The following is a 55960-nucleotide window of genomic DNA, read 5'->3' as shown; positions in this document are numbered from 1 at the left end:
AAGGCCCGATCCACCTCGGACCGGCCACTCCTTCCCACCCCCTTCCCTCCCGGGTCGCCCGCGCAGGCTGCTGGGGATCAGCCAGCAAGAGCGTCGCGATAAATGTCGGCCGCCCACTGCTCGATCCAGAGCGTGGTCACGTCCTCATGGCCGATATCGCCATCTTCAACGCACTGGCGGATTTCGGCGCGCGCCTGGACGATCGCCTGTTCCCAAGGGTCAGTTGGCGGCTTATCGGGCACGGCACATGCGGGTTCGGGCTGGCGGGTGCCGGATGGGTTTGCGAGCCGCGAAAGCTGCCGTCCCGTCCATGCCTGCATATGCTCCGCCACGAGCTCGTCGGTTTTGGCGACGCCCCGGCGGAAGGCATCCTGGCGGGCTGCTATTCCGTAAGCCTGGCTATCGACAGACAAGATGCGATGGTCGAGGCCCGCGAGTTCCGGGAGCGCACTGCCCTTGACGCCAAAGAGGTGCAGCATCAGCCCCGGCGGGAGAATTCGGTCCAGATGATCGAGCACCGCGATCAAGCCCTCTGGCCCACGGACCTGACGTCGGCACATCGAGCCAACCCCGATGAAGCGGGTCCGCGAGACGTCCAGCGCGAGGGCGTCGAGACAACGCTCATAGTCTTCCGGGCGACGCCCCTGGATCACGGGCATGAGGCGGTGCTCGATCCCGAGATCGCGCGCGCCGCGTCGGCAATCGAGATTGGCGCGAATGGTCCGCGAAATCCGGCCGAGCACCTCTTCCCGGTCGGCTGCAATTTCGGGCTCGACGCAATAGTCCATGCTGGCGAACCAGCGGAACGGATAGCTGGCGGCGAGCGCCAGATAATCATCTGTGCGCCACGGAAATCCGCGATAACGCGCCATCGCGACGAAGCCGGCGGAATCGAGCGCAAGGCTGGCGAGACCCCGCGCGTTGCGAAGCTGATCGAGCTTCCATCCCAGCCATTCGGGCCATCCTTGCCGCTGGCTCCAGCGTGAGAGCGCGTTTGCGGAGATCAGGGCCGGCATCTGCATGGCTCTGGCCTTATTCAGGATTGGCCCTTCCCGCAGATGCGGCAGACCGACCAGAACGCCGATCGTCATGGCCTTGCGCGCTATGCGACTGACCAGCAGCACCAGCGCTCGGCTGCCTGCCTGGGCGTCAGGAGATCGTGGGTGTTCAGGCAGAATTCCTGGAACGCGGCCGTGATGGCGAGGCCAGGATTGCCGAGATGTTCGATCACCTCCCACATGAACCGATCGGCCGGTCGAGATCGCTGTCCGTGGTGGCGGCCCGGGTCTGGGTGAGAAATGCGAAGAAGCTGGCACGATCGCGCTGGGCTGCGATGAAGCGAAGAAGGATGCCGATCTGGGTGACATCACTCCAGCCTTCGGCATCCGCGATCCGACGAAAGAGGTCAGCCGACATGATTTTCTCCATTTTGGAGGATTTGGGAAAGCGGCGCGCGACTGGTTGATCGACACACGCCGGGTGAGGGTGGCGGGGATCAGAACAGGCTGAATTGCCCCGAAGCGGTGTCGGAAGCCTGTGGATTGCTCCGGCTGGTGCGGCCGCATCGCCCCAGTGGGCACGGGCCATATTTCCCCTCGCGATCGGCCAATAGGTCCCGCTCGGCGTGAAGTTCGATGAAGGGGCCGCTATGCCCGCTCGGACGTTTGCATCCGACCCCGACCGGCGCCTTGCAGGTTGGGCAGGCCACCTCGAGAACAGGGTCGCGAGGCCAGGTCAAACCGCAGTCCTGGTTCTGGCAGACGGCGACCCCCTTGACGATGAAGGCCATCTCTCAAGCGGCCTTTTGCACGATCCACTCATAGAGCAGATGGGCGTCCGGCTCATATTCCGAGCCGATCGAGATGCGGACAAACGTGCCGTCGCACGCGAAGGCGGACGCGCGCGGGAAGCTGAGATAAGACCGCCCCTCAAGGACCAGATCGCCCGAACGTACCTTGGTAATCGCCCGCGTGGTGCCGATCGCGCGGTGACCCGCCGGCGCATCGACCAGTTTGAGGGTATCGCCGGCCTTTACGCGCTTCTTGAACGCGGCCAGGGAGACAATGGCATCGACCGGATTCTTCAGGCCGTTGCGTTTCGCGAGCGCCGCCCAATAGGCCTGTCCAATGCGCGCTTCGCAGTAGAAGGAGCAAGACCAATAGTCCTGCAGAGGGTTGGTGCGGGTAGATCCGAACCGCTCCATCTGGTCGCGGATCGCGACCTGCGCCGCTTCCTGAGCCTCACGCCCCGTCAATTCCTCCGGCCAGTCGAGGATCTCGGCCGTGATCTTGCGACCCCCTGAGAATTTCTGGGTCTGGATCGCAAAGGAAGCGTTCGGAAACTTTCGCGCGAGATGCGGCTCGATGCGGCCGGCGAGCGTCGCGAGGTTGTCGCCGGGACGATAGAGATCGCCCTGGTAGTGGAAGTTGCCCCGATCATCATGCGGGGTCTGGCTATACAGGCGCGCGGGCGCACCCGACGAAGCGGTGTCGGTCATTGCATGTCTCCTTGCTTGATTGGTGCCCGCCCCTCGCGGGCGGGGAGTATCAGGCGTCCGGAACAGACGCCTCGATTTCGGCGGCGAGGAACCGCCGGGTTACCACCCAGTCGAGATATCCCGACCGGGTGTCGTCATTGGCGACCTCGATCTTCCAGTCCTCGACCGGATGATCGGGATCGTCGGACCAGGGATCCGCTCTGGTGGTGAGATTCCCGCTTTCGAGCACACTGGACAGCGCCCCGCGGGTAGTCTCGTGGACAATCCGGTCGGCGAAGATCGCGCACCATCCGCCACCGAAACTGTCGCGATGCGGTCGGCTGCAGCTGAAACTCCATTCGAAACCGATCGCGCTTCCGGCGAGGGAGGCCGCGCAGCAACGCTGGATCAGCGCTGCGATGGGGTCCGGCTGGAAGTCCGTTGTGCTAGAGATGCTGACCGTGCAGATCGCCGGGTCATCTGCCGAATTCTCGACACGCATGTCCGCGCCGAACTCGGGAAAGGCAGCATCGTCGAAGATCGACGTGAAGCCGCTTAAGAGATCATCCAGTGTTTTCGCCGGGAATATTGCCAGAAACTCGGGACTTGCCGAACCGGGCTCGAAGCCGCCTGATAGATCGGCGGACAATTGCCAGGCTTCCTCGATCAGCGCGGCTTCATCGATCGAGCAGGTGAAGGCGAATGAGCCCTGGACGAAGCTGTCGGCCATGGATGTCTCCTCAAGATACTTGCGCGGCCCAATCGCCACGCCATCCATCGGCTTCCTCCTCCCCTCCCTTTGACTTGCACGCCGAATGACGGCACCTGTTCGTTTACGCTTGCGCAAGCTCGCATGGGTCAAGACCAGTCTCTCCAGCCAGAAGAAGGAACCTGCATGGCCGAGGCCGAACAATCGGACGTGATGTCTCTGACCGTGGCGCTGCTCAGCGCCTATTTTGCGAACAACACGGTGCCGAGCAGCGAATTGCCCGCACTGGTCGAAGGGACCCGCAAAGCGTTGCTGGGCGATACATCGACGGTGTCACCAGCCGCCGAGGAGGCAATCCCGGCGCCAGGGCCGGTCGCGCCGGCGGCTGTGGCGCCAGTGTCGGTTGAACCGGTGGTAGAAGCTCCAGCGCCAGTTCCCGACTTCAAGCCGGCAGTGTCGATCGAGGAAAGTCTGGCGTCACCCGACCAGATACTGAGCATGATCGACGGCAAGCCGTACAAGGCCCTGAAGCGCCATCTCTCAACCCATGGTCTGACGCCCGCCGAGTATCGCGCGCGCTATGATCTCCCCGCAGACTATCCCTTGGTCGCACCCGGCTATTCGGCCGCGCGCCGGGAAGTCGCGCTCAAGTTCGGTCTTGGCGGCAAGCGCAAGGGCGCTGCCGCCGAACCGGGCGCAGCCGAAGCAGACAATGCAGCGCCGGCGCCGGACGCGACGCCCGCTGACGTGGTCGCGGAGACGACGGCACCGGCACGTAAACCGAGGGTGAAAGCTCCAGCCCCGGCAACCAGGGCGAAGCCGAAAGCGACGACACGCAAGGGCAAACCCGACATCGTCGCCGAGGCTGAAGCACCGGCAGGCGAGCCGGCCCCCGCGTCCGAACCGGTCGCCAGCGACGTTGCACAGGAAAAGGCCGCCCCCGCTCGCAAGCCCCGTGCGAAGGCAGCGGCTGCAAAGGTTGCGCCCAAAACGAAGGCCAAGGCGGCCACCGGCAAAGCAAAACCGCCTGCGGTCGTGGAGGCTGCGAAGCCAAAGCGCAGTCGGGCGCCGAAAGCAGACACGCCGCCGACCGCACAGGTCGAAGCTGCCCCTGCAGAACCGGCCCCGGCAGAATGATCTCATGGTCCGGGCGCAGTAGTGTGCCCGGACCATCGCTGTTCATGAGGCGTGATCAAGGCCGCGTCATGCCAAGAATAGCCTCGACGATTTCATGCGATCGGTCGGCGGGGATGAAGAGCCGGGTCTTGTAGGCGATGACTTCGCTGAACACGCCGCGCGCCTTCAGTCGCTCACGGTCTTCGGACCGGTAGCTGCGGATTTCGAGCCTGCGGGTCCCGTTGACCAGCGCCACGGCCAGCATCGCGCCGCCAAGCCCCGGGATCGCAATGCCCGTGCCCTTCTGGGCAGCGGCACACAGCTCGGCAGCGGTCAGTTCAACCGAGCCGTCAAGTCCGAAAGCCGTTTCCAGTTCGGTCATCGCGACCGGCGGGATCAACCTGCCAAGAATCGACGTGCCCTCGCCATCGTCGATCCGCCACACCCGGACATCGTCCTGGGGAAGCCTGTGCCAGACCGGTAGCAGGAGCCCTGTCGCGACGCTCACCGTCTCGACATCGGCCTTGGTTTCAGCTTCGGCCGCCTCTGCTTCCCAGAGTTGCTGGAATTCCTCGCGGTCGACCCTCTCCCAATGACTGTTCCAGAGCGCCATCTCGTGCATGCGGGACGCGCCGGTCGGTCGCACGAGCTGGCACATCGGAATGATGCGGCCCTCCTCATCGGTGATCGACCAGGACGGCACCTGCAGGGCAATTCGCTTCGAGCGGCGGTTGCGCAGGAAGGCGATCTCGCTCGTTCCTTCCCAGATCTGCATCAGCCGCTTCCAGCGCATGACCGATGGGCGCAGGAGCAGCTCGAGCCGCAACAGCCTGGTCTCAGCGCCTGTCACCGGATCGGTGCGTAAGGTCTGCTCGGATTTCACATCGATGCGCTCGGCTCGGATGGTTTCGACGCCGACGTCCAGCGTGCCGGCTTCGCGCGCCGCATCGACCCGTGCCTGGATCAACCCCAAATATTCGTCGAAGATCGCGTTCTGCGTTGCGATCCTGAGCGCGAGGATCCGGTTCAGCCAGCGCTGGATAGGCGGCAGTTTCTCAAGCAGAGCGCCATTCTCATCGGCGAGCTTGAGGCCGGTCATGTCCTGGAAGCCATCCAGCGTGACGCTGGAGAGCTTGCCCGCATGGAGCAGGTGATACCATTGGGTCAGTGCCTCCCGAGCGTAATCGCTCTCCAGATTGTCGGCGGGATCGAAGAGATTCTGCCCGCCTGTCTGGCGTTGCCCGCGGGTCAAGGCGCCAAGGCTGTCGAGGCGACGCGCGATCGTCGAGATGAACCGCCGCTCGCCCTTGCAATCGGTCGTGACCGGGCGAAACACCGGCGGGACGCTCTGGTTGGTCCGGTGCGTACGACCAAGTCCCTGGATCGCCACATCGGCGCGCCAGCCCGGCTCCAGCAGGAAATGGACACGGCGCTTGTCGGCGGTTCGGCAGCTGAGATCGGCATGGTAGGATCGCCCTGTGCCGCCGGCGTCGGAAAACACGAGGATCGGCTTGCGTCCGTCCATGAACGCCTGGGTCTCGGCGATGTTAGCGCGCGCGCCGCGACGTTCGAGCTTCTGGCAGCCGTCGCTGCCGCTCAGGATGCGACGCGACCGACCGGTGACCTCGGCGACCCTGGCGGTTCCGAAGTGGGCGAGCAATGCGTCGAGGGCGGCCGGGACCGGCGGCATCGCGCAAAGCTCCTCGATCAGCGCGTCACGGGTCGCGATAGCCTCGACGCACTCGACCATAGCGCCAGCTTCGTCACGCATGGGCTCGGATCGAAGCGAACCGTCGCTCGCCGCAAACACGCGCATCTGCTGGGTCGGGAAGGCATTCTTGAGATAGTCGATGAGGGTCGCTCGGGGAGAAAGCTCCAAATCCAGATGGGCGCGTTCCTCGGGGGAAAGCTCCGCAAGCCGCCGATCGAGGATCGCTTCGGCCGTGCTGACCAGCTGGACGACGGCAACATTACCGGCAGCGACTTCTGCCTCGATCGCCTCGAAGACAGTCGGCATCTTCATGGAGATCAGAAGCGCTGACCAGAAGCGTTGCTTCGAGCTTTCGAACCGGCTGAGTGCCGAGCCCTTGGCCATGGCGTTGAGCGTCCGGCCCGAGGCCCGGTCGACGATATTGGCGGCCTCGAGCGCGGCGGTCAGGTTGCGATGCACGACCGCCCACGCGTCCGCATAGGCGTCGTAAATCTCGATCTGGGCTGGCGTGAGCCTGTGCTCGAGCGGGTCATATTCGACGCCGGCGAAGCTCAGGGCTCTAGCCGTATAAAGACCCATGGCCTTGGTGTCGCGCGCCACAATCTCCATCGCGGCGATCCCGCCTTCTTCCATCGCGGAGAGGAAGGCGTCGCGATCCTGGAAGGCGGTCCCTGGTCCCCACAAGCCGAGGCGCGCGGTGTAGCTCAGATTTTCCGGCTTGGTCGCACCGGTGGCCGAAACATAGATGATGCGGGCCCGGGGCAACGCGATCTGCAGGCGAACGCCGGCGAGGCCCTGTTCGGATCCCTTGGCCGCGCCGAACTCTGTCTCTGTGCCGGCGGCATTGCCGAGGGCATGCGATTCATCGAGCAGTATGACGCCCTCGAAATCAGGGCCGGCCCAGTCGAGCAACTGCTGGAGGCGCGAGGCACGGTCGTGGCGCTGGGAGCGCAAGGTGGCGTAGGTCAGGAACAGGATGCCGCTGTCCATCGCGACAGGCGCGCCAAGCGGAAAGGCATCGAGCGGCTGGATGTCGATCGGCACCCCGCCGAGCGCGCTCCAGTCCCGGCGCGCGTCCTCGATCAGGGCCGAGCTACGGGAAATCCAGATCGCGCGGCGGCGGCCACGGTTCCACTGGTCGAGGATGATGCCGGCGCCTTCGCGTCCCTTCCCGACGCCGGTGCCGTCGGCGATGAAGAAGCCGGTTCGATAGACGGCGCCTTCGGGGTCCTCATGGAGCTGATCCCCGGCCTTGTTGGGCGCAAAGGTCCCGGGCAGATCGCGCTCGCAGGCTTCGCCGGCATGGATGATCGTTTCCAGCTGGGCGTCGGACAGCGCCGCGAGCGCATGGTCCTGCAGCATCGGACGATAGCTCGGCGCGGGCGGCAGGACCGACGCCATGGCAACGGATTCCACAAGCTGATCGGGGTGGGGTCTGGCGCTATCGATCTCGATCCGGGCCGGCCGCCAAGGCGCATAATGGCCGACCGGATCGCCCGGGGGCAGCGGCGTGTCGCGGATCGCATAGGTGAGCGGCCTGGCGCTGCTGTCCGCCGCGATCCGCTCGGGCTTGACCAGCACGCGCCTCTGCAGCCCGCCGAAGATCGCAGACGGCGACGGCAGGGTCGGCTTGCGTGGCCTGAGCGGAACGACGGCGGGTGCCGGCGGCTCAGGGTCGGGGAACGCGAGCCGTGGCGGAATGCCGCTCACCAGTGCGGCCGCCTCGTCGATCGTTTGCGCAGTGTGGCGGTCGGTGGCGCCGGTCCATCCCTTGTCGAAAACGACCAGGCGGATCGCGATGCTGGTGCCATGCTTGGCATAGGGATTGCCGAGGATGGTCATCTCGAAGCGCGGCATCACCGTCTCGCAGACCATCGTGTAACCGTTGGCAGCCGCGCCGTCGGCAGCAAAGCTCGGCGGCATGATCGCGACGCAGCGACCGCCCGGTGCGAGACGCAGCAGCGCGGACCGCAAATGCCGCGCGCCGGCGAAGCGGTCGTTGCCGCGCCCGTCGCTGCGGCTGAAGGGCGGGTTCATCAGCACGACGGTCGGCGCCACCGATCCGGGGAGCAGATCGTGGATGAACTCGGCGTCGTGCCTCGTGACGGCCTGGCCGAGAAGCCGGCCCAGCAATGACGCGCGTCCCGGGTCGCGCTCGTTGAGAGTCAGGCCGGCGCCGACGTGAAGTGCATGGACGGCTAGCATGCCGGTGCCGGCGGACGGCTCCAGGGCATGGTCGTCCTTGCCGATCCTTGCCGCCTGCGCGGCGAGCCAGGCGAGCGAAATCGGCGTGCTGAACTGCTGCATCTCCACCTGATGCTCGCTGCGATAGGTCTGGGTCGGCAGCGCGCGCTCGAACCGGCGAAGCGCGGCGAACGCATCATGGCCGGCGATGTCAAGGCGGGCCGCGCCTGAGGGTGAATTCAGCATCAGGACCTGGGCGGCTTCGAGCGCGTCATAAGCGTCGCGCATCGACCAGGCGCCAGTCGCGTCGGACGTCGAGAAGGCTTCTTCCATGAGGCGTTTCAGGTCCTGGCGTCGGACCGGCTGACCGCGGCCGAGTAGTTCGGCGAGGCGCATCGCAACCGAGTGCAGATGAGCGGTCTTGTGGTTTTCCGGCTCGTCAGGATGGGCGAGCGCGAGCAGAGGAAGAGACATGGCGGAACTCCGATCTGGGTCTGGACCATCGCGGCCCGCCAATTCCCTCCCCCTTCCCTCCCATGCGGCTGACGGGCACAAAAATAGGGCCGTGGCGCGAAGCCAGGCCCTATGAAGGTGGAGATTTCGGTCCGGGTTAGGCGGGTGTGTCACCAGTGGTTAGCGAGCCCAGGAGGATCACCGCGATTGACGGCTTCTCGTCCGCCGAATGCTTCCGGCTGTCATAGGCATGGTGTCCACCGCGTCCGATGGTCAGCACGTCGAACGTCGGTGACAGGCCACCATTGGCGTTGGCGATCGCCGTGCCATTGTCGTGATATTGGATATCGATGAAGCTCGGCGGCGCCCCGCGCCGATACTCGCCGAAGAAGAAGGTGATCCGGCGCCCGTCGGAGGTACGGGCAGTAATCGTGAAATTGCCGTCCGGAATGTCGATCGGCAAAGTGGGCACGTCATTGAAGCGAGCGAAGCCGATCGCCTCGGCATCGCTCGCGGTCATGATGGGCAATTGGGTGATGTCGGCCAAGGGGTGCCTCCCGATGAAGCGGAACCCCGAAATATCGTGGTCCGCAAAGGGAAAATGGGGGCCGCGACGCGTCGTCACGGCCCCGGAGGTTTCAGGTCAAATCAGGCGGCCTGAGGCAGTTCGCCCTCGCCGTCCGGCGCGGCCAGGTCGTTCGCGGGTTCCACTTCGATCTGGACGTCAGGCCGGGTGAACCGCATGACGTCCGGCACCCAGGCGAGAGCTGCCTGCCTCAGTTCGGCCTCGATCGGTACGCTGCCGGCGAAGATCTTTTCGGCCGAGGTCGCAAGCTCATGCTTCTTCGATGCGCCGTAGCGGCTCGACAGCTCCTTGCCGCCGATCTCTTCGAGATGGGCGAGGATCGCGGCCTTGCTGCTCAGGCGATCGAAATAGTTGTTCGCGGTCGGCCGCCACCAGGCCGCGACATCGATCTCAAGCTTCGTTCCGAGGTGATCGATGAACTCCTCGCCATCACGACCGGCGACGACCGCGTGAAGCGTGCGGGCAACCGCCCAGGCCAGCCATGCCGCCCGCGCCTCATCCGGGAGAGCGCAGAAGGCATCGTAGCGCGCGCAGGCGTCACCGGCCTCGATCCAGCTGCGATCGAGCGCTTCGTCGATCTTGCCCCATTCCTCGGCCGCCTGCGTGCCGCTCTGGAAGCCGGTGAGCGCGGACCAGGGCTTGTCGGCCTTCAGTTCGGTCGCGAGGTCCGTGCCGCCATATTTGCGCGTGGCCTTGTCGACCATCCAGAAGGTGCCGAGGTCCAGCGCGAAGGCCGGATCGCTGGCGATATGGACCCGGACCAGCTCGCTCTTCATCTCGGCCAGTTCCTGGGACAGCCGCTGGCTGTAGGAAGGCTTGCCCGACGTGGTGACCACATCCTCGCCGACGTCGTCGTTGTCGGCATCGTCGTCCGTTCCGTCGGTCTCGTCCTGTTCGACGGGCGCGACATAAAGCTGCTCGTGCAGGCGCGGCTCACCGTCATGGCCGATGACGACATAGGCGAGCGCGCCGGCCTTCTGCTCGTCGGTCAGGACCGGGACAGGCTTCTCGATAGCGCGATATTCCGCTTCGAGCGTTTCCACTCGGTTGGCGAGTTCGGCCGCATCGTCTTCGTCGGCCTCCTCATAGGCTTCGTTGGCCGCCTCGAGTTCGACTTCGATCTGTTCGAGCCGGGCCTGCTGCTCGTCCGTTAGCGACGGCGTCTCACCCTTGAGCGGACGCAGATCCCAGGTGTCATTGTAGGTGACATGGGTGGACGGGAGAACACGGACTTCGGCGAAACCCTCGCGCTCCCGCATGGTCTCGGCAGCCGCGGCCATCTTGTCGGCCACGAGACGGTTGAGGATATCGCCGTCGATCCAGCGTTCAGTAGTCGAGTCGGTGAAGAGATCGAGGTCGACCCGGCCGCCCGCTTCGATATAGGCGGCGCGTCCGACCAGCAGAGCCTTGGGATCGTTGCCGACATAGGTGTCTTCGGCGAGCTGGCGCCGGATCTCGTTGACGTTGGCTCGGTAATAGCCGTCCTTGAGCAGTTCGAAGGTCTCGGCCTGGCGGGTCCGGTCACTGCTGCTGGCATAGGCGACAGCCACGTTGAGCGTGATCTCGCCGTTGCGCAGGGCCTCGAAGATCGGATCGGCGAGATCGGCAAGGCGAAGCCGGCTGCGCACGAACCGCTCGGTGAGGCCAAAGCGCTTGGCGACATCCTCGGGGGTCTTGCCTTCGGTCTCAATGATATCCTGGAAGGCCCGGCAGGTGTCGGCCGGATTCATCGTGAGATTGAAGAAATTCTCCTCGAGGCTGGTCTCGATCGCATCCTTGGCATTGCCGAGGACGAGAACCGCAAGCTGATAATCGTTGCCGAAGACGCCTTTGTCGATCAGCCGGTGAACGGCGTCGAGGCGGCGGCCGCCTGCGATGATGCGGTAATGGCCCTTCTTGCGCGAAACGGGCACGCCGATGAGGTTTTGCCGTACGCCCTTGGCAGCGATGTTGGCCTCGAGCTGCGCGTCGGCGACCGCGTCGGTGACAGTGCGGACGTTGCTCGGCGACTTGGTAAGGTTCGCCGCGGCAACAAGGATGGGAAGTTGGGTCATCTCGGATTGTCTCCTGGCGGGGACAGCCTGACGATCAGGCCACTTGCCGCCACCAATCCCTCACTCCCTCCCCTCCCTCGCGAAGGAGGTCGTTCCAGTCCTTGGAGCCCGACGGCGGGAACTCGATGGCAATGTCGCGACCCGGCATGGCATAGGTCTCAAGCGCGTTCGCTGCGCCGATCTCTCCCGCGATGTCATTGTCCGGGAAGAGGATAAGCCGCGTCACATATTCGGGAATAGCGATCTGGTGCAGGCGTTCGGCGCCGAGCGTCGCCCATACGGGAATCCCGAATAGCATCATCGCCGAGATCGCCGTCTCCACCCCTTCGGCAAGGCCGAGAACCGATGTCGCGGGGGCGAGCATCACGGCGGCGCGCTCGGGCCGCCCGAGCGTCATTCGCGGGTCGGCGAGGTCGCGCGCACGGCGCGCATCGTCGCGCTCGAAGAAAGTGCGCTGGATCGCGATGAAGCGACCTTCCCGGTGAAAGCCACCGTCGTGCAGGGCGGCGATCATCGCGGGCCGGAAGTCCACGTCGTTGCCCTGCCCGAGCGGCGTGCGGGGATGGAAGCGCAGCGAACGCGGCAGGATCGCGATCCGGCGCCGGCGCAGATAGAGTTCTGCCGGCGTTCCGCTAAGCGGCCGAGCCTCATCCCAGACGCGTTGCGCGATCTGGCGGCGCCACAAGTCGGTTCCCATGCTCGCGGGCGCATTGGCGGCGCTCTCGACATTGAGGAGGGCCTTTTCCTCGAGGCGGAGAATCTCGTGAATGACGTCGCGCGTGTCGCAGCCGGCGAAGCATTTGAAGAGGAGCGCGCTGTCTCCGACGCGCACCGACAGGCTCGGGCTGTTGTCCTTATGGGCGGGGCACCGACACATCGCGCCGCCAGGCCTCCACGTGCCCCCGAGGCGTTTGACGATATCGGAGCCGATTGCCTCCAATTCCGGATTTCGGTTGCTGGTTCGCGCCATGGGACAATCCGAGCGGTTGGCCCGGCCCGCTCCGGCCCCCTGAGCGCGTGGTCGGCGCAGGGGTGCCAGGACCGGCTGTTCGGGCGGGTGCTGGCGATCTCAGGTCCGGTGCGATCCTGAAATCATCCGGCAACTCCCCGCTCCCTCCCCTCCCGTGAGGGGTTCGCCGCGATCAGGATCGAGAGGCTCCCGGCGAGCCCCTAAACCGCAGCCGAGACAGGTATCCACAGATAGCGGAACCTGCCGGCCGACACGCCCAGATTGGAATAGTCGCGCCACGCGAGCGGATACCGGCCAGTCAGTTGCAGCGGCACGTCGCGACCACTTATCGTTCCTGCGCCGCCTTGTCGCCCCACTGCAGGGTTCCGGCGAGTTCCCTCGCGTCGGCGATATCGAAAGCTGCATCGACCGTGCCGCCGCGCCGGCGGGGCTGCCAGTAGGCGGGGTCGTTCGAAAGGACCAGAACCGCGGCGTCGTGGCCCGTTCGACCCACGAAGGCCTCCATTCGCGCGACATCCTTGCAGACGTCGTGGCGTCGGATGTCGTGAGCGCTTTGCTGCCGAAGGGTGAAGCGCTCTCCGTTCACGTCTGCGACGAAGCCCTTGCAGAGATATTTCAGTTCCAGAGCGAAGCGTCGCTTCCCGAGAAGAAGAAGATCGATCGCACCGCGCAGGTAATTGCCAAGCGGATATTCGAGTCTGATCTGCCGGTGCGGGTCTCGCGCGCGCAACTCCATGGCCAGCTCATGCTGGAAATCAGCTTCCGAGCAGAAGACCGGACGCCGGCTGGCCATCTCGCACATCACTCGATCGATCTCGACCAATTCAAGCTCCCCGCACACCGTCATACCGCGGCAACTATAACCGCTTGGGTTAATACCAAACCCCATTAATCAGAACCCATGTGCCCATTTGCGGATGCCGATGGACATGATGCGCCATGGCTGATCGACGAGCTTGTTCCAGGCGAAGCAGCAGTGATCGACGATATCGTCGTAAGATTTAAAGATGCGGTTCGAGAGCCAGTTGTCGCGCATGAACTGCCAGATGTTTTCGACCGGGTTGAGTTCAGGACATCGTGGCGGCAGCGGCATCAGGGTGATGTTTGGCGGAATGACCAGTTCGGCCGATCCATGCCATCCGGCCTGATCGAGAATGACCACGGCATGTGCGCCCGGCGCGACGTGAAAGGCGATTTCCTCGAGGTGCATCGTCATCGCCTCGCTGTTGCAGGCGGGCATGACGATGCCTGCCGCCTTGCCCTCCAACGGGCAGATCGCTCCGAAGATCCAGGCCGAGGATCGGCGCTGATCTCTTGGGGCGCAAGGCCGGGTGCCGCGCTTGGCCCAGCGCCGGGTCAATTTGGTCTGCTGGCCGATCCGCGCCTCGTCCTGCCACCACAATTCTACGGGCGTTCCTTGGGGCAAGCTTGCAGTGATGCTTGCAAGGCGGGTGGCGAAGTTTTTTTAAAATCGGCAATATCGTCAGTCTTTTGGCTGTTGTGACGCGGGCGGGCCGAGAGCTTGCGGTAGCCCAGGGCGCGCATCTCCCGGCTCAGCGATTGCGGGGAAATCGACAGGCCAAACTCGTCCCACACCCATTGCGCCAGATCGACAAGCCGCCAGCGAACCACACCATGCGCGGACGGGATCGGCCCTGCCTCCACCTGCGCGGCCAGAGCCCGGCGCTGCTCATCGCCCAGGATTGAAGGCTTGCCGGGGGCTTTGCGCGATTTGAGCCCGTCAGGGCCTTCGGCGTTGAAGCGGATTACCCAGTCACGCACGATCTGGAGCGTCACACCGCCAATCTTCGCCGCATCACTCCGCCTGCCGCCATCCAGGATCGAGGCCATCGCCAAAAGCCGTCGCACCTGCTGCGCATCATCGCTGCGCCGGGCAAAAGCTCGCAAGTCTGACCCTGAATAATCGCTTCGCACAACCAACGACGCCGCCATCACAAGCCTCCATCTGCTCGCGATGGTGAATCAGAAAAATCTGCTCTTGGGAATCCCAATGAGTCAGCCTCAAAGGGATTTGGTATAAGGAGACCTGTGCGCGGGTGGGCGTAGAGCTATGTAATCGCGCAGATATTCGACGAGTTATCCATCCGGCCTGCGCTTTGCGGTCGGAGGGGATATCATGCTGGAACGGAGAGAATATTCATCGTGCGCTTGAGGTTGTAGGCGATGGCGGTGAGGTGGACTTGGATGGCGGCTTTGGCGAGACCTCGCCATCGCATTCGGCGCAGGCCATAGCATCGCTTCCACGTCCCGAAGATCTTCTCGATGCGGGCGCGCACGCGATGGATCGGTTGATTCCATTCATGGAGCTTGCGGAGCGTTTTAGCTTCGTCGCGGCCCCACATGCCGGTGGCGACGATCCGGGGAATGCCGCCCTTTGCCAGCACGGCATCACAAAAGTGATTGCCGCGATAGGCGCTGTCGGCAAACACCTCACCGGGATTGTCGGGCAAGGCATCGGGACCTGCTTTGCCGTCATTGATATTGGCCGATGTGATCGACACTTCCTCGACCAACGCGGTATCGGCATCGGCGCCAACATGGGCCTTGAAGCCGTGAACGGCCCGCTTTCCCTTGTGTTTTACCCAGCGCGCATCATCATCGTCTTCACTGGCTGAGGCTATGATGGTGGCATCAACCAAGGTTCCGGTCTTGACCGTCACTGCCTTGGCCTTGAGCTGCATGGTCACGGTTTCAAACAGCGATCGGTCAAGTTGGTGCGCGACCAGCAATCGGCGGAATCTGACAAACGCGGTACGCTCTGGCGTCGCCTCATTCGCGGAAAACCCACAGAAGCGACGAAACGAGGCCCGATCGTCTAGGGCCTCAGCCAGCTTCACATCGGACAGATCATACCAGATCGACAACAGGAGCGCTTTGAACATTGCCAAGGGCGGCCAAGCGGGCTCACCTTTGGAGGCCGGATAAAGCGGTTCGAGAAGAACCGCGACCGTGTGCCAATCAATCAGCGATACAAGCGCATCCAGCGATGACATCGTGCGCTCGGACCCTGAAAACCCAAACCGCTCCTGACCAATCGAACGCTGCGCCACGGCCGCTCTCCTCCCTGGAAAGCCCATAGAATCAGCAATTAACGCGCCTGTCTACGCCCACCCGCGCACAGGTCTCATAAGCGATCGTAGCGCAACGGAGCCCTACCGGCTGAAGAAGACAGGCTAAATCAAGTCGCCGCACCGGTGCTCGAATGGCGCTCGACCTTCAAAGACCGACCGTTGCGCCGCACCAGCCTCGCGGGGTGTCTGGCAATGATCCAAAATGGAGCATAGTTTGCCCGTCCCAATTTACAGACAAAAACTTACAATATGCCGCGACCGGACATGGCTTTCCTTCTCCCAATAGAAAGGAACGTTTCATGCCTATTCCCACAAACGTGATGATCGCCGTTTCCCGACAGCTTGCAAGATCGCCCCTGGAGCAGCTGCAATGATGGAGGGGGGCCGTATCGCAGCGTCCGTGGATCGCTGCAGCATGGTCGGCTTCACCGAACAGGTTCAGCGCTTGCGCGCCGCCGAGCTCGGTCGCGACCTTTTCACCATCCCGGCATTCGAGATGCTTCTCGATCTCTATACGTGCAAGCGCAGACAGCCGCGGTCGTTGACTGCTCTGACCGCCGCGTCGAGCGCATCGGAGCGAAATTCGCAGCGGATCGTCCATCGCATGGCCGAACGGGGGCTGGTCATGCTCCAGCGCGACCCAAAGGATGGCAGAAGGATCATTGTCGATCTGGCGCCGGAGACGCGGACATTGCTCGACCGCTTCTTCGATCGTCTGGTCGAGCTCGTGGCACTCGAGCCGGCGCCTGACCAAAACGGATGCTAGGAGTGCAGGCCGGAGTGCCGAAGAGGAGGCTTCGCGCTCTTGGTAGCTTGAAACCTTCCGGAAATCGTTGCACAGTTTTCCTGCAGTGCGGAAAGCGGCTGGGATCCGCCTGTAGGATAAACCTTCCAGGCATGGCAACGGGCCCATCCATGACGGTTGGGCGCACGCATTGGACGTTATTGCCCGCCACCCTTCGGTGGTCCTGTCATGCTGTCTTCTTTGTCTGCCTATCGTCGCGTTTCGTCGCGCGCCCACCTCCAGACGTGCGCCCGGGCTCATGTTTCGCGGAAGTGAGGACGAAGGCATCTGCGCGCCCGCGAACGCAGGCTATGGCGATCGCCAGTTTGAAGCTGTCTATCGAAGGGAGGCACCCAAGCTGCTCTCCTTTCTCAAGCGGCGGATCTGGCAGGAGGAGGATCGGCACGACTTGGTCCAGGAAGCATTTACGAGGCTGGTCGCTTCGCGATCCAGCGCCGCCACGAGCAACCCGGGCGCCTATTTGCAGGGAATTGTTCGACATCTCCTTGCCGATCGCGTGCGAGCCTGGGCCAGGGCAGAGTCGTTCGATCCGGTCGTTTATACATCCGGCGAAGAGATTGCCCGCCCCGACAGGATCGCGGAGATAAACGACATGCGGGAACGCTACCGACTGGCTGTCGAGTGCCTCCCGCCAAGGACGAAAGAGGTATATTTGTTACATCGCGCTGAAGAACTGGGATATAGGCAGATAGCTGAACAGCTTGAGATCAGTATCCGAACCGTGGAGTGGCATGTGGCCGAGGCCATTGTGCGCATCGGCAAGAGCCTCGAAAATGCCAATGGCTGAGGGCGAGGAGCCGGAGCCGATGCCGAGGATGGACCAGCAAATGCGCGAGGCGTCCCTGTGGTTCGCCCGGATGCGGGGACCTGATGCGGAGGAGTGGCGCCCGCAGTTCGAGGAGTGGCTCGCGCTGGGTGCGTCGCACCGTGGGGCCTACCACCGTGCCGGCGAAATATTCGCATTGGGTCGCTTCATGGCGGCCGAGGAAGAGAACCTTTCTGCCGAGCGTGGAGACGAAGCCGGCGGGGCCAATGACAACGACGACAGCGGACACCGCTGGCGATGGGCGGCGATCGCAGCCAGCCTCTTGCTGACGGTCGGGATCGGAGGCTGGATCGCGAAGGGCAGGCTGCCAGGCATGGGAGAGGGGCCGCCCCAGATGGCCCTGCAGAAGGCGGACCAACCGGCGGGGCAGCAGCGCTACGCGACGGCGGACGGTTCGCGAAGGACGGTTCGGCTGGGCGACGGCTCGACCGTCGAGCTTGCCTCCAACAGCGAGCTTTTCGCGACCTTCACGCCTGATCGGCGCGAGTTGAAACTCGAGCGGGGACGTGCCCGGTTCGAGGTGGCGCATCAAGCGCGTCCCTTTGTCGTCCTGGCCGGCGGAGGGAGCGTGACCGCGCGCGGGACGATTTTCGAGGTGAGTGTGGAGCGCGATGAGCGCGTGACGGTGAAGCTGTTGCGTGGAGCCGTCGATGTCGAACGTCCCAACGCCATCAAGGGAACGACCGGTCCGGCGGCCGTCGCGCGTCTTGAGCCGGGCGAGATCCTGAGCTTCGCGGTGGCGACGCCGACGGTGCTACGGACCCTTGCGACAAAGGGTGGGTCTCTCCCCGTCATGCCGCCCCCGGACATCGATCCGGTGCGCGAATATGAGCGCACGCCGCTCGCTGCGGTGATTGCGGAGGCCAACCGGGATTCCGCGACCACCATCCAACTCGGTGACCCGAGCATCGGAGCGTTGCGGGTAAGCGGGAGGTTCCGGGTCAACGATCCCGACCAGGTCGCCGACCGGCTGGCGGCGCTGTTCGACCTCGACGTCGAAAAGACCAAAACGGGCGAGATCACTCTCAAGCGACGATAGCCAGAAACTTTTTTTGTGACCTACCCCGTAGGTTGCAGTTTTGTTGCGATGCTCCCTGAAAATCCCGCCAGATTGTCGGGAATTTCAAAGGGGGCAAAAGATGGTTCGAATGGGGTCTCGGTTTCGGTGCGCGCTTCTTGCCGCTGTGGCGATCGGTACTTTCGTCCCGGTCGCCCCCGTCCTTGCCGCGGATGAGCGTCGGATCGAGTATAACATCGAAGCCGGGGACCTAGGCGAAGCCCTCAAAGCCGTAAGCCGCCTGTCGGGGAAGGAGATTATCTTCAACTCCGAGGCGGTGCTCGGGAAGACCGCACGCCGATTGCATGGAAGATTTACTGCCGACGAGGCGGTCCAGGCGCTCCTGGAAGGGTCCGGGCTGACCGCTCAGTTCCGAAAGGAAGTAATCATCATCCGGGGGCGAGCGGAACCGTCGGGGAATCTAGCTTATCCCTCGACGGTTCAAAGCGACATTGTGGTGACCGGGTCACGCATACGCGGAGCGACGCCGACGTCTCCGGTGATCAGCATGTCGCGCCAAACACTAACGGATGCCGGCTTCACCAATCTAGGTGATGCGGTTCGGTCAATTCCGCAGAATTTTGGTGGCGGGCAGAATCCGGGTGTTGCGGGTGGCGGGCTCCAGGGTGGCAATAACCAGAATGTGACCTCGTCTTCGACGCTGAATCTGCGCGGCCTTGGGCCAGATGCAACCCTCACCTTACTTAATGGTCATCGTCTTCCGTATGACGCCGTCTATCAGGGCATCGATATCGCCTCGATTCCATTGGCAGCTGTGGACCGTATCGAGGTTGTGGCGGATGGTGCTTCGGCGATCTACGGCTCGGATGCCGTAGGCGGGGTCGCCAATGTGATTCTTCGTCCGGACTATAGCGGCCTCAGCACGTCTGCACGCTATGGCGGCTCCACCGACGGCGGCAACCAACAGCAGCAATACAGCGCCGTCGGTGGAGCCGTGTGGCAGGGTGGCGGCCTCATCGGTGTGTTCGACTACAACCGGTCGACGGCAATCCTAGCCAAGGATCGGGACTATACCCGAACACTGGATGGATCTTCGACGCTTGTTCCGGCCATGCGGCAAATCAGCGCGATATTGGCAGGCCACCAGCAAATCGGGACGCACTTCCGTCTCAGCGTGGATTCAACTTACAATCGGCGCACGTCCCGTACTCAGAGTCCTTCCACAGTCACTGCGGACTATAGCATAAACGGCGCGCTCTCATTGCCTCGTGTCGAATCCTTCTCCGTCTCACCACGCCTGGAATGGTCGATCTCGCCGTCTTGGCACGCCTATGCGACTGGCACCTATGGCGTAAGCGACAGCCGCGTCACATCGGCACAGTTCGCGTCCAGATCGCAATTCCTGACGGCCCTCGTCCACTATAGGGACACACTCGCAACTGGCGAGGCGGGAATCGAAGCTCATGTTTTCACGTTGCCTGGAGGTGACGTCCAACTCGCGGCCGGTGCAGGCTATCGTTCCAACAGTCTTGACGTAAACACCCAGACTGTCACCCCAGTAATAACGACCGTACTGAGTGACTTCACTGCAAATCGCGATAGCTATTATGGGTTCGCAGAAATCAACGTCCCCTTGATATCTCCCGCGCTCATTATCCCCGCTGTCTATCGGCTCTCCCTCAACGCGGCCGTTCGCTACGAAGACTATCCGGGAATCGATCGTATTGCGACGCCCAAACTAGGCATCCTCTATGCCCCGACCGAAGATATAGACCTCAAGGGATCGTGGGGACGGTCGTTCAAGGCGCCGACCCTCTATCAGCAGTTCAACTACAAAGCCGTCAGCCTTAAGCCAGCGAGCGCCTACGGCGCCACCGCGTTCCCGCCCACCGCCACCGTGCTCCAGACCTCGGGCGGGAATGCAGACAGCCTGCGGCCAGAGCATGCGTCGACATGGACCGCGTCTCTTGCGCTGCATCCGCACTGGCTGCCCCACGCGCAACTCGAGGTCAGCTATTTCCACATCGCGTACCGCGACCGGATCATCACACCCCTTCAATCGAGCCTCGGCGCTCTCAGCAATCCGATCTATGCCGACATCATCACCTTCAATCCCTCGGCAGCGCAGATCGCGGCGGCCTTGGCCAATGCTCCGGCTGGGTTATCGAACCAGACAGGAAACCCATACGATCCGGCTAGTGTAGTCGCCATCCTCGACAACCGGCAGCGCAACTCGGCTCGTCAGAGGGCTCATGGCGTGGATATCAATGGCCGTTATACAATCGATCCCGGCCAACTTGGGACGTTCAATCTCCAGGCACAGGTTTCGTATCTAAGCAGCCGGCAAATTCTGATCGAAGGGCAGCCCAGTCTCGATCTTGCCGGGGAGATATTCAACCCACCGCATTGGCGCGCACGCGCGGGCTTCGACTGGCATAAGGCTGGTTATTCCGCCGCCGCTTATTTCAATCGCACCGGCGGCGAGATCGATAACCGCCTACCGGAGCATGTCCCGGTCGGCGGCCTGAGCACGATCGACATCGCTGGCGGCTACACATTCGGATCCGAAAATGCGGTGCTGCGGGGCCTGTCGGTTTCCGCATCGATCTTCAACCTGCTCAATGCGAAGCCCGCACGTATCCGGCAGGCATACGGCATCGATCCCAGCTACGACTCGAACAACGTATCCGCTGTCGGCCGCTTCATGAGTCTTACCGTCACGAAGAAGTGGTGAGGCCATGCGCAAGCTTCTGCTGGCCGGCCTGGCGGCATCCCTGGCGCTCGCTCTTTCCTCGCCTGCTTCCGCGTCGCCGCAGGGCTGCGAGGCTTTAACCCCGTCGCCGACAATTACTGGCGCTCCCGAGCGGACTATCACCGCACGCGACTTACTTGGTCTGAGAGATATAGGTCCGACCGCTGTGATGTTTCTCAGCGGTAGCCCACTTGGCATCTCGCCTGATGGGCGTCGCCTTGCGTTCCAGCTGCGTCAGGCAAACCCTGACACCAACAGCTTCTGTCTTGCCATGTTCGTCATGGATCTGGAGCCCGGTTCCCGGCCGCGCCTAATCGATCAGGGGGGCGAACTCCTACGGGTCATATTCGCGAGAGGACCGTTGGCTGGCTATCCCAGCGGGGAGGCTCAACTAATCGTTCCACGATGGTCGCCTGACGGCTCCGCGGTCGCTTTTCTCAAGGCAACGGGTGGTGCGAGACAGGTCTGGGTCGCGCAGGCTGATGGGTCGGGATCGCGGGCGGTGACGAACTCCACGACCGATATCGAGGATTTCTCTTGGTCCGCCGATGGCCACGACATCATCGCGTCGACGCGTCCCGCTCTTGCCGCCGCCCGTGCGGCTATAGATCATGAGGGCCTGAGCGGATGGCGCTATGATGACCGCTGGTCTCCTGTTGCCAGCAACCACCCATGGCCCGCAGAGCCGCTGGAATTTGAATATCGAACCTACAATCTTGCGACGGGATCCGTGCGTCCGGCCTCGCCTAGTGACCGGCGCCGCCTTGATCCAGACCGAGAGGCGCTGCCGCGCTCGGGCACTGTTCCACCTGCCCTGCTCGGAGCCAAACGTGCTTGGATCATGCCGATCGACCCAAACCTAACATACCCGGTGGATGCCATCCACGTCAGCTTGGGGGACAAGAGAAGCATTCCCTGTAAAGCCGCGCCCTGCCGAGGCAAGTTCGCGGGCCTCTGGTGGGATCGCAATGGAAAGAGGCTGATTTTCCTACGTCATGAAGGTTGGGCATCGGGCGAGCTTGGACTGTACATTTGGCATCCTGGCTATGGCAGTCCGAGGCGCACGCTAGAAACCAACGATCTCCTCCTGGGATGCCAGAGCATTCTCGATCGTCTCGTATGCATGCACGAGGCATCCACTACGCCAAGGAAAATTGTCTCGATCGACCCCGCCACAGGACAAATGCAAACAATCTTTGAACCAAATCCGGATTTTCGCCAATTGAAGCTCGGTCAGGTCGAACGCCTTCACTGGACAAACAATCGGGGGTTGCCGATTTTTGGCGACCTCGTCCTTCCGCCCGGATATCACGGCGAGAGGCAGCTTCCCATTGTCCTGGTCCAGTATGAAACGCGAGGTTTCCTGCGGGGAGGAACTGGAGACGAATATCCGATACAGGCCCTTGCTGCACGAGGCATCGCGGTGCTCAGCTTGCAGCGCCCGAAAAATGTCTCATCGCTCTCTCCCAGCGACGATCGATCGGAGAAGGTCCGCTTGGATTATGGACAATGGTCGGACAAGCGCAGCGTACTATCGGCGATCGAAAGCGGATTATCAATCCTCGGGAGGCGTGGTCTAATTGACCAGACTCGGGTCGGGATAACGGGTCTAAGCGATGGATCCACGACAGCGCAGTTTTCGCTGCTTAACAGCACTTTATTCCGAGCAGCATCGTTGAGCACCTGCTGCGAGGATCCCAAGACACTGTTTCCATTGATGGGCTTTTACGGCGATCGCTATTTGACCTCTTACCTGTACCCGGACTATACTTCCCCTGGTACCAGTTTTTGGCAGCCCTATTCTATCGCCCGCAATGCCGATCGCTTCACAACGCCCCTTCTGCTCCAACTAGCTGACGACGAATATCTCGCCAGCCTCGAAACTGTTACATCTCTTGTTGAAAAGAAACGGCCGGTTGATTCTTATATCTTCGCGGGAGAATATCACACAAAATGGCAGCCCGCTCATCGCCTAGCGGTTTATACGCGCAACCTGGACTGGTTCGATTTCTGGCTGAACGATCGGGAAGATCCTGATCCTAGCAAAAGAGCACAGTTTGACCGTTGGAGGGCTTGGAGAGCAAAAACGTCAGCAATGGACAGTCAACACACTCCCTGAGGATCGCCGTTGCCAACAGCGCGCCCAGGCTTCCGCATCGGCAAGGGCCAGTATCCGGACATATTCGTCACCGCGCCGGAAGTCCGCAGTCCGGAAGAATTCTTCTAACACGTTTTCATCGAGAAGGTGGTGCGCAGCAAGCACACCACCAAGCAATCGGTCTCGCAACTGGCCCCCCCGATTCTCAACTACTTCATGATAAAAGCCGGCTGGCCCACCTTTTGATCGGCGGTCGATAATGCTGGCGGGGAGGCTTGGCGCGAATGCTTTTCGGGCAAGCGCGCGATCCTGTCCTCCCGCGCACCATCTCCATGAAGGAATGCCGAGGCAGAATTCAACAACCGGCTGTGCCAGCAGCGGGGTAACAAGTTCGGACGAGCCATCGCGAGGGTGGCCTTCGGTATAACTCTGTGGACGAAGGAGCAGCGCGATATGGGCAGCGGCCCCGCCCAATGCATCGTCGGGCGCATCCAGCCATGGATGATGGATCCTTGCTCCGCTAGCCTCAATCACCTCCGGGCGAAGAAATTGCGCTTGGCCGCGCCAGCGATATGCATGTGAATTTCGCCACATCTGTCGAACAGCATTGCGAAATGCCGTCCAGATGCTGCTCCCCGTCATTTGGCAAACGTCGGATAGCGTCGACCAGGCTTCACGCGCGCCTTCCTTCCTGAGACGGTCCGCTATCGGGGTCGCCGACTGTAGGAAGCAGAATACATTGTCGCCACCGTTGCCGCTGAACTGGGCGTCCGCGCCGAGCTTAGCTGCGAGCTCATTGTTTATACGGTCGAACGCCTGTCTCCCGACGGCACCGACCGGCTTCGGAAGATGTTCGGCGCTCGACCGGTCGAGGTCGATATACTCCAGTCGGTATGCTCTCTCGCGAAGCTTCATGCCGAATGTCTTTGCAACCAGACCTGCGTAGGCTCGTTCGTCTCCCTGTACGCCCCGCGAGAGCAGGATCAGCCCCGTTGTCTGCGCCCCACTACGAGCCAGACTTGCTGCGACGATTGACGAGTCCAAGCCGCCCGAGAGGCAGAGCTGAATATGCCTATATCGCGACGCGAGGCTCGCAATCGTGCTCTCCACGGTAGCGCGCAGTTCCTCGGCGAGTTCAACGTCGTTGCGTGCAGCATGTTGCCCGACGTGGTTCCACGGCGACCAGCAAGGTTCGAGATTGTTCCCGGTCGCATCCCATATCAGCCGGGATCCTTGCGGCACCTCATCAAGACCTTCAAGCGCGGTACGGCGTTGAGGCAGTGCCACGGCCCAGAGGTGCTGAACCACCGATGTCCAATCGATCGACGGACGATATAAGCCACTCCGGATCGCAATATCGACATCTGAACAGAAACATGTGAGTGGCCCGGCCTGAAACATATAGCAGGGCAAGGAGCCGCTCGGATCGCGCATCACCTCGACTTGGGCCCGCGCCTGGCTGCGGCGGATGAAGGCAACATAGCCTCCCCAGACCTCTCGAAGTAACCGTTGGGCATGCCACCCCGGTTCTCTCGGACGCTTTCCATCATCCCAATCGAAGGGATCAGCGTGGCCGCTACGCGAGTAAACTGTGCCCACAACCGCAAGTTCGTCGCTAGAACATTTAAGACCGCCCGATGCCGGAGTGACAAAGAGGGCGAGTTCTGGAAAGTCCCAAGCCGGAGAATACCCCAGCGCGCCGCAAAGGGCTTTCTGCACGACGGAGAGGCGTTCGGCATCCGCGGACAGAACGGCAAGGTAGCGTACAGCCATCAGACAGCCATGATCGCGCGATATTCTTGGACGCGGTGGAGTTCATCGTTGAGCAACCGATTTCCAAGTTGCACCCATGCGTGCGCCACAAAAGGATGGAGGCGGACGCCGAAGACCAGCACCGGCATGTGGCCGGCTTCGATCAGTGCTAGTGAGAGCGCGACAGACTTCATCAGACACCGTTCATTCGCACTGATAAGCCGATCGGTCGTGCGAAACGCGTTCAGGATTTCATCGAGTCCGTCAGATGCAAGACAGCCGTGGTTGTGGCTCTTGAGCTTTGTCAGCGTGGCGAGCAGCCGACCAATCGGCACAACTTTTAACGCTGACCAAGCCCCCAGTTGGTAGGCAAACGATGATGCAAACGCCGGCCAATGAGCGCTCGAAGCACTCTTCGGTCTATAAACCTCGGTGGGCTTTTGAATGTCCTCAGCAGAAATTCTGCGAGGCTGCTCAGACTCCGAAAGCCAGCCCTTCCGTCGAAGAACTTCCAGATCATCTTGCGCATTTGCTTTAGTTCCCCCGCTTTCCATCAACCGGACAAATGCGCCGTTTTCGGGTTCTTGAACCGCGAAATAGTGACCGCGATGAAGATCGAGAAGGATAGCGCGGCCATCGACAACACAGCCGTGAATATGTGAGGCGATCGCGAGGACCATAGCATTTCCAATTAAAAAAGGTGCGCGCCGATCGGCGCGCACCCGCAATGAATCAGTCCTCGGAAATGCCGATTCCCGGCTTGGCGAGTTGGATCTCGTCGGGTTCGCCCACCAGCGGCGAGCCCTTGGTTTCGGCGGCGATCGAGCCGAGGTCGATCTCGTCGTCGAAGTTGCGATCTTCTTTCCGTTCCATGACACACTCCTCATCAACTGCCGCGCGAATGGCGGCGATGAAGAGTAGTGCCCTTCCTGCTTCGGATGGCGCGAATATATCTCGACAGGCTGGCGCGATATTCTGCGGATGACGGCGGAGCGGTCGTTCGCGAACAGCCGACGTGTCGGACTTTGTGTTAACTGATTGAACTTATTGATTTATGCCGACGCGCGCCCCGTCTGGATGATATGTCGTTGACGGCAAATTTTCCTCAGGTGGTATGCTTCTATTCTTCTTCGCAAAGCTCTTCGGAGATCGGCTACCTCAGAGTTGGTCAGAATCAAAATTTCCCTTTTGGCAGCCTCCGGTTCGCTCGCGTCTGCAATTCTCGTATAGTGAAGCCGCTCGTTCAAACGCCGGACATGGACTGATGCTTGGTTATTTCCCGCTGCATCGGCCAAGGATGTGAAAATCTCCATTGTCCGAGACGCCAATGTGACCGCGGAGGGTTCCTCGGCTATATTTGAGTATCGCTGAAGGGCACGTCGCAGCGCGGGCTCTCTCAGACCGGACATACACGCCATTATCAGCTGCATGTGCCACCTGAGAAGCTCTATGAGCTCAAGAGGTTCGAGGATCGGAACCAGGAATCCCCCATCCGCATGGTGCATGAACAGTCCCTCACCGACGAAGATGAAAGCGGCCTCGCGAACGGGGGTCTTGCTGGAATGATGCCGGTTGGCGAGGTCCTGGATATCAATCCGTTTGCCCGGGACAAAGTGGCCGGCCAGGAAGTCGGCCTTCAGCCCGAGATAGACACGCTCCTGCAATGGGGGGTCCATTGCCGACATCATAGCCCCGTTCCTGCCGAGACCGGGGGGCTCGTCCAGGCCGGGGTCAGAGCTTGAGTCAGGTGATCCAGATTTCGCTGCGCAATCATCTCGATGCACAGTCGCTCGAGATCGCTAAGGTCGCCCATCGCGAGCTGCCTCGGAAAGCACATCTTCTGCCCCGCGAAGAGGAGTGGGATGAGGATATGGCCCGTCGACAGCTCTAGCCGATGGGCGCAAGCCAGATGGTCATCGAGCCGAGAGCGTGGGTTACCGGCTTCGATCTCGCGAAGCCAGCGCACTCCCATGCCAAGCTCGCGCGCCAGATCGCGCTGCGTCAGGCGCCGCTTCTTCCGTGCCTCTTCTATTTGCCGCCCTGACAGTACCTTGACATACAGGATCGGACTTTCAGCAACGGAAGTCGCCAATTGATGCGACATATCCGTGTCTCCTTACGGGAGATACCGCCCGCCAAGGCAATTCCATTGGTTTTGAGGCTAAGGTGTACTTACCACCACTGTCAAACAGAACCTCGGCCAACTTGTCGGGATTTACCCAACAAGATCATTGGCATCGCGTGAGGCCGGTGTTCTTGCTCCCGATTGCAGTGCGCGATCAAAAGCGCGCAGCAATGCACGCTGGTCCGCTTTTGTGACCTGCAGGAGCGCCACGATGTAGATTGTGCCCAAAGTGGGTTGCCTCGCCTCAGGCGAGTCCTGCTGGATACGCTCGGTGATGCTGGTTGCGATATCCCACAGCTGACACGAGGCTCCGACGTGGTGCTCCTGTCCTCCCCCGAGCCAACTCACCTCCTGCCCGCTCAGTTGATCGATGATCTCATCGGTGGGCATGCTGTTCAGATACTCGATCGCGACGTGGAGCGTGGTTCCCCAGGCGATAAGCGACCGCGTGACGCGAATCAGATGGCAATGGGAATCGATCAGAACGTCCAATCCGGCCGGTGAAAGCCGGAGCTTAAAGCTGCGTCGTGCTCGACCCATCGCTCTCTTCCCATGCCAAAACTAGCGCTCGAACACCCGTTCGCGTTCCCGAACAGGTGCATTTCCACGACGAAGCGAGGCACAAGCGGCATTATAATGCCGCTTGTGCCGAAAGCTGTTCTTCGGCGCGCTTGTCATCTCCACTGACCGATTCTGCTCCTCTTATGCTTTGTTTCGCCGCTTCGGCACTTCAGTGCCCTGCCTATTGCGGCAGACTTTCGTGATGGTCATTGCTTAGGACGCACCGGATCGGCGGAGACCACGAGCCTAAGCTCCAGCTCCGCCGCCCGGACTAGCCAAACCCCACACCCGAGCGCCTTGCGGCGCCACGAGGAGACGCGTGCCATGGACTTTCCATGCTCCCCGCCCATGCTTGCAGGAGCACTTCTGCTGGTCATCGGCGCCAACCCCGCCAGCGCCCAAAGCTATCGTCCCGACGCGGAAGGCTACCCTTGCGCCCGCACCGCTGAGCTCGCGGTCGTCCAGAGCGAGGCGGGCTTCTCGATCCGCGAGAAGACGAACTCTGTCCCGCCTCCCCTTGCAGCGGCACCGTTGCCACTGCCGGCGGCGATCAAACTCGGAAGCTCGCTCACTCTCGACAGGCGAATTTTCGCGCGCACCTCCCTCGTTCGTCCGGAGTCATCCGATGTCGCGCAGCGGTAAACTGATCCTGGCTGCGCTACTTTGCGCATCGGCCCCCGCCCATGCGCAAGAAGCCAGCGCCGAGCCGCTCACGGCGGCGGCCGCGGAGGCTCAGCGTCAACTGCGCCAGACCTTCACCAATCTGACCTTCGAGGACTTCGGTCCGGCGCCCGTCAGCGGTCCAATATATCAGGCTATTGCGGGTGGACGAGTCATCTATTTCGCGCCGGAGAGCCAGCATCTCCTCTTCGCGGCGATCTACGACAAAAACGGTGTCAACCTGACGGCTCTGGCGCAGGATGCGGGCGCAAGGAAGCGACTGGGCGCGATCAATCCCGCAGAGGCCCTTGTGATAGGGCCTGCGGGCGCGCCCAAGGTCATCGAGTTCACCGATCCCGACTGTCCCTATTGCCAGGCGCTCGAACGCTTCTGGCTGACCAAGGAAGCCGAGGGGAAACCGGTCCAGCGTCTCGTCTACTTCGTGAGCGGTATTCACCCGCAGGCGGCGGCAAAGGCCGAGCATATCCTCTGCTCCTCGGATCAGCAGGCGGCCTTCAAATCCGTCTACTCCGGTGCTCAGCCTGCCGCGCTGCACAAATGCCGTCCCGGCGCCGAGAAGGTCGCTCGCGACGCCGAGACCGTCCGCAAGATGGGCATCTCGGGCACGCCGACACTCTTCGTCGACGGCAAACTCGTTTCGGGTTTCCAGCAGGCCGAACTCGAAGCCTTTCTCGAGACCGAAAGCCGGAAACCCAAGCCCAGCCCCTGAAGGGTCGGCCCCTACGACTTTGGCGGATCTCGCACGAGCGCGGCGGTCGCCGTGCCGGCGAGGACCGGGATGCCGGCGGCAGCGCGCCTCCAGGGGCCGTCCAGCGAAGCCGCCGGCCGGACACGACCACCGATCGGTACCGGCAAGCATGATCTGGACGGCTCTGGTGACCATAAGGAGACTGAATATGCTCACTTTGCTTCGGGGAAGGACGTTCCGCACGATCGACGCGGCCGTCCTTTTCCTTCTGGCCGCGATCGCTGGCACGAGCGTCGCCTACGCCTTCCAGGCGCCGGCCGCTGGCGACCTTGGTTACGACATCTACGACATCGTCGTGAACCAGGGCGTGAAGGGACCGCTCGGCTTCGTGGGCGGCGTCGCCGCCTTCCTGTTCGGCGTCTCGCGGCTCTTCTCGAACATCATGATCGGCATCCCGACGATCGTGGCGGCGGTCTGCCTCATCAAGGCGGATTCGATCCTCCAGACCTTCGGCATGCTGATCTGAAGACAGGACGGGTGGCCGGTCCGCCGGCGCCCGTCCGCCGGAACGGAAGGTGATGGTCGCCTTCCGATAACCACGCTCAGCAGCGTGGTGAAGCAAGGGAGAAGGGCGTGGACGAACGACTTCCGCAGTTCCTGCACCGGCCGGTCCAGATCCTCTGGTTCGACAGTCAGGAGTTCATTGTCGTGATGAGCGTGATCTTCGTCGCGGTCATCGTCGGCGGGATCATCGGCTGGTCGCTCCTCGGCGCTCTTCTCCTCTTCATTCCCTGGAAGCGGACAAAGCCGCGCGGGTTCATCCCGCACCTGGCCTGGCGCTGGGGCCTTGCCCGCTTCCGCAACTATCCGGGTCCCACCCAGACCCGCTTCTTCGAGTAGGCGAGATGGCACATCCGTTCCGACGCAAGGCAGCGGCCGACATGATCGGCGACACTCGCCCGAGCTGGCACCTGCATCGCTATTTGCAGGGATCGGCCAACCTGTTCGAAGAGAATCGGTTGCTCAAGGTGGCGATCGCCGGCTTGTTCGGTATCACTGCGGTGCTCGGCACTCTCATCTATACGTCGAACCAGAACACGCGCACCGTGGTCGTGCCCTTCGGCGCGGACGGCGACCTCTATGTGACGGGGAACAAGCCGTCGGAGAGTTATCTCCGCTCGATTACCTTCAACATCGTCGGTCTCGCCGGCACCTATTCCGCTTATTCGGCGGACCGGCAGTTCCAGGAGCTGCTGCGGATCGCGCATCCCAGCGCGTACAACGGCCTGCGCGACAGCCTGAACCGACTGCTCGACGAGCTCGGCAACAATCCGACGCTCTCGATCGCGACCTATATCCGCGGCGACCAGCCCGTCACCTGGACGGGCAGCGAAATCCTCGTCCCTGTCGAAAAAGTCCGCGTGATCGGCGGCGTGATCCGCAAATTCCGAGGCAATCTGCGCATTCGCTACGCGCTCGAGAACGGCCGTTTCTGGCTGACCGCCCTCCAGGAGGAGAACTTCAGTGCCGATGTCCGGTAACCGCGCGAGGCTCGCCTGCCTCGCCGGGGCGTTTGTCGCGTCCCTCCCCGCCTCCATGCCTGCCTTCGCCCAGTCGGTTGCGGCGCTGCCCGACCAGACGAGTCGCATCCGGCTCTCCAACCGCGACGTCAATCATATCGTGTGCGTCGGCGGCGACATCGACGACGTCAAATTCTCGGCCGAGAAAGGCCTCGCTGTCGAACGCGGCGGCTCGGATGCCTGGATCAAGTTCCTCGTCCTCGAAACCGAAGATCCGGGGATGGCGCCAGGTGGCACGAAGACGCGCACCTATGTGACGACGCCGTCCGAATTCTTCGTCTCGTGCAACGGCGCTATCTATCCGCTCTACGCCGAGCCCGCAGACATTCCGGCCCAGACGGTGACACTGGTCCCGGGCGGTGCACAGCGCGCGCGCGCTAATGAGGCGCTTCTGGGACCGCTGGTGGAGGAAGAGCGGGCAGTCGGGATTGCGCTTGCGATCCTGCAGGACCGGGTGCCCGCGTCGTTCTCCGAGGTCGCGCCTTCGCGCGACAGGCTCGCCCTTGCCGACCTTCCGACGGCGTCGCTCAGTGAACGGCGGCGTCTCGAGGTCGAGGGTGCTGGGCTTTCGGTCAGTGAATACCTGGTTCGCACCAGTGTCGCGATCACGCTCGACGAACGCGACTTCCTCGATACCGCGCTTGGGGCCGACATCTTCGCCATCACGATCGACCGGCTGACTTTGGGTCCCAATGAGACCGCTCGGCTGATCGTCGTGCGCCGGAGTGTCCAGCCATGACCGCGCCCGACGAGAACCCTCAGAGAGAGGCTGGCCCCTCAGCTCGTCAGGGCGGCGACGTCGACGGGACGGTGAATACCCCGCGCCCGGCTCTGCTCGATCTACCGGCGCAGTGGTCGAAGCTCAGTTCCGACCAGAAACTGCGCGCCAAGCAGTTGGGTGTCGTATCGACGATCGCCCTCGTCGGCCTCGGCCTCTACACCGCAAGCACCAGCGGCCAGAAGGAGGCGCCCAAGGCGCCCCAGGCTTCCAACCTCGACATGGGCGCGGGCCTTCGCGGCGACAGCCTTGAGGTGAAGCTGCGCGGTGATCTCCAGAAGATCCTCGACGGACAGAGTCTCCTCGGAGATCGGGTAACCGCGATCGAGGAAGGCAAGGTGGTTCCGGGGGCCGGCGGCGCTGCCCACGACCAAAGCGGAGGCGCCGACGGGGACCTTCCGCCCGCCCTTCCCGGCGAAGCTCCTGCCTACCCTCCGGCCCCTGCCGAGGCCAAGGGCACCGTCGACGAAATTCCCGCGCCGCCCAGTGCTCCCGCGGCACCACCGGCCCCGCCTGCGCCGCCCACGGAACGGCAGGTCGGTGCGATCGGCGCAGCGACAGCGACGCAAGGGCCAGAAGGAGGCGCTGGCGGCGGGGCCGCAGCAAAAAAAGGGAAGCGGACGATCTATTTGCCACCTGGTTTCATGAAAGCGCGGCTGCTGACCGGTATCGACGCGTTGGCGAGCCGGGACGCAACCAGTAACCCTGAGCCGATCATCGCCCGGGTTCAGGCGCCGGCCGTGCTTCCCAACGAAGTGAAGGCCAATCTGGCCGGCTGCTTCGTCATCGGCAACGCGACCGGCAGCCTCGCCAAGGAGCGGGTTGAGGTCCAGCTCGTCTCGATTTCCTGCGTCGATTTCGAGAGCCATGCGGTCGTCGACCAGGCGATCAAGGGCTTCTTCGTCGACGCCGACGGCAAGAAGGGTTTGTCCGGCAAGGTCGTGACCCGCGCCGGCGCGACGCTCGCGCGCTCGTTCATTGCCGGCACGATCGCGGGCATTTCGCAATCGGTCGAAGGGACGTTCGGGAGCCTCTCCACGTCCGCGCTTGGCAGTGTGCGCAGTCTGGACGCGGGCGATGCCGTCAAGTCGGGCGTTGCCGGCGGGCTCTCCAAATCATCGGACAAGCTCACCGATTTCTATCTCGATCTCGCCCGCCAAGCGGGACCGGTGGTCGAAGTCGGCGCGGCCAAGGAGGTCGTGGTCGTCATTCAGGAAGGTCTGGCTCTCGAGATCAAGCCGTCGATCGGAGGCAAATTCTGATGCGACGCTCCCGCCATCTTACAGGAGGTTCCGCCATGCCCGCGCTGGCCAATCAGTCTCTCCATCGCCTGCTGCTCTCGCTCGGCCTGCTCGTGGGCTTGAGCGGATGTGCGACGGTCGGTTCGATGATGTCGCCTTATTCCGAGAAGTTCGACTGCAAGAACAGCGATCACGGCCAATGCATCCACCCCGATCGGGCCTATGCGGACGCGGTCGCCGGCGTCGCATCAAAGTCGGACCCCAAAGTGACGAACGACCGGGCCATGCTGCGCGGACAGGTCGTCGGCCGAGCGGGTTCCCGATCTCGGGGCGGGAGCGCGGATAACGTTTATGGCAGCTATCGAGACAGCGTCTATCGGGAGCTGAAAGGTCTGATCGATGCACCGGTCACGCCGATGCTCAAGCCGGCACAGACCGTCCGCACGTTGATCCTGCCCTATGCCGATCGGCAGCGTCCGGACCGGCTGTACATGCCACGCTACGTCTATTCGGTGGTAGACAAGCCTGTGTGGGTCGTGGGCGGCGCGTTTGTTGCCACACCTGATCGCGCGTCTCAGGCTCCCATTCTTGGGCAGATCCGCGATACCGCTGCGCCCGATGGCGATCCCGCCCCGGCGGCTGTCGCACCGCCCGCGCCGGCCATCGTGCCGCCGGCACCAGAGCAGCAGCCATGAGCGCCCTCACCTATGGGCGCCTGCGCAATGCCGTGCGGCGCGACAGCTTCTCGGACTATCTCCCACTCGTTGCGTGGGACGAGGAGACCGAGGCTTTCCTCTGCATCGACGACACCTGGGGTCACGCCTGGGAGCTGGTCCCCACCGCCTATATGTTCGCTCATGTGCAGGGCGCCTTGCAGGGGCTGCTCAACATCCACTTCCCCGACGGGACGGTCCTGCAATTGCACACCTTCGCAGACCCGCTGATCGACGATGCACTCGACGCGTTTCTCGATTTGAAGACCCGCGACGATCCGCTCATTCAGGCGTCGGCCCGCTACACCCACGCCTATCTCAGTGAGGGGCGTCATGGCCTAAAGGCGCTGCACGGTATCCCGGTCCGCAATTTTCGCACGTTGCTGTCGATCAAGACGCGGCGGCCGCTCGGCGAGGATTTGCGTCGGCAGGTCGAGGAGCAATTGTCGAAGCTCGGCATCCGCAGACTGCCGCCTGAGGAGATGGTCGCCTTCTACCGGCGCGTTTTCAACGGCGTCGCCGATCCAGCCCCAGGCGTCTTCGCCGATGGTACGACGACGGGGGCGCCGCCGATCGCCAAGCAGATCATCGATGCGGGCCCGGATCTCGTGTTCGAGGGCGCGGAGGTGTTCCTCGGCAACCAGGTCGCGCGCTGCCTGACGCCCAAGGCGCCGGCGCGGCGCATCACCGCCGAACGCGCCAATCGCCTCATGGGCGGGATGCGTGGCGCCGCGGAGGATAGTGACCAGATCGGCGGGCCGTTCCTCTACACGCTCAACATCCTGTTCGATCATTCGCAGTTCGAGATCCACAAGCGCGCGCAGATACTCTCGGCGCAGAAGGCCGCGGGCTCGTTCGCCGTCGAGGTCGGCAAGCAGATCGAGGAGATCGGCTGGATCCTGGACGAGGCGGGCAACAGCAAGTTTGTCCGCGTCATCCCCACGGTCTGGGTGTTCGGCCGCGACCGCGCCCATGCCCGCGATCTGGCCGCAAGGGCCAAGCGGCTGTGGCAGGGCGAGCCCCTGCCCTTCTCGATGCAGGAGGAGAGCTATCTCAATCCAACGTTGCTGGTGATGAGCTTGCCGTTCGGTCTCTACCCCGACCGAACAACACTGCGTCTGCTCGAGCGCGACTTCCGCATGCCGGTGAAGGCGGCCGTGCTGATGGCGCCGATCCAGACCGACTTCCGCGGCGGCGGTCGTCCGGCGCTGCTTTACACCGGGCGCAAGGGCCAACTCGTCACCCTCGATCTCTTCGACCCCAGGATCAACAACTACAATTTCATCGTCTCGGCCGAGAGCGGTGCTGGCAAGAGCTTCCTGCTCAACAATCTCTGCCAGCAATATTACGCCAATGGGGCACTGATCCGGATCATCGATATCGGCGGGAGCTACCGGAAACTCTGCACGCTCTGCTCGGGCCGCTATATCGACATCGGCGAGGAACATCTGGTCCTCAACCCGTTCGACATGGGCCTTGCGCTCGATGGCGACGACAAGCAGTCGGCCATCACGATGGCGGTCGCGATCGTCGCCGAGATGGCGAACGCGTCGACGCGCAAGGGTGTGACCACATCGGAGTGGAACCTGCTCAAGTCGGCGGTGCAGTGGACGATCGACACCGGCCGGGCCGATCATGGCATCGATTCCGTTCGCGAATGGCTTGGTACCTATCCCTCCCTCGTCGAGACCGCGCTGGACAGCGTCGAGCATCTCGTGCCGACCGCGCGCGAGCTCGCCTTCAACCTGCGCGATTTCGGTTCGAACGGTGCCTATGGCCATTATTTCAACGGCCCCTCCACGCTCGACATCCGCAACGATGAGTTCGTCGTACTCGAACTCGAGCGGCTGAAGTCGATGCCCGACCTGTTCAACGTCATCGTCATGGTGGTGGTGAACGCGGTCACCCAGGAGCTGTACCTGTCGGCGCGCGACCGTCCGCGCTTCGTGCTGTGCGATGAAGCCGCGCAGTTCATGACCCGGACCGATGGGCAGGACCTGTCGCGCCTCGCCGAGGCCTTCGGCCAGGGCTACCGGCGCGCGCGCAAGTATCGCGGCTCGTTCGGCATCGTGCTGCAGTCGATGAACGACCTCACGCTATTCGGCGGCACGGGCCAGGTGATCCTCGAAAATGCGGCGACGCGCTTCCTGCTGCAGGGCTCGACCTACGACCGGGCGGTCGAGAACAAGATACTCGATTATTCGGGGTTCGTTCTCGACCTCCTGAAATCGGTTCGCAATTCGAAACCGAACTACAGCGAAGTGTTCATCGACTCGCCGCTCGGCCTCGGCATCGCCAGGCTCGTGGTCGATCCCTTCTCCTACTGGATCAATACATCCGCGCCGGATGAGGTCGCGGCCTTCGAGGCCTTGATACGCCAGGGGCTATCGCCGCTCGAAGCCATCTGTCGACTTGCCGGCATCGAGCCTTCGCAGATCCTGGGCGCGTCTGCCGCGCCCGGCGTCACGGGAGCATGACGGTCATGGCACGCCCGACAGCGCACCCCGATCAGCTGCCGCTCAACTGGTCCGATAACGAAGCCATCGAAGTGATCGTCGAACAGCGTCTTGCAGAGCGGTTCGAAGCGGAATCCTTCCAGTGGCGCTTCCGGCTCGTGATGATCGAGACGGTGATGATGGGTCTGCTCGTGCTCGTCGCCGGGATGTTCCTCAAGCAACCGACCATGATGGTGCTGCGCGCATCGCTGATCATCGCGGCGTCCTGCCTCGCCACCGGAATCCTGCTGCTCAGCCTCTCGGCGGGCACGGCGAAGATCATGAGTCGCCTGCGCGGCAGGAGAGGCCAATGAACGGCCTCACCTCTTCCGCTCCCTCGCAATCGGCGATCCGGCTGACGGTCAGCGGCTTTCTGCTGATGCTGGTCCAAAGCACGCTCCTGCTCATGTCGCCAGCGCTCGGCGACGACGCGGGCACCGTGATCTGGACTCTGACGCCGCTCGCCATCTCCGTCTTCGTCGCCGCCCTTATCGGCATTCCCGAGCCGGCCGAAGGACATTGGAGGCAGCGCCATGGCCGCTGATCTGCTCCGCCGTGTTCGGCGCGATACGATCCTCCTTGTGCTCCTGACGGGCAATGCGCTGGCCGTCGCTGCGGCATTCGCCGCTACGGCGCCGATAGGCAGCAACGCCAAAACGCGCAGCACGATTGGACGGACCTGGCCGATCGCAGAACCTGATGCCCTTGCCGAGATCGAGGCCAAAGTCGCGACTCTTCCCAGCGACATGAGCAAAGCGTTCGGTCCGCGGGACAAATGGAGCGCGCTCAAGGCCGCGCCGCTCGGTGTCGCCGGCGCCGATCGCGTGCGCGGCGTCGTCCCTTTCTACACGCTCGACTTCGACGTCACGCTCCCGGGCGGCAAGACGCTCTATCCCAAGGGCTTCACCTTCAACCCGCTGACCTATGTGAGGCTGCCGCAACGCCTTGTCGTCGTGCATCCGCGCGACCTTGGCTGGGCGCTTCGAAATGCCCGACCGAGCGACTTCATCCTGCTGTCAGCGCTTGGAGCGCAGAACGGGGACGCGATCGACCTGAGCGAAAAGACCGGCCGGGCAATCTACATTCTGGAGGAGCGGGTCAAGCAGCGTCTGGGACTCACCGTCGCGCCGGTCATCGTCGAGCAGTCCGGCACGCGCCTCATCCTCACCGAATTTGGTCCGAAAAGCCGGACTGCCACGACGCCCGCAAACGGGGCGGCGCAATGATCGGGCGTCTTCCCCTCTTCGCCACCGGACTCGTCCTCGGGCTCCTGATGACGCTCGCTTGGCCGAGCAAGGCCCAAGCCTCGAAATGCGAGGCGGGCACTGTCTTCAACCCCATCACTAAGGTGCGCTGGACCTGTATCTTTCCTATAACGGTGGGCGGCATCCGCGTGGGGAGTGTCGACAAGCTCGACAAGGCCCTCGACGCGCAATCGTCATCCAAGCCTCTGTGTGCCTGTCGAAAGGGGATCCAGTTCTGGTTCGGCGTCAAGGTCTCCTACTGGTCACCGAACCGGATGATCGATGTCGTCACTGAACCCGGATGCATGATGGCGCTCGGCGCCGATCTGCTTCCGACCGGCGGCAAGCTGCAAGGCAGCCAGTCGTCGATCTCGGACGGCACCAACACCCGCAAGATGTTCGCGCAGATGCACTATTACATCTCCCCGGTGTGGGCGATGCTCGACATGTTCACCGACCTGCCGTGCCTCGAGAATGACGGCTTCGACGTTGCCATGATCACCGAGGTGCTGCCGACCTGGCAGTCGGGGACACTCGGCGCAATTATCCAGCCCGAGGGCATTCTTTTCGGGAATCCCGCCGCCGGTCTCGCCTGCATGGGCGATAGCGCGGCGGCAGCTGCGGGCAAGGTGATCGATCCCCTGTTCTGGTGCATGGGGTCCTGGGGCGCGACCTATCCGATCGCCGGCGACATCCATTTTGACGACAGCGTCGAGGCCTGGGCCGGGCTCGCAGCGCGCGGTGTCTTCATGATGGGGCGCCTCGGCGCTCTCACGATCAGTTCCGAGGACGGCTGCTCTTTCGTGCCCCAGCCCGTCTGGACCAAGTCCCGGTACAAGCTCCAGATCATGGAGCCGGTGAAGGGCGGCAAGTGCGTCAACATCGGCAGTCCGGGCGCGTTGTGGTCTTCGGCCAAGCATGCGCCGGGCAAGGACAACGCCCAGTTCCTGCTCTTCGAAAAGGTGATCTGCTGCGCCGGGATACCGGTGCCATGAGCGGATCGCTTCCCCTGGTTCCCGTGCGAGACAGCCGTCCATTCCGGAGGTCTGTTCGCCAAGGCCCCTACGGCCGATGGCTTCCGCGCGGGACCGGAGCGGCGTCGCCAAGCCCCCCTGGCGGCGTCGCTCCACCCCCGGCCAGCGCGGCCGCAATGCTCTCCCGACGGGACCGGCGTATCCTCTCCGCCTGCTCCGTCATTGCGACCGCGCTGGCCATTCCGCTCCTCTCACCCGCTTGGGCGCAGACAATGGAAGATCGGGCCCGCGCCGCCGCCGAAGCATCGCGCGCCAAGACCAGCGACAGCGACGCGCTCCGGCAGAACTATGTGACGCCAGGCCTCGCCGGGCAGCAGATTTCGACCGTCGATAATAATCGTACGTTCGCACCGAATATCGCGTGCCAGAAAACCGCAACGATGCTCGAAGTGCTGGTGCAACCAGCGTCCGGCGGCGATCTCGGCAAGGTCACGATCGCGCGTGACACCGATCTCGACGGAACGGTCGACAGCACGTCCAACCTGCCCGTGCCGGTATCGGGCATTTGCGCGAATGGCGTCGTCTCCTGCCAGCCGGGCACCTGGAACGATTGCAGCTTCTTCCGCTGGGATGTCGATGCTGCAAAGAAGCTCAAGCTGACATCTGTCGACATGCCCAGGCTCGCGGGCTGCTACTGCCTCAACAATAGCTGCGGCACCAACCTCGCATGGGGCAACATGGCGTCGGTGCTACGCGATCTTGGGGGAGGGATTGTCGGCGCGCTTACCACGGCCGACCCGCGTTATGGAATCGCCGAAGCCGTGATCGACGGTCCATCGATCCGCTATGTCGGTGCGCAATCCACCGCCTGCTCCGCCAATCCTAACCTTCCCCAGACCGCCTATCGCGCCAAGCCCGCGACGATCGCGTCGGATGCCTACGCCGCATCAACAAGTAATTCCGTGTTCCAGGCGCTCAAGGGGTCGGCGACCGGCGCGGGCACAGCGCTTGCATTCAGGCATTGCTCGATCGAGCGGCGGGTGACGGTGTTGAAACCCGGCGCAGAGGATATCGTCAGCCGCACTGCGGGCGGCTATTCGACGATTCAGAATGGGACGTCCTTCGACTTCCTGATGGGCTCGCCGGCAGACAACAGCCTGGCCGGCGGAAGCTGCACGCTCGTCGACTTCCGCATGACTCTGCATGTGACCGACCCCGACCGCATCGTCGACGCGCGGCTTGCCGAGTTCTTTGCCGATGATTGGGCTCAGGTGCGGATCGATGGACAGCTGATCGGCTCGGGGCCGTCCGCTTGGACCACGTCCGGACTTCCGCCGAGCAAATGCGAACTCAAGAAGACCTTTCACACCTATCCGAACCTCGATCTGCGGCCCTATCTCACCGCCGGCGATCATGAAATCTGGCTGCGCGTCGCGGTCGCTGAGGGCGGAGAAGGCTTCGCGCGGGTCCATGTCGACATCGACAACAGCTGCAAGACTCTGGAGCAAGTCGTCGATAGTTGCGGGGGACACGCCGCCGATCCGCAATGCAAGCTCGACAGCGAACTGGTCGATGGTGTCCAGACGTGGGTGGGCGGGGTCGCGACCGGGCTGCGCGCCCTCCCCCAGACCCGGATATTGGGCGGGCCGAGCTGCCCGACACAGCTCACACGCGACTACTTCCTGAAGGACCGCACCTACCGGTGTGCGATCGATGACATCGCGAAGCCCGACACGAGCCGCGGCGCCTATATCATCGACCATTCGACCGAAACGATGCTGGCCGACCGCACGCTCCAGAGCGATGGCAGCTATGCGACATCGACGCGCGCCTTCAGCCTGCCCGATCGGGGTTCGGTGCCGGCTTGTGAGCCCGTCTGCAAGACCCGCGCGCCCAAGGCCAACAGCGAGGCCGCGCCCGACGGCGTCGTGGGCGCGAAACAGAATGTGGCGACCGGCTACGACACTTTCTTCCACGCCTGCACTTCGAACAATCAATGCCCGGCTGGCCCGGGTGAGGAAGTCATCTCGGCCTGCGGATGCCTCGACGATTTTCCCGAAGCGGTGGTGATGATGCAGACCGTGCGTCTCGCCGGCGCCGACATGGTCTGCACGGGGAGCGTGCAATGATGGGCCTCCCGACAACGAGATACTGGTATCTGGACCCGCGCGGTGCCGCGCTCGCACTGGTGCTCGGCATGGGGTTCGTGCTCGCCTGCCCGAGCGCCGCCAGGGCGCAGCAGATCTGCGCGGCCGATCTCAACAACAACGGCGATGCGGCCGATGAAGGCGAGCAGGCGAACTGCCGTTCCACCACCAGCGGGGCTTGGCTCTGCCCGATCCAGGAGGTCGACTGCGTTGCCGATGCCATGGGCCAATATAGCTGCCCGGTCGGCCCGCAATATGCCTGCCTTGTGAAGACCGAGGGCGGCCCGCCGGCTTGCTCGCCCAATCAATGCGTCGATCTCGCGACCAATCCCGTCGTGGATGAGCCACCGATGGACGATCCAGGCACCGAGCCGGATGGCGGTATCGATGCCGATGGGAATTGCCTGGGAACGATCGAGATATTCTCAGGCCGCGGGGTGCGGTGCCGGCCCGCCGGGCTTTCGACCACCTTCGCGAACTGCTGCAAGGACAAGGGCAAGATCGTCAAGGACGGGATGGGTTCGTCCATCTCGTCGATCGGCACCAAGATCGCGGTCGCCAAGGGCGTGTTCACGGGCATGAAGGCGGCCTACACGGCGTTCAAGGCAGGCGCGACGGCAAGCCAGGCGGCAAGTTCGGGCGCCAATGCTCTGATCGTCGGCCTCGACCCCACCTCGATCGCAGTCAGTCTCGCGATCAACTTCATGATGGAGTTCCTGTTCGCGGGTTGCGACCAGCAGGACATGGAGACGGCGATGCTGCGCTCGTCGGGCATGTGCCACGAGATCGGCAGCTACTGCACCTCGAGCTTCCTTGGGATCTGCCTGCAGAAGGCCCGTGGCCATTGCTGCTTCAACACCAAGCTTGGCCGCATCATCCAGGAGCAGGGCCGTCCCCAGCTCAAGGCCTTCAACGGCAACCTCTGGGGCACGGCCAAGAAGCCGATGTGCCGCGGGTTCACGCCTGAAGAGTTTCAGGCGCTCGATTTCAGCAAAATGGATCTCTCCGAATATTATGCGGACATCGAAGCCCGCGCTCAATCCGACATTCAAATCGACATGGGGGAGCGCATCGATGCGTATCTCAAAGCAGTCAATCCATAGCGCCGCCCTTTTCGCGCTGTTGGGCGCGGCGACCGCAGCGCTCGCGCAGGACAGCGCAGGTAACGCGCGCCGCGGCGGCGCGCGGCAGTCTGCCACCGATCAAGGCAAGGCAAGCATGGACCGCCTCGAAGGCGCGATCGCACGCGGCAAGGGCGATGCGGCACAGCTGCCCGATCCCAGACTTCCGGCCACCAACAACCCCGCCGACCGGCGACGCGCGTTTGACGGCCTGCACAAACGGCTTGCCCAGCCGAATATGGAAGCACGCGCGCGCGATGCACAGGCCCGGGGCGAGGAAAGCCTCGCCGCCGAGCGTGAGCGACAGGCCAAGGCGCTCCGCCAGGCGCTGGGGCTCGAGCCCGCCGAAGAGCAGGCGCTCGCCAAGGCGAACCCCTCCGCCGCCGGCAAGGGGTGGGTACCGGTCCTCTTTGTGTCCTCATCCGTGCCGATCTCCACGCTCCGCAATTATGCGGTGCAGCTCGAAAAAGTCCGCGGCGTGATGGCGTTTCGCGGCGTGCCTGGGGGCCTCAAGAAAATGGGTCCGATGGCCAAGCTGACCGCGCAGATCCTGCGCATCGATCCCGGCTGCGAAGGCCCGAACTGCGTCATGCGCAACGTCCAACTCATCATCGACCCGATCGTTTTCCGCCAGCATGGCATCGCTCAGGTCCCGGCACTCGCCATGATCCCGGGCGATCCCACCCAGGCCTATTGCGAGCGCGACGAGGACAGCCCGCGCGCGGCCCATGTCGTCTTCGGTGACAGCGCGCTTTCCGGAATGTTCGAAGAATATGCCCGCCTGGGCGGGAAAGAGGAGGTAAGCCATGCTCAGGCTCTTCTGGTTGCTCGCTAGGTGGATCGCGGGGCTCTGGCCGCGCTTACGCCGTCTTCCCCGCAAGGCTGCGGTAGCGCTCGGCGCCCCCGGCCTGGATCAGTCGGCGCGGCCTGACCGGCTCTGGCGCGCCATGCTGGTTGTTCTGCCGATCGCCTTGATGGCGGCGCTTCTCGTCCCGCAGGTCACTTTGGTCATGACCCCCTCGATCGAGGCTTTCGCGGTGCGCAAAAGCCCGGGACCGATTGCCCGCGGCGACTATGTCATGTTCACGCTTCATCATCCGATCGCCGGGCCAAACCCGGTGTCCGTCACCAAGCACGCGCTCTGCATGGCGGGCGACCGCCTGGCGATGTTCGAGACCCCGTCGCCGCTGACCCCGCATAGCAGGGAGGGTCACTACTTTTGCAATGGAAAGCTTCTGGGAGTCAGCCTTCCACAAGCCCATAACGGGTTGAAGCTCGACCATATGCGGTGGAGCGGCATCATTCCCGCCGGGCTGGTCTATGTCGGCTCGACGCATCCGCATGGTTTCGACAGTCGCTATTTCGGATTGCTGCCGATCGCGCGACTGACCCGAATGGAGCGCATACTGTGAGCGCGCGCGATCAGGAAAGGCGCGCCCGGCATCGCCAGGAGCGCAGCCTTGTCTCCGGTCCCCGGAAGGCTCAGCTACCCTGCACGCGATGGAGACTGTGGTTAGCCTTGCAGCGCCCGAACAGCTTCGATGGGCATGAGGAGGACGCGCTCTCCCAGCGGCGAGGCGATGAAGCCGTGCCGCGTATAGAAGCGGACGGCATCATCGTCGATCGCATGGACGATGACGGCGCGAACGCCGGCGATCTCCGAAGCCGCCGCACAGCGGCGCAGCGCGTCGGCAAGCAGATCGGCGCCAAGGCCCAGCCCCTGGAAGCTGGAAGCGACGGCCAGCCTTGCGATGAGGAGCAGAGGCACCTTGTCCGGCATGCCCTTGCGCAGCTTGGCCGTCGGGAGCGCGGCCCGCTCTTCCATGGCGGTGGTGATCGTATAATAGCCTACAACCTGACGGGGCCGCACCGCATTGCAGACCACATAGGTACGCGCCGAAGCGCCTTCACTGGCAACGGCGCGCTCGGCGAGCCAGTCGTCAAGCGAGGCATGACGCCCATTCTTGAACGCGGCGACCTCGTGATCGGCGTTCAGGCGTTCGGGCGGCGTGACGCGGCGCGTGGACATGGAAACCGGCGGTGCGTCCGATCAGCGATTCCAGAGTGGTTCGCGCTTCATCAGCTTTTCGAGTGCAGCCGACGGCGCCGGCGGCGCATCGAGCATAGCCAGGAATTGCTCGTGGCTCTCGGCATCCAGGAAGAAGGTGCGCTGATCGAGGATCGCCGCCTCGGCTTCCCGCCGCGCGCTCGAGAGCATGAACTCGGACAGTTTCTGCCCACGCAAGGAAGCCGCGCGGCTGAGCATCGCCTTGAGCTCGGCCGCAGCCCTGATCTGGATGACGTCATCCTTGCGCGCCGGGGCGCTTCGGTCGGTACGGGCGTGCTGTGCCATGTCGCTAAACTCCTCGACGCTATCTGGCGATTTGCCACGACAATGTCAATACAAATGAGCTCCAAATGTCTTCGGTCTCTCATCGTCGGCCTCGCCCTGGCGGCGCTCTTCGCGCTTCCTCCACCGGTCAGTGCACAAGGGTCGGTTCCGGGTGCCGTCCCGTCCAGGCAAGGCTATTGGTGGTATGAAGCGCCCAAACCGAAGGCCGAGGATAAACCCGAGACTGACACGCTCGTAAAGCCCGTCATCCCGCCGATGGCGGAGCTTGCGCGCCTGTCGCCACCGAAAATCCGCAAGCTCATCGAGGAGCAGCGCGACTATGCCGCGACGGTACTGACGGTCGATGCGGTTGCCGATTTCTGGCGGCTTCAGGATTTTGCGCGGCGCAAGGCGCGTGCGTTCGCGGGCGTCACCCAGATCGCGATGCTGCAACATCCGGAACTTAACTCCAAGTCCGCGAACCCGATGGTCGGTGATGCCCGCTCTGAGTTGAGCGCTGAGAAGGATGACATCCGCCGCTCCTATCTCCGCGCCCGGGCCGGCGAGTTCGGGCTCGTCATGTTTTCGCGTTCGACCTGCGGCTATTGCCGGGTCCAGTGGCCGATCATCCAGCGCTTCCAGGAAGAGATGGGTTGGCAGGTCACGCTCCTTGATCTCGACAAACGCCCTGACCTCGGGAGGAGGTTCGGGGTCGAGATCACTCCAACGACAATGGTCATCCGCCGAGGCAGCCAGCAGCGGATGATCATCGCATCCGGCGTCGAGGCTTATCCGAACCTTGCTCAGATGGCCTATCAGGCGGTGCGTTTGCTGCGCGGCGATATCCGGCCCGAGCAGTTCATGACGGGGCCGGGTGAGGATGCCGGCTTCTTCGATGCGCTCGGCAACGGCCCGGTCTCCGCCACCGATCCCCGCGCACTCGGCGGCGATCTGGTCGACGCCTCCACGGGAGCGAAGCCATGATGCGCGCATTCATCCTCCTCGGCATCCCGGGTCTGGTCATCGGCATGGGTTCGGCCTCCGCGCAGACGGTGGCCCAGGAGGACGCGATGCGGGCCGCGATCCACCCGGTCGCCGATGCCAAAACGATGCTGGCCTGGCTCTCGCGGGTTCCCGTCACTCGGGAATTCCCCGACGATTTCACCACGACTTTGAGAGGGCATGGTGCGGCGTCCATTATCGAAATGACGACGACGCCCGACTGTGTCCCCTGCGGCGACCTCTGGACCAAGTTGTCGGCACTAGGGACGCGCTATGGCTGGCAGGTTCGCACGATTGGCGCCCAGGAGGCAATGATCCGGTCGGGACGCCTCGGTCTTCCGTGGGTGGGACATCCGGTGGCATGGGTGAGGCCGGTCGGCGACGAAAACCGCGTGGTGCCGGTGGCGATCGGCACCGACCACAAGTCCAATCTGGCCCGCAATCTCTATCTGGCCGCTAAGATGCTGGCGGGCGTGAGGCCCGCGGTCGGCGTCAGGGCCATGTCCAAGTTCACCGGCATCGTGGGGCTGCCGGCGACCCGTCCGGGAAAGCGCTGAGCGATGGCGGCCTCGGACTTTCCTTCTTCATCTCCTATCGTCGGGAGCCTACCATGTCCCCTTGGCATCGTACCGCCGTCCATTCGCTGATCACCCTCGCCCTCACCGTGGTCGTTTCCACGGCGCCCGCCCGTGCTCAGAGCTGGGCGGAGAGCTGGTTCGACAATGTCACATATACGTCGCCGGGCAGTTTTGAGGACCAGACCCGTGGCTATGTAACAGCGGGTGGCATGTCGGGCCGCGTCGACGTCCACAACGATTACCTCATGTCGGTGAGCCTGCCCAAGGTTCGCGCGGGCTGTGGCGGCATCGACATGTTCCTTGGCGGCATGTCGTTCCTCGACCCCGATTATCTGGTCCAGAAGCTCGAGAGCATCCTTCAGGCGGCGCCCGCGGTGGCGTTCCAGTATCTGCTCGAGACGCTGGATGAGAAGATGGGGAACATCATCTCGAAGATGGAAGCGGCCACCAATTTCCTGAACTCGATTCAGGTGAATGATTGTCGGCTTGCCAATCGCATGGTGCAGATCGCCAAGGGCGACGACAATATGTCGGGCATCATCGAGGAGATGACCGGGTACCGTTCGGTCAAGCAGGGCTTTGCCAAGAGCTATCAGCAGAGCCGCGAGAAGATCGAGGCCAACAACAACAATCCCACCGAGGACCTGAAGGACGCGCTCGCGAACTGCCCGGCGGAAGTGACGGAAATCTTCCGAACCGGCTCGCTTCTCGCCCATGCCGCGCAGCGGGTCGGCGCCGGCGACTGGGCGAGCGTGATGCGTGCGCGGGTCGGTGACGTCTATATGCGCTGGGATGATGGCGATCGTGTTCCACTGTTCACGGCCATTCCCCAGTGCCCTGCGCAGGACACCGAAAGCGCGCAAGATTTCCTGACCGGCCGCGTCCAGCGCCGCACGCTCAATTTTCCGCCGAGCGGTGCCGATTGCGGGCAGGACGGCAGCGGGCGGGGTGCGCTCGTCCTGGCCCGCGAGCGCATGCAGTCGATCGCCACCAAGATCCGTACGCGTGCAGCCTTGTCGGCCGAGGAGCGGCAGTTCGTCGCCAATGTTCGGACGCTGCCGGTCTATCGCATGCTCGAATGGGGCGTGCGTCAGGGCGTCGTCGACTCGGTGATCGGTGACACGGACGAATTGGTCGCGCTCACCCTCGCCTATCAGATGCTCAACGACCTCACCCGCACTATCGATTTCGCGGTGACGAATGCCGAGCGCGGGGCCACGGTGGCGGGCTCAACCGACGGCAACAACAGAAATGTCTGCCAGACGCGAATCTTGTCCAAGGGTATCGAGCAGTTGCGCGATCTCAGGGATGAGGTGCTGCGCCAGCGTGCGCAGATGCGCCAGAGCTACATGGCGGCCCTCAATCAGGCCAATCTCTCCGCCAACTATGCCGGGCTCCTGCGCGAGCGGGACCGTGATGCCCGCGACGCCGCCGGCGCCGCTGCCCGTAACCAATAGGATCAAACCACCATGCGCCGGCTTGCGAGGCTTGTTGCCACCCTCCCCGCCCTCATCCTCGCCTCGCCCGCGCTGGCGGTCGATACGAGCTTCCACACCTATGATGGCTTCGCCGAGACGGTGGACGCCTTCCGCCTGGTCTCGCTGATCTTCGGCGATCCGCGTTACGAAACACTGGTGATGATTGTCGCAACGGTCGGGATCGGCCTGGGTGCGATCATCGCAAGCGTGCGCGGATCCGGCATGGGGCTGGTCGCCTTCGGGTTTCAGATTCTCGTCGGCGTCGGCCTGTTCGTCGGGCTCATCGCTACAACCGGCACCGTCCATGTCTACGACCGGGTACGCAACGCCAATCAGCCGGTCGGCGGCGTTCCCAATCTCCTCGTCCTCGTTGCAGGCGCGACCAACATGATCGAGCGCGCGATGGTCGAGACGATCGACGACAACACCCTCGATCCCAATGCCAAGATCGAGTTCGGCGCCGGCGGGCACAGCTTTGATCTGTTCCTCAACGCCGTCTCTCCACGCGGCCCAATGACGGATGTCTTCCTCGACGCGACGATCAAGGACTATGTGCGCCAATGCTATCCCGTCGCACGAGTGTCGGCCGCCTATGGCGTCGATGATGACCAGCTCTTTCGGACTTCGACCGACTTGCCCGCCTCCTTCGCGGCGATGGCCGGGCCCGCTACCTTCTCGACCGTCTATACCAAGGCCGACAAGGGCGGCACGACGGTCAGTTGCACGGACGCGTGGACGCATATCTCGGATCGCCTCTCGGACCCGGTCCTGTTTGACGGCTACACCACACAGATCTGTGCGCGGACGGGATACGACACCGGCAATGCCCAGCAGATGACACGCTGCCGGCAGCAGCTCGGCGAAATGGGCCAGATGATGCTGGGGCGGCCGCTGAGCGCGCAGGCATTCCTCACCCACATCCTTCTCGGCAACACCGTGGGCGACGTGCTGTTCGAGGATTCACCGGCAAGCGCGGCGCGGGTCATGGCCAATCGCGCAGTGATTTCCAACGGCCTTGCCACGATGTCGGTGGCGAACGAATGGATGCCGACGATCCGCGCCACCGTGTTCGGCATCATGCTGTTCATGATCCCGATCGCGCTCCTGTTCATCCTGACGCCGATCAACCTGCGGGTTGCGAGCTTTGCGCTCGGTATGTTCGTCTTCGTCGCCCTCTGGGGCGTTATCGACGCCGGCATCTATCAACTCACCCTCGGCCGCGCGACGGCAACGCTTGCGGAGCTGCGCTCGAACGCGCTTGCGGCCAACGCCTGGCTGCTCGCGCCTTCGTCCGCGATGAAGGCACTGGCGATCTTCGGCAGCTTTCGCACGGCCGCCGCTGGGCTTGCCGGTGCCTTTGTTTTTACGGTGTTCCGCTTCAGCGGCAATGTGTTCACGGCCTTCACATCGGGTTCGCTCGGTGTGGCGAGCCAGGGCACGGCTGCTGCCGCGCCGATGGGCACGGCCGAAGGCCAAGCCTCGGCACTCGAAGCGCAGGCTTCTGCGTTGGGCACCCGCTCCCGCGCCGCTGCGGCATCAAGCTTCGGTGACTTCGGGGAACGCTCGACCTTTGGCGCCAGTCGCGTCTTCGGCGAGGCAGGCCGTATCCTTGGCGAGCGCCCCGGCACCTCAGGTGGGACGGCAATGGCGCTTGGCGGCATCGAGGGTTCCCGCCAGCTGGGAAGCCTCGCCCCGGCTCTGGGTGGCCGGGACGTGACGGATCCGGCAGTGGCACGCGCCGTGCAAGCCAATGCCGCCACCACGGCGATCCATCAGTTCGCTGAGAAGGATGCCCTGCGAAGCCTCGGCACGGGCTATTTTGGGGAAGGTGAAGCCGGTGAGAAGGCGTTCGCCGCCTTCAGCCAAAACCTCGTGCAATGGCGCGCCTTTGGCGATCAGAGGGCTTACGGCATGATGATGCAGGCGGCGACGCGGCATTACGAGCGGGCCGGCTACTCGGCAAGCGATGCGCAGCTCAAGGCGTCGGGCGTGATCGGCGAGGCCCAGGCCGATCCGACATTCGCCAAGCTGATCGCCAACACCTTCGACCAGGAGCAGATGCTTAGAAACGACCTCACGTCGGCGCAGATCCAGGTCGGTGCGATGGAAGGACGCCGGGACTATGCCGGCGATAACGTCGCCGGTGTCGAGCGCGCCAATGTCGCGACCGAGCAGGGCTGGCGCAGCGGCGCCAATCAAGGGCAGCGCGAGGCGGCCTCGATGCTCGGTCTTCCCGTCGACGAAACGTCCCGCCGCGTGGGCTTCATCAACGCGCTTTCGGGCGAAGCCCGCAGCACCGCCATCACCCAGCTCTCTCGCGCCACGGGCAGGAATGAGGCGCAGGTCGTGGCAGCGCTCGAGCGCTACAATGCCGCTGTGCAGGTCGGGACCGCCGATGGCGCGAGCGCCGAAGCGGGTCGCGAGGGGACAAGCGTCTACGGGCGCACTCGGGAGGCTGCGGGCTATGACTTCGCCGAGCGTTCGGGCAGGCTCGACGCGCAGCGTGAGGTTGGGACCGACGGCACGCGAAGCGCGGCGCGGATCGGCGAGCAGCGGCGGCAGTCGGAGAATTTCGGATTTGCGGAGGGCGCAGCCGCCGCCGGCGTCTCGACGCGCGAGGCGGCGCGGCTCAACAGCTTCATCCAGGCGCTGAGCCGAACGGCGGGCAATCAGGTCGACATGGCCGAAGGCGGTGCGGCCGGCATCGCCGATCGCGCGCGAAACGAGCGCCTGACCTCGATCGTCGATAAGGAGCGGTTGACGCGGATGCAGGGCCTGCTCGCCGAAAACGGCATCAAGCTGTCGAAGCGGCAAATCGCGATGGACCAGAATGGCGATCTCAGCCTCAATCTTACTCCCGATACGGCGGCTGCCATGTGGAAGGCTGGCCTCATCAACGAAAGCCAGCTCGGCGCGATCGCCAATGGCGGGCATGCGCGCTTCAGTTTCGCGCACAACGACCTCCTCGTCTCCAGCGGAACGGATTTCAGCCGGTCGGCGCGCAGCGATACCAGCACGCGGTTCGAAGCCGGCAAACAGGCGGGTCCGGATACGATCGAGCATTTCATGGGCGGTGGCGCCGAAGGCCAGGCCATGCTCGCCAACTGGCTGCGCGGCGGGTTCGAGATGGACCGCAAGGGCGAATGGCGCCTGAAGCCGCAGGTCGCCGACACGCTCCAGCGCGATGTTCAGGCGATCATGGCCCAGACCGGCTGGCAGCGGGCCTTGTCGCGCTCCGCGCAGGATCAGACCGCGATGGGAACCAACGTAGGCATTGATGTGGGGCGCTCTGTCGGGGTCACCGATACCGAAACGTCTGGCGGGCGCGCTAACATTGTGGGTCGCGGGCGGCAGGCCCCGCAAGGGCCCATCGAGAGGAAGGACCGTACCACGGGAGGGCATTTCGGAGCCAAGGTCGGCTTTGAAAGCCGTGATATGGGCAGCACCACCGAGGATGCGCATTCATCAATAGACATCGTGAACTTTGACGTACGCGAATCTATCGCTGCCGCCGAGCGGGCCGCTGCCCGTTCAGCCAATCCAGAAGCAGCTTTCTCGCGCGAATTGTCGGACCGCATCCTGGGCAGCGAAGGCATGCGCAATCGCTACCTCCAGGACGCGGACAATGGGCGCGCCACCTTCGACATCACCGGACCGCTAACGTCACTGGAGCAGAACTCGGTTCTCGCGAAGGGCAGCTTCTCTACGGATATCGCCGGCAGTCTTGGCGACGGCGATAGCAGCTTCAAGAAGCGTTAACGGTGCTTACCCGTGTGAGGATTGATGTACCCTGCATTGTGTGGATTCAAAGGGTTTCCAATCCAGAGGGATCCCGAGCGAGGGTCGAACATGTCGGTTCCCTTCCCGATGTTATCCAGAAAGCGACTGTGCTCTTCCAACCTGCGTCTTGCGAGGAAAGCTTCCTCCTCGTCGTCAGTCAGCGGTTTTCCATCACCCGATCCAACGAACTCATCCAGGCGCTCTCGCACATAGCCGACGCCCAGTACCATGAGCGCTGTCATCGGAAAGAACAGGACATTCAGATAGCCTGCAATTGCCCCGCGATAAAAGGCCGCAAGGAAATCGACGCGCATCGCTGCCGCCATCCCCAGCCACCAGACGGGAATGGCGGTCCACCAGAGCTTGGCGTACCATGGCCGCCAGAGCCAGGCAGACAGCTTCGGTTCGCCGGCAACACTTTCGGTCTGATGTTCATCGACGGCCGCTTCCACCGGGAAATCCTTTCAATTTCCCCTAGCATATCGGGCATTGATCGTCACCAGAAAACAGTGAACGCAGATTGTCTTTCCTGTCGAACACTCTATTATAGAGACAGGAAGGACATTATGGCCAGCACAACTCCCATCAACGCCCGCCGCACGCGGTCACGCTCAGGCGGACATATCGCCGCCAGTGACACGCTGCGCCGACGAGCGATCGACGTGTTGACCCAGGCCGTTGCCAAGGCCGTCGCGTCCGCGAGTGACGAGACGCTGGCTGATATTGTCGGCAGCGAAGCGGACCCGCGGCACGCCCTCAGCGTCGCGGGGCGCGACATTGCCCCGAGGTCCACAGCTGACCGCGAAGCGATGAGGAGCGCGCGCGAGAAGACGGCGATGTTTCGCGCCGACATGGCCGCCAGGTCGGGAGGCATGCTGGAACGGGGGGATGTCGCAGCGATGTTCGGGGTCACGCCAGCCGCGATCGACAAGCAACGCCAGCGCCGGCAGATCCTAGGCGTCCCCTACGGAACGGAGATTCGCTACCCTGCCGCGCAGTTCGTCGACGGCGAGGTGCCGCAGGGCCTCAAGGCAGTGCTCGAAGCCTTTGATGACATGAATCCCTGGGAGCAGCTGATGATGCTCACCACGCCGCTCGAGGGGTTCGGAGCGCAACCCGAGACGATCTTACAAACGCTGGCCAGACGGCCTGAGCCCAGGGTGTTGAAGCAGCTTGCGGGGCTTGCGGCGAGCTGGGCGGCCTGATCGTCCGTGTCAACCGTTCGACTGAGACGGATCGATGCCGGCGTGCGTCTTCATCGCATCCACCGCGCCGGCCACGATCCAATCTACTTCGGACCGGCCGGCGAGATGCCGCAGTCCCGCTTTGACTCGCCCGACGGCAGCTACAAGGTTCTGTATGCCGCCCGGACACTCGAGACAGCCTTTGGCGAAACCCTCGTTCGCGCACCGGAGACCCCGTACATCCTTTCAACGATAGTCGAGGCCCGACTGCGCAGCGAACTGGTGACGACAAGGCCGCTCAGACTCTATCCGCTGGTCGACGCGGGTGTTTCGACGCACGGCCTATCCTTCACGGACCTTCATGGGATCGATTATCTACGGAGCTGGACGGTCAGCGCCGAGATCCACGCTACGACCGCCGCGGATGGTATCCTCTATACCTCCCGGTTCGACAACCAACGCTGCGTTGCACTCTTCGATCGAGCTGCGGATGCAATTACCAAGACGGCGACAACCAGCGTTGCGATCGGAGCCGCGGAAGCGAAAGCCCTCGCCCATCATTTTGGGAAGCTGTTCGTCGAACCATGACCGGAACCGCCCCTCCCGAGGCGCATCCTTCAAATGCGGCATCCAACCTCACGGAACTCGATCTGCTTGCAGAGTTGGGCGCGACCGGCTATATCTGACTAGCTAGTCAGGAGTATGCGCAATGGGCACTGCCACTCGCAAAGGCGAGCGCGACAAGTCAGCCTCGGGTGGCATCTGGAAACTTGAGGATGCAAAAGCCCGGTTCAGCGAGGTCGTCAGGCGCGCCCAGAGCGAGGGACCGCAGCGGGTCACTGTCCGCGGCCGGGAGGCCGTGGTGGTGATGAGCATTGATGAACTCGACCGGCTGCTGCCCAAGAATGCGGGCAAGCCTGCGTTCGTTCCGTTCCTCGAGAGCCTCGGGCTCGATGGCCTCAACCTTGAGCGCGAGATCGACCGCGGGCGGGACGTCGCCTTGTGAAAGGCTGGCTGCTGAACACCCATATCGTGTCTGCGCTGGCGAACCCGAACGGTGCGCCGAGCGTCAAGGCGTGGGCAACGGCGCAACCCGAACACCGGATGTTCCTGAGCGTCCTGGCGCTCGCGGAGTATGACAAGGGTATCCACAACCTCGAGCCGGACCATCCCGATCGTTCGCGCTATATCGCCGCCCGCGACGCCCTCGCTGAACGCTTCAGCGATCGGCTCCTCTCCGTCGACGACGCCATCGTCTATCGCTGGGGCGCAATTTCGGGTGAGGTAAAGCGGCGGACCGGGCAGTCCCCGCCGGTGATCGACACGCTGCTCGCGGCGACCGCGATCGAACATGACCTCTTCCTTGTGACGCGAAACATCAAGGATACGCGGCATAGCGGCGCCGTGATCTTCAATCCATGGGAAGACGAGCCAGCCCGTTTCCCTCTCACCTGACCCGAATGACATGAGACGATGAAAACCGAACTCGATCACCTTCCAGCAAACAAGCGGCGCGAACTCGATCGGGTCGTCCAGATCCTCTTCGAGGAGTTCGAGGACGCACACGGCGAACCGACCGGCGCTCGGAAGCTCGGCCGCATCCTCAAGATCATTCTCTACGGCTCCTATGCGACCGGGCGCTGGGTGCACGAGCCTCATACCAAGAGAGGCTACCGATCGGATTTCGATCTGCTCATCATCGTCAATCAGAAGGAATTGACGGACCAGATTGCATATTGGGAGAAGGCGGCCGAGCGCCTCGACCGGGAGACCATGATCCTCAACCGGTTACGCACACCCGTCAATTTCATCGTTCACACGCTCCAGGAAGTGAATGACGGTCTGGCCCACGGCCGATATTTCTTCATGGACATCGCGCGCGACGGTATCGCCCTATATCAGGTAGACAATAGCGAGCTTAACGAGCCCACGCCCAAGACGCCGCAACAAGCCTACGTCATGGCGCAGGAATATTTCGATAAGTGGTTCGGCCTCGCCGTATCGGCACGGATGCTTTATCAGTTTGCTTACGACAACAAGCTGCTTGCCGACGCAGGATATAACCTTCAGCAGGCCTGCGAGCGCCTCTATTACTGCGTTCTTCTCGTCCATACTTTCTATACGCCTTATAGCCACAACATCAAATTCCTCCGAACGCGCGCCGAAACGCTTTCCGCGCGGCTCGTCGAAGCCTGGCCAAGGGAGACCCGCAAGCAGGAGGCGATGTTCAACAAGCTCAAAGATGCGTATGTGAAAGCCAAGCACGCAGGCCAATTCGTAATAACGGAAGAGGAATTCAAATTCCTCTCCGAGCGCGTTGAGGTACTTGGCACGATCGTCAACGAACTTTGCCAGAAAAGGTTGGCAGAGCTGCGCACCGAACTATAGGCGCTTTAGCCATATTCGGACGAACATTGCAGGAGGAAATGAATGAACAATAGCGACTTGGCCGAAAAGCTGGCAACGGTGATCGACATCACAAAGGCTGATGCTCGTAAGGCGGTTGATACGGTCTTCGCCGCAATCGCGGAATCCGCGTCGAACGGCGAGGAAATTTCGCTCAACGGCTTTGGCAAGTTCAAGGTCAAAGACACGCCGGCGCGGGAGGGACGCAATCCTTCTACGGGCGCGACCATCCAGATCGCCGCGTCGAAGAAGCTCACTTTCGCGCCCGCCAAGGCGATCAAGGATAAGCTGAACGGCTGAATTCCTGACGACCGGCGATTGCCGAATCGCCGGTCAAAGCCGTCATACGACCTCATCGTCTTCACGAACCTTCAATTCCCCTTTCCGTGTCGTATCATGGTGAGCATCAATGCGGCACGGCAGGCGTCCTATCGCGCTTGCCGCCCACTCTGCCCATGTCCAGCGAAACGGCTTAAAGGGCTTCTATCCGGGAGAAGGCGATGGCAGCTGAAGATATACCCGATGCCGCTGCGCGGCGGCTCGCGCTCGCCCTCGTTGAGAATTGCGTGCGCAATTCTCAACTGGAAAATCTCCATGCTGGCACAACCCCAGCAACTGCGACCGGCGATTTTAGCGACGTGAAGGTGGTTACGCCCTTCGGTGACATCCCTTGGAACCAGCTTTCGCGGATCTCCGATGAGGAAATGAAGGCGCTCATGATCGAGGTGGTCAACAAGGTCTATACCTTCATCACTCACATGGAGGATCTGGTCGCCCTGCGGGATTCCGCCCGCTGGAAGCGCCCAGAGCACGACAAGGCTCTCCTCCAAATAGCCCTTCAGCGTGCGGCCGAACGCAATGGCGAGAAAGCCGGGGAGCGATCCTGATCGAGCTTGTGAGAGTCGCCAACCCGCCTACTCATCACGCGGCCTGTCGGTGGGCAAGTGCCTCGCGCCGCCATCTCGCCGGCGTTGTTTCTGTGGCTTTGACGAACGCATTGGTAAAATGCGCCTGATCGGAGAAACCGCATTCGAGCGCGATCTGCGCGAGAGGCAGGCTCGTGCCGGTCAGCAGCCGCTTTGCGCGTGAGATCCGCTGTTGAACGAACCAGGCATAGGGGGCGATCCCCACTGCATTGGAAAAAGCCCTGACGAAATAGCTGAGCGACAATCGGCAGAGATGCGCAATTTCGGCGATAGATATGGGCTCGGCGAGTTGTCCGCTCATGGTTCGTGTCGCAAGACTCACTTGCCACGGCGCCAGCGTCGGGCGGTTGTTCGAGGAGCCATGGGCGCTCATCGCACGGCGCCTCCGTTTCAGGACGTCTGCTGAGCGATCATCATTGCGTCGCAACGGCGCACCAGGAGTTGCGCCCGCGGTCAAACGTGCAAAGTCGCCATGGCGACCCCCTCAGGTTACAAGGCAGTTGGTCCGCGCCGGGAATCTCAGCGCGCCGCCTCTTGGACCACCACCATCGGTCGCAGCGAGCCTCGGCCCGCGTATCCCAAGGAGGAGGTCATGATATTCCCGAAGGGAGGACACCTCGCCGACCCGAAAGGCGCCCTATTTTTTTCAGACTGTGTTTTGCCTTTGGGCGAGTGCGGTCAAACCCTGCAATGCCGAGCGACTATGGCAGGCGCCAGCCGGAACGGCGAATGGCCTTTCGGAGATATTGTTCCGCTTTGGCCAGTTCCTTCTGAACCGATCGCTTGTGCAAACCAAACTCGTGAGCGATCTCGATCTGCGACTTTTCGTCCCGCCATTTCGCAAGAAAGATCTCGCGGCGCCTCGCAGGCAAGGCGTCGAGTGCGACCAAGGCCCTGCCCATTTCGTCGGTCGCGATCGCTGTGCGTTCCGGATCCGGGGTAGTGTCGGGCAACTCGGTGATCACAGCCTCGTCCGCAGGGCCAAACCGGTTGTCCTTGCGGCGCTGGTTATAGGCCAGGTTGATCGCCATCCGGTAAAGATAGGATCTTGGGTTTCGCACCTCCGCGATGTTCGGATCTGCCCGCAACTTGACATATGCATCATGCAGGGCCTCACCTGCGGCCTCGGATGACCGCAGATGATTGGAGAGGCGTTCCAGCAGCAAATCGTAGTCCGCTTCAATAGTGGCGAGCAGACGCTCGACTGGCCTTTCGGCCAATCCTTCATTGGTCAAGTCAGAAGCGTCCTCCCGAGAAGTCTCTGGACTACCGGCGCCCTCTACCATTCCCCCTCCCGGTTTCGAGTATCGTTATGGAGCCGGGA

Annotated in this window: 56 protein-coding genes; 33 read left to right on the top strand and 23 right to left on the bottom strand. The window is 63.0% G+C overall.

Annotated features, from left to right (window positions below; all coding sequences use genetic code 11):
* Positions 1-77 precede the first annotated feature (77 nt).
* The 5 genes from A7Q26_RS18370 to A7Q26_RS18350 all read right to left on the bottom strand — a co-directional run bounded on the left by A7Q26_RS18370 (position 78) and on the right by A7Q26_RS18350 (position 3338).
* Positions 78-1091, bottom strand: a complete 1014-nt coding sequence (locus A7Q26_RS18370; RefSeq protein ID WP_066862921.1) for a deazapurine DNA modification protein DpdA family protein — start codon at positions 1089-1091, stop codon at positions 78-80.
* A gap of 136 nt (positions 1092-1227) precedes the next feature.
* Positions 1228-1416: a hypothetical protein gene (locus A7Q26_RS18365; RefSeq protein ID WP_157102608.1), complete on the bottom strand. Its 189-nt coding sequence runs from the start codon at positions 1414-1416 to the stop codon at positions 1228-1230.
* Positions 1417-1495: 79 nt separating this feature from the next.
* Positions 1496-1789, bottom strand: a complete 294-nt coding sequence (locus A7Q26_RS26370; RefSeq protein WP_066862487.1) for a zinc finger domain-containing protein — start codon at positions 1787-1789, stop codon at positions 1496-1498.
* Positions 1790-1792: 3 nt separating this feature from the next.
* Positions 1793-2497 carry a hypothetical protein gene (locus A7Q26_RS18355; protein WP_066862484.1) on the bottom strand — a complete coding sequence of 235 codons (705 nt, stop codon included), beginning with the start codon at positions 2495-2497 and terminating at the stop codon, positions 1793-1795.
* Positions 2498-2546: 49 nt separating this feature from the next.
* Entirely contained in the window at positions 2547-3338 is a 792-nt protein-coding gene (locus A7Q26_RS18350) for a hypothetical protein (RefSeq protein ID WP_232313863.1), read from the bottom strand.
* 33 nt (positions 3339-3371) lie between these two features.
* On the opposite strand from A7Q26_RS18350, the gene A7Q26_RS18345 reads away from it, so the two are divergent.
* Complete coding sequence (locus A7Q26_RS18345) at positions 3372-4322, top strand: MucR family transcriptional regulator (protein ID WP_066862481.1); 951 nt, start codon at positions 3372-3374, stop codon at positions 4320-4322.
* A 55-nt stretch (positions 4323-4377) separates the two neighbouring features.
* On the opposite strand, the gene A7Q26_RS18340 is transcribed toward A7Q26_RS18345, so the two are convergent.
* The 7 genes from A7Q26_RS18340 to A7Q26_RS18305 all read right to left on the bottom strand — a co-directional run bounded on the left by A7Q26_RS18340 (position 4378) and on the right by A7Q26_RS18305 (position 15330).
* Entirely contained in the window at positions 4378-8670 is a 4293-nt protein-coding gene (locus A7Q26_RS18340) for a strawberry notch-like NTP hydrolase domain-containing protein (protein WP_066862479.1), read from the bottom strand.
* Between the two features lie 136 nt (positions 8671-8806).
* Positions 8807-9196, bottom strand: a complete 390-nt coding sequence (locus tag A7Q26_RS18335) for a hypothetical protein (protein WP_066862476.1) — start codon at positions 9194-9196, stop codon at positions 8807-8809.
* A gap of 101 nt (positions 9197-9297) precedes the next feature.
* Positions 9298-11289 (bottom strand): ParB/RepB/Spo0J family partition protein, encoded by a 1992-nt coding sequence (locus A7Q26_RS18330; RefSeq protein WP_066862473.1) that lies wholly within the window; start codon positions 11287-11289, stop codon positions 9298-9300.
* A gap of 34 nt (positions 11290-11323) precedes the next feature.
* Positions 11324-12166: a DUF7146 domain-containing protein gene (locus A7Q26_RS18325; RefSeq protein ID WP_232313862.1), complete on the bottom strand. Its 843-nt coding sequence runs from the start codon at positions 12164-12166 to the stop codon at positions 11324-11326.
* Positions 12167-12584: 418 nt separating this feature from the next.
* Positions 12585-13082, bottom strand: coding sequence for a hypothetical protein (locus A7Q26_RS18320; protein WP_232313861.1), 498 nt, complete (start codon positions 13080-13082; stop codon positions 12585-12587).
* Between the two features lie 69 nt (positions 13083-13151).
* A protein-coding gene (locus A7Q26_RS24840) for an IS630 family transposase (RefSeq protein WP_157102607.1) occupies positions 13152-14212 on the bottom strand; the annotation gives its coding sequence in 2 pieces (ribosomal slippage) (positions 13152-13708 and positions 13708-14212; 1062 coding nt in all).
* A gap of 182 nt (positions 14213-14394) precedes the next feature.
* Entirely contained in the window at positions 14395-15330 is a 936-nt protein-coding gene (locus tag A7Q26_RS18305) for an IS5 family transposase (protein ID WP_066862461.1), read from the bottom strand.
* Between the two features lie 436 nt (positions 15331-15766).
* On the opposite strand from A7Q26_RS18305, the gene A7Q26_RS18300 reads away from it, so the two are divergent.
* The 5 genes from A7Q26_RS18300 to A7Q26_RS24835 all read left to right on the top strand — a co-directional run bounded on the left by A7Q26_RS18300 (position 15767) and on the right by A7Q26_RS24835 (position 22871).
* Positions 15767-16117 carry a MarR family winged helix-turn-helix transcriptional regulator gene (locus A7Q26_RS18300; RefSeq protein ID WP_232313860.1) on the top strand — a complete coding sequence of 117 codons (351 nt, stop codon included), beginning with the start codon at positions 15767-15769 and terminating at the stop codon, positions 16115-16117.
* Between the two features lie 277 nt (positions 16118-16394).
* The gene (locus tag A7Q26_RS18295) at positions 16395-16943 is read left to right on the top strand and encodes an RNA polymerase sigma factor (RefSeq protein WP_066862455.1); all 549 of its coding nucleotides are present in this window, start codon (positions 16395-16397) and stop codon (positions 16941-16943) included.
* A complete protein-coding gene (locus A7Q26_RS18290) occupies positions 16936-18021 on the top strand; it encodes a FecR family protein (protein WP_066862452.1) in 1086 nt (361 codons plus the stop codon). Before A7Q26_RS18295 ends, A7Q26_RS18290 begins: the two co-directional genes overlap by 8 nt.
* Positions 18022-18130: 109 nt before the next feature.
* On the top strand, positions 18131-20734 hold the full coding sequence (locus A7Q26_RS18285) for a TonB-dependent receptor (protein ID WP_066862449.1): 2604 nt from the start codon (positions 18131-18133) through the stop codon (positions 20732-20734).
* Positions 20735-20738: 4 nt separating this feature from the next.
* A complete protein-coding gene (locus A7Q26_RS24835; protein ID WP_084439199.1) occupies positions 20739-22871 on the top strand; it encodes an Atxe2 family lasso peptide isopeptidase in 2133 nt (710 codons plus the stop codon).
* On the opposite strand, the gene A7Q26_RS24830 is transcribed toward A7Q26_RS24835, so the two are convergent.
* From A7Q26_RS24830 to A7Q26_RS18260, 6 genes are all read right to left on the bottom strand, one after another.
* Positions 22842-24623 carry an asparagine synthase-related protein gene (locus tag A7Q26_RS24830; protein ID WP_084439198.1) on the bottom strand — a complete coding sequence of 594 codons (1782 nt, stop codon included), beginning with the start codon at positions 24621-24623 and terminating at the stop codon, positions 22842-22844. The two genes, A7Q26_RS24835 and A7Q26_RS24830, sit on opposite strands and share 30 nt — an antisense overlap.
* Positions 24623-25282, bottom strand: a complete 660-nt coding sequence (locus A7Q26_RS24825; RefSeq protein ID WP_198162976.1) for a lasso peptide biosynthesis B2 protein — start codon at positions 25280-25282, stop codon at positions 24623-24625. The genes A7Q26_RS24830 and A7Q26_RS24825 overlap by 1 nt, the downstream gene beginning before the upstream one ends.
* 52 nt (positions 25283-25334) lie before the next feature.
* Positions 25335-25475, bottom strand: a complete 141-nt coding sequence (locus tag A7Q26_RS25705; RefSeq protein WP_198162975.1) for a benenodin family lasso peptide — start codon at positions 25473-25475, stop codon at positions 25335-25337.
* A 179-nt stretch (positions 25476-25654) separates the two neighbouring features.
* Complete coding sequence (locus A7Q26_RS18270; protein WP_066862440.1) at positions 25655-26290, bottom strand: GntR family transcriptional regulator; 636 nt, start codon at positions 26288-26290, stop codon at positions 25655-25657.
* Complete coding sequence (locus tag A7Q26_RS18265) at positions 26287-26706, bottom strand: helix-turn-helix domain-containing protein (protein WP_066862437.1); 420 nt, start codon at positions 26704-26706, stop codon at positions 26287-26289. Before A7Q26_RS18265 ends, A7Q26_RS18270 begins: the two co-directional genes overlap by 4 nt.
* A gap of 111 nt (positions 26707-26817) precedes the next feature.
* Positions 26818-27267 (bottom strand): hypothetical protein, encoded by a 450-nt coding sequence (locus A7Q26_RS18260; protein WP_066862434.1) that lies wholly within the window; start codon positions 27265-27267, stop codon positions 26818-26820.
* Positions 27268-27913: 646 nt separating this feature from the next.
* On the opposite strand from A7Q26_RS18260, the gene A7Q26_RS18250 reads away from it, so the two are divergent.
* From A7Q26_RS18250 to A7Q26_RS18175, 16 genes are all read left to right on the top strand, one after another.
* Complete coding sequence (locus A7Q26_RS18250; protein ID WP_066862428.1) at positions 27914-28678, top strand: DsbC family protein; 765 nt, start codon at positions 27914-27916, stop codon at positions 28676-28678.
* A gap of 187 nt (positions 28679-28865) precedes the next feature.
* Positions 28866-29183, top strand: a complete 318-nt coding sequence (locus A7Q26_RS18245) for a hypothetical protein (protein WP_018250898.1) — start codon at positions 28866-28868, stop codon at positions 29181-29183.
* A gap of 107 nt (positions 29184-29290) precedes the next feature.
* Positions 29291-29557, top strand: coding sequence for a type IV conjugative transfer system protein TraL (locus A7Q26_RS18240; protein WP_066862426.1), 267 nt, complete (start codon positions 29291-29293; stop codon positions 29555-29557).
* Between the two features lie 41 nt (positions 29558-29598).
* Positions 29599-30198, top strand: a complete 600-nt coding sequence (locus tag A7Q26_RS18235) for a TraE/TraK family type IV conjugative transfer system protein (protein WP_198162974.1) — start codon at positions 29599-29601, stop codon at positions 30196-30198.
* Complete coding sequence (locus A7Q26_RS18230; protein ID WP_066862421.1) at positions 30188-30976, top strand: type-F conjugative transfer system secretin TraK; 789 nt, start codon at positions 30188-30190, stop codon at positions 30974-30976. Before A7Q26_RS18235 ends, A7Q26_RS18230 begins: the two co-directional genes overlap by 11 nt.
* On the top strand, positions 30973-32277 hold the full coding sequence (locus A7Q26_RS18225; RefSeq protein WP_066862417.1) for a TraB/VirB10 family protein: 1305 nt from the start codon (positions 30973-30975) through the stop codon (positions 32275-32277). The genes A7Q26_RS18230 and A7Q26_RS18225 overlap by 4 nt, the downstream gene beginning before the upstream one ends.
* Positions 32278-32312: 35 nt before the next feature.
* Positions 32313-32951, top strand: a complete 639-nt coding sequence (locus tag A7Q26_RS18220) for a TraV family lipoprotein (RefSeq protein ID WP_066862415.1) — start codon at positions 32313-32315, stop codon at positions 32949-32951.
* Positions 32948-35446 (top strand): TraC family protein, encoded by a 2499-nt coding sequence (locus A7Q26_RS18215; protein ID WP_066862411.1) that lies wholly within the window; start codon positions 32948-32950, stop codon positions 35444-35446. The genes A7Q26_RS18220 and A7Q26_RS18215 overlap by 4 nt, the downstream gene beginning before the upstream one ends.
* A 5-nt stretch (positions 35447-35451) precedes the next feature.
* Entirely contained in the window at positions 35452-35778 is a 327-nt protein-coding gene (locus tag A7Q26_RS18210) for a hypothetical protein (protein WP_066862408.1), read from the top strand.
* A complete protein-coding gene (locus tag A7Q26_RS18205; RefSeq protein ID WP_066862404.1) occupies positions 35775-36008 on the top strand; it encodes a hypothetical protein in 234 nt (77 codons plus the stop codon). The genes A7Q26_RS18210 and A7Q26_RS18205 overlap by 4 nt, the downstream gene beginning before the upstream one ends.
* Entirely contained in the window at positions 35998-36690 is a 693-nt protein-coding gene (locus A7Q26_RS18200; protein WP_066862401.1) for a conjugal transfer protein TraW, read from the top strand. The genes A7Q26_RS18205 and A7Q26_RS18200 overlap by 11 nt, the downstream gene beginning before the upstream one ends.
* Complete coding sequence (locus A7Q26_RS18195; protein WP_066862398.1) at positions 36687-37703, top strand: TraU family protein; 1017 nt, start codon at positions 36687-36689, stop codon at positions 37701-37703. Before A7Q26_RS18200 ends, A7Q26_RS18195 begins: the two co-directional genes overlap by 4 nt.
* Positions 37704-37954: 251 nt before the next feature.
* A complete protein-coding gene (locus tag A7Q26_RS18190; RefSeq protein WP_066862395.1) occupies positions 37955-39811 on the top strand; it encodes a hypothetical protein in 1857 nt (618 codons plus the stop codon).
* The gene (gene traN / locus A7Q26_RS18185; RefSeq protein ID WP_066862392.1) at positions 39808-40932 is read left to right on the top strand and encodes a conjugal transfer protein TraN; all 1125 of its coding nucleotides are present in this window, start codon (positions 39808-39810) and stop codon (positions 40930-40932) included. The genes A7Q26_RS18190 and traN overlap by 4 nt, the downstream gene beginning before the upstream one ends.
* A gap of 115 nt (positions 40933-41047) precedes the next feature.
* Positions 41048-41785 carry a type-F conjugative transfer system pilin assembly protein TrbC gene (locus A7Q26_RS18180; RefSeq protein WP_232313859.1) on the top strand — a complete coding sequence of 246 codons (738 nt, stop codon included), beginning with the start codon at positions 41048-41050 and terminating at the stop codon, positions 41783-41785.
* Positions 41757-42362 (top strand): S26 family signal peptidase, encoded by a 606-nt coding sequence (locus A7Q26_RS18175; protein ID WP_066862385.1) that lies wholly within the window; start codon positions 41757-41759, stop codon positions 42360-42362. Before A7Q26_RS18180 ends, A7Q26_RS18175 begins: the two co-directional genes overlap by 29 nt.
* A gap of 101 nt (positions 42363-42463) precedes the next feature.
* Here A7Q26_RS18175 and A7Q26_RS18170 read toward each other — a convergent pair whose 3' ends face one another.
* Together A7Q26_RS18170 and A7Q26_RS18165 are read right to left on the bottom strand one after the other, a co-directional pair.
* Positions 42464-42979 (bottom strand): GNAT family N-acetyltransferase, encoded by a 516-nt coding sequence (locus A7Q26_RS18170; RefSeq protein ID WP_066862382.1) that lies wholly within the window; start codon positions 42977-42979, stop codon positions 42464-42466.
* A 21-nt stretch (positions 42980-43000) separates the two neighbouring features.
* Positions 43001-43303 carry a type II toxin-antitoxin system TacA family antitoxin gene (locus A7Q26_RS18165; RefSeq protein ID WP_066862379.1) on the bottom strand — a complete coding sequence of 101 codons (303 nt, stop codon included), beginning with the start codon at positions 43301-43303 and terminating at the stop codon, positions 43001-43003.
* Between the two features lie 54 nt (positions 43304-43357).
* On the opposite strand from A7Q26_RS18165, the gene A7Q26_RS18160 reads away from it, so the two are divergent.
* The 4 genes from A7Q26_RS18160 to A7Q26_RS18145 are packed head-to-tail and all read left to right on the top strand — an operon-like array spanning position 43358 to position 50099.
* Entirely contained in the window at positions 43358-44266 is a 909-nt protein-coding gene (locus A7Q26_RS18160) for a conjugal transfer protein TraF (protein WP_066862375.1), read from the top strand.
* Positions 44266-44841, top strand: a complete 576-nt coding sequence (locus A7Q26_RS18155) for a hypothetical protein (RefSeq protein WP_066862914.1) — start codon at positions 44266-44268, stop codon at positions 44839-44841. The genes A7Q26_RS18160 and A7Q26_RS18155 overlap by 1 nt, the downstream gene beginning before the upstream one ends.
* Before the next feature lie 53 nt (positions 44842-44894).
* Entirely contained in the window at positions 44895-46319 is a 1425-nt protein-coding gene (locus A7Q26_RS18150) for a conjugal transfer protein TraH (RefSeq protein ID WP_066862373.1), read from the top strand.
* Positions 46320-46331: 12 nt separating this feature from the next.
* Positions 46332-50099, top strand: coding sequence for a conjugal transfer protein TraG N-terminal domain-containing protein (locus A7Q26_RS18145; protein ID WP_066862370.1), 3768 nt, complete (start codon positions 46332-46334; stop codon positions 50097-50099).
* Here the strand turns inward: A7Q26_RS18145 and A7Q26_RS18140 are convergent.
* A complete protein-coding gene (locus A7Q26_RS18140; protein WP_066862366.1) occupies positions 50096-50572 on the bottom strand; it encodes a hypothetical protein in 477 nt (158 codons plus the stop codon). The genes A7Q26_RS18145 and A7Q26_RS18140 overlap by 4 nt on opposite strands.
* 114 nt (positions 50573-50686) lie before the next feature.
* Between A7Q26_RS18140 and A7Q26_RS18135 the strand changes: the two genes are divergently transcribed.
* From A7Q26_RS18135 to A7Q26_RS18105, 7 genes are all read left to right on the top strand, one after another.
* Positions 50687-51325 (top strand): hypothetical protein, encoded by a 639-nt coding sequence (locus tag A7Q26_RS18135; RefSeq protein WP_066862363.1) that lies wholly within the window; start codon positions 50687-50689, stop codon positions 51323-51325.
* A 42-nt stretch (positions 51326-51367) separates the two neighbouring features.
* Positions 51368-51892, top strand: a complete 525-nt coding sequence (locus A7Q26_RS18130; RefSeq protein WP_232313858.1) for an RES family NAD+ phosphorylase — start codon at positions 51368-51370, stop codon at positions 51890-51892.
* A 121-nt stretch (positions 51893-52013) separates the two neighbouring features.
* A complete protein-coding gene (locus A7Q26_RS18125; RefSeq protein WP_066862356.1) occupies positions 52014-52310 on the top strand; it encodes a type II toxin-antitoxin system Phd/YefM family antitoxin in 297 nt (98 codons plus the stop codon).
* Positions 52307-52759 carry a type II toxin-antitoxin system VapC family toxin gene (locus A7Q26_RS18120; RefSeq protein WP_066862353.1) on the top strand — a complete coding sequence of 151 codons (453 nt, stop codon included), beginning with the start codon at positions 52307-52309 and terminating at the stop codon, positions 52757-52759. Before A7Q26_RS18125 ends, A7Q26_RS18120 begins: the two co-directional genes overlap by 4 nt.
* A gap of 18 nt (positions 52760-52777) precedes the next feature.
* Positions 52778-53692 carry a nucleotidyltransferase gene (locus tag A7Q26_RS18115; protein WP_066862349.1) on the top strand — a complete coding sequence of 305 codons (915 nt, stop codon included), beginning with the start codon at positions 52778-52780 and terminating at the stop codon, positions 53690-53692.
* Between the two features lie 42 nt (positions 53693-53734).
* Complete coding sequence (locus A7Q26_RS18110) at positions 53735-54010, top strand: HU family DNA-binding protein (protein WP_066862347.1); 276 nt, start codon at positions 53735-53737, stop codon at positions 54008-54010.
* A gap of 200 nt (positions 54011-54210) precedes the next feature.
* The gene (locus tag A7Q26_RS18105; protein WP_066862343.1) at positions 54211-54597 is read left to right on the top strand and encodes a hypothetical protein; all 387 of its coding nucleotides are present in this window, start codon (positions 54211-54213) and stop codon (positions 54595-54597) included.
* 34 nt (positions 54598-54631) lie between these two features.
* Here A7Q26_RS18105 and A7Q26_RS18100 read toward each other — a convergent pair whose 3' ends face one another.
* Together A7Q26_RS18100 and A7Q26_RS18095 are read right to left on the bottom strand one after the other, a co-directional pair.
* Positions 54632-55009, bottom strand: a complete 378-nt coding sequence (locus A7Q26_RS18100) for a helix-turn-helix domain-containing protein (RefSeq protein WP_066862341.1) — start codon at positions 55007-55009, stop codon at positions 54632-54634.
* A 328-nt stretch (positions 55010-55337) separates the two neighbouring features.
* Positions 55338-55871 (bottom strand): RNA polymerase sigma factor, encoded by a 534-nt coding sequence (locus tag A7Q26_RS18095; protein WP_232313857.1) that lies wholly within the window; start codon positions 55869-55871, stop codon positions 55338-55340.
* Between the last annotated feature and the right edge of the window lie 89 nt (positions 55872-55960).

Origin of the sequence: Sphingobium sp. TCM1 (assembly GCF_001650725.1) — a bacterium.
In the GTDB taxonomy this organism is placed as follows: domain Bacteria; phylum Pseudomonadota; class Alphaproteobacteria; order Sphingomonadales; family Sphingomonadaceae; genus Sphingobium.
The sequence above is the reverse complement of the archived record's forward strand: the minus strand, read 5'-3'. Positions and strand labels throughout refer to the sequence as shown.

Bases quoted from the DNA above. Each gene is read 5' to 3' on its own strand.
- A7Q26_RS18370 (WP_066862921.1), bottom strand. From the start codon at position 1,091: ATGACGATCGGCGTTCTGGTCGGTCTGCCGCATCTGCGGGAAGGGCCA.
- A7Q26_RS18365 (WP_157102608.1), bottom strand. From the start codon at position 1,416: ATGTCGGCTGACCTCTTTCGTCGGATCGCGGATGCCGAAGGCTGGAGT.
- A7Q26_RS26370 (WP_066862487.1), bottom strand. From the start codon at position 1,789: ATGGCCTTCATCGTCAAGGGGGTCGCCGTCTGCCAGAACCAGGACTGC.
- A7Q26_RS18355 (WP_066862484.1), bottom strand. From the start codon at position 2,497: ATGACCGACACCGCTTCGTCGGGTGCGCCCGCGCGCCTGTATAGCCAG.
- A7Q26_RS18345 (WP_066862481.1), top strand. From the start codon at position 3,372: ATGGCCGAGGCCGAACAATCGGACGTGATGTCTCTGACCGTGGCGCTG.
- A7Q26_RS18340 (WP_066862479.1), bottom strand. From the start codon at position 8,670: ATGTCTCTTCCTCTGCTCGCGCTCGCCCATCCTGACGAGCCGGAAAAC.
- A7Q26_RS18330 (WP_066862473.1), bottom strand. From the start codon at position 11,289: ATGACCCAACTTCCCATCCTTGTTGCCGCGGCGAACCTTACCAAGTCG.
- A7Q26_RS18325 (WP_232313862.1), bottom strand. From the start codon at position 12,166: ATGTGTCGGTGCCCCGCCCATAAGGACAACAGCCCGAGCCTGTCGGTG.
- A7Q26_RS18300 (WP_232313860.1), top strand. From the start codon at position 15,767: ATGGTCGGCTTCACCGAACAGGTTCAGCGCTTGCGCGCCGCCGAGCTC.
- A7Q26_RS18295 (WP_066862455.1), top strand. From the start codon at position 16,395: ATGTTTCGCGGAAGTGAGGACGAAGGCATCTGCGCGCCCGCGAACGCA.
- A7Q26_RS18290 (WP_066862452.1), top strand. From the start codon at position 16,936: ATGGCTGAGGGCGAGGAGCCGGAGCCGATGCCGAGGATGGACCAGCAA.
- A7Q26_RS18285 (WP_066862449.1), top strand. From the start codon at position 18,131: ATGGGGTCTCGGTTTCGGTGCGCGCTTCTTGCCGCTGTGGCGATCGGT.
- A7Q26_RS24835 (WP_084439199.1), top strand. From the start codon at position 20,739: ATGCGCAAGCTTCTGCTGGCCGGCCTGGCGGCATCCCTGGCGCTCGCT.
- A7Q26_RS24830 (WP_084439198.1), bottom strand. From the start codon at position 24,623: ATGGCTGTACGCTACCTTGCCGTTCTGTCCGCGGATGCCGAACGCCTC.
- A7Q26_RS24825 (WP_198162976.1), bottom strand. From the start codon at position 25,282: ATGGTCCTCGCGATCGCCTCACATATTCACGGCTGTGTTGTCGATGGC.
- A7Q26_RS25705 (WP_198162975.1), bottom strand. From the start codon at position 25,475: ATGGAACGGAAAGAAGATCGCAACTTCGACGACGAGATCGACCTCGGC.
- A7Q26_RS18270 (WP_066862440.1), bottom strand. From the start codon at position 26,290: ATGATGTCGGCAATGGACCCCCCATTGCAGGAGCGTGTCTATCTCGGG.
- A7Q26_RS18265 (WP_066862437.1), bottom strand. From the start codon at position 26,706: ATGTCGCATCAATTGGCGACTTCCGTTGCTGAAAGTCCGATCCTGTAT.
- A7Q26_RS18260 (WP_066862434.1), bottom strand. From the start codon at position 27,267: ATGGGTCGAGCACGACGCAGCTTTAAGCTCCGGCTTTCACCGGCCGGA.
- A7Q26_RS18250 (WP_066862428.1), top strand. From the start codon at position 27,914: ATGTCGCGCAGCGGTAAACTGATCCTGGCTGCGCTACTTTGCGCATCG.
- A7Q26_RS18245 (WP_018250898.1), top strand. From the start codon at position 28,866: ATGCTCACTTTGCTTCGGGGAAGGACGTTCCGCACGATCGACGCGGCC.
- A7Q26_RS18235 (WP_198162974.1), top strand. From the start codon at position 29,599: ATGATCGGCGACACTCGCCCGAGCTGGCACCTGCATCGCTATTTGCAG.
- A7Q26_RS18230 (WP_066862421.1), top strand. From the start codon at position 30,188: ATGTCCGGTAACCGCGCGAGGCTCGCCTGCCTCGCCGGGGCGTTTGTC.
- A7Q26_RS18225 (WP_066862417.1), top strand. From the start codon at position 30,973: ATGACCGCGCCCGACGAGAACCCTCAGAGAGAGGCTGGCCCCTCAGCT.
- A7Q26_RS18220 (WP_066862415.1), top strand. From the start codon at position 32,313: ATGCCCGCGCTGGCCAATCAGTCTCTCCATCGCCTGCTGCTCTCGCTC.
- A7Q26_RS18215 (WP_066862411.1), top strand. From the start codon at position 32,948: ATGAGCGCCCTCACCTATGGGCGCCTGCGCAATGCCGTGCGGCGCGAC.
- A7Q26_RS18210 (WP_066862408.1), top strand. From the start codon at position 35,452: ATGGCACGCCCGACAGCGCACCCCGATCAGCTGCCGCTCAACTGGTCC.
- A7Q26_RS18205 (WP_066862404.1), top strand. From the start codon at position 35,775: ATGAACGGCCTCACCTCTTCCGCTCCCTCGCAATCGGCGATCCGGCTG.
- A7Q26_RS18200 (WP_066862401.1), top strand. From the start codon at position 35,998: ATGGCCGCTGATCTGCTCCGCCGTGTTCGGCGCGATACGATCCTCCTT.
- A7Q26_RS18195 (WP_066862398.1), top strand. From the start codon at position 36,687: ATGATCGGGCGTCTTCCCCTCTTCGCCACCGGACTCGTCCTCGGGCTC.
- A7Q26_RS18190 (WP_066862395.1), top strand. From the start codon at position 37,955: ATGGAAGATCGGGCCCGCGCCGCCGCCGAAGCATCGCGCGCCAAGACC.
- traN (WP_066862392.1), top strand. From the start codon at position 39,808: ATGATGGGCCTCCCGACAACGAGATACTGGTATCTGGACCCGCGCGGT.
- A7Q26_RS18180 (WP_232313859.1), top strand. From the start codon at position 41,048: ATGGACCGCCTCGAAGGCGCGATCGCACGCGGCAAGGGCGATGCGGCA.
- A7Q26_RS18175 (WP_066862385.1), top strand. From the start codon at position 41,757: ATGCTCAGGCTCTTCTGGTTGCTCGCTAGGTGGATCGCGGGGCTCTGG.
- A7Q26_RS18170 (WP_066862382.1), bottom strand. From the start codon at position 42,979: ATGTCCACGCGCCGCGTCACGCCGCCCGAACGCCTGAACGCCGATCAC.
- A7Q26_RS18165 (WP_066862379.1), bottom strand. From the start codon at position 43,303: ATGGCACAGCACGCCCGTACCGACCGAAGCGCCCCGGCGCGCAAGGAT.
- A7Q26_RS18160 (WP_066862375.1), top strand. From the start codon at position 43,358: ATGAGCTCCAAATGTCTTCGGTCTCTCATCGTCGGCCTCGCCCTGGCG.
- A7Q26_RS18155 (WP_066862914.1), top strand. From the start codon at position 44,266: ATGCGCGCATTCATCCTCCTCGGCATCCCGGGTCTGGTCATCGGCATG.
- A7Q26_RS18150 (WP_066862373.1), top strand. From the start codon at position 44,895: ATGTCCCCTTGGCATCGTACCGCCGTCCATTCGCTGATCACCCTCGCC.
- A7Q26_RS18145 (WP_066862370.1), top strand. From the start codon at position 46,332: ATGCGCCGGCTTGCGAGGCTTGTTGCCACCCTCCCCGCCCTCATCCTC.
- A7Q26_RS18135 (WP_066862363.1), top strand. From the start codon at position 50,687: ATGGCCAGCACAACTCCCATCAACGCCCGCCGCACGCGGTCACGCTCA.
- A7Q26_RS18125 (WP_066862356.1), top strand. From the start codon at position 52,014: ATGGGCACTGCCACTCGCAAAGGCGAGCGCGACAAGTCAGCCTCGGGT.
- A7Q26_RS18115 (WP_066862349.1), top strand. From the start codon at position 52,778: ATGAAAACCGAACTCGATCACCTTCCAGCAAACAAGCGGCGCGAACTC.
- A7Q26_RS18110 (WP_066862347.1), top strand. From the start codon at position 53,735: ATGAACAATAGCGACTTGGCCGAAAAGCTGGCAACGGTGATCGACATC.
- A7Q26_RS18105 (WP_066862343.1), top strand. From the start codon at position 54,211: ATGGCAGCTGAAGATATACCCGATGCCGCTGCGCGGCGGCTCGCGCTC.
- A7Q26_RS18100 (WP_066862341.1), bottom strand. From the start codon at position 55,009: ATGAGCGCCCATGGCTCCTCGAACAACCGCCCGACGCTGGCGCCGTGG.